Origin of the sequence: Geobacillus sp. C56-T3, assembly GCF_000092445.1 — a bacterium.
Classification (GTDB): domain Bacteria; phylum Bacillota; class Bacilli; order Bacillales; family Anoxybacillaceae; genus Geobacillus; species Geobacillus thermoleovorans.
In genome coordinates, this window is the sequence record NC_014206.1 from 2,274,837 (window position 1) to 2,332,507 (window position 57,671).

Annotated in this window: 55 protein-coding genes, 1 tRNA gene, 3 pseudogenes and 1 riboswitch (2 of these 60 cut by a window edge); of the genes and pseudogenes, 11 read left to right on the forward strand and 48 right to left on the reverse strand. The window is 52.8% G+C overall.

Going from position 1 to position 57,671, the window contains the following annotated elements; genetic code table 11:
* The 9 genes and pseudogenes from GC56T3_RS11250 to GC56T3_RS11285 all read right to left on the reverse strand — a co-directional run.
* A pseudogene (locus GC56T3_RS11250) lies at positions 1-1,884 on the reverse strand (helicase-related protein) (its annotated part extends 429 nt beyond the left edge of the window); the annotation flags it as partial.
* 128 nt (positions 1,885-2,012) lie between these two features.
* The gene (locus GC56T3_RS11255) at positions 2,013-3,671 is read right to left on the reverse strand and encodes an IS1634 family transposase (RefSeq protein ID WP_041468457.1); all 1,659 of its coding nucleotides are present in this window, start codon (positions 3,669-3,671) and stop codon (positions 2,013-2,015) included.
* A 31-nt stretch (positions 3,672-3,702) separates the two neighbouring features.
* Positions 3,703-4,710: an SNF2-related protein gene (locus GC56T3_RS11260; RefSeq protein WP_041468458.1), complete on the reverse strand. Its 1,008-nt coding sequence runs from the start codon at positions 4,708-4,710 to the stop codon at positions 3,703-3,705.
* A gap of 441 nt (positions 4,711-5,151) precedes the next feature.
* On the reverse strand, positions 5,152-5,445 hold the full coding sequence (locus GC56T3_RS11265) for a helix-turn-helix domain-containing protein (RefSeq protein ID WP_013145635.1): 294 nt from the start codon (positions 5,443-5,445) through the stop codon (positions 5,152-5,154).
* A gap of 624 nt (positions 5,446-6,069) precedes the next feature.
* Positions 6,070-6,255, reverse strand: a pseudogene (locus tag GC56T3_RS19360) (IS701 family transposase); the annotation flags it as partial.
* Between the two features lie 378 nt (positions 6,256-6,633).
* Entirely contained in the window at positions 6,634-9,135 is a 2,502-nt protein-coding gene (locus GC56T3_RS11270; RefSeq protein WP_013145637.1) for a restriction endonuclease-like protein, read from the reverse strand.
* Entirely contained in the window at positions 9,104-10,783 is a 1,680-nt protein-coding gene (locus tag GC56T3_RS11275) for an MrcB family domain-containing protein (RefSeq protein WP_013145638.1), read from the reverse strand. The genes GC56T3_RS11270 and GC56T3_RS11275 overlap by 32 nt, the downstream gene beginning before the upstream one ends.
* Before the next feature lie 158 nt (positions 10,784-10,941).
* Positions 10,942-11,145, reverse strand: coding sequence for a transposase (locus GC56T3_RS11280; RefSeq protein WP_152333121.1), 204 nt, complete (start codon positions 11,143-11,145; stop codon positions 10,942-10,944).
* Positions 11,146-11,163: 18 nt separating this feature from the next.
* Positions 11,164-11,236 (reverse strand) — tRNA-Arg (locus GC56T3_RS11285).
* 620 nt (positions 11,237-11,856) lie between these two features.
* Between GC56T3_RS11285 and GC56T3_RS11290 the strand changes: the two genes are divergently transcribed.
* On the forward strand, positions 11,857-12,624 hold the full coding sequence (locus GC56T3_RS11290; RefSeq protein WP_013145639.1) for a class III extradiol ring-cleavage dioxygenase: 768 nt from the start codon (positions 11,857-11,859) through the stop codon (positions 12,622-12,624).
* A gap of 74 nt (positions 12,625-12,698) precedes the next feature.
* Here GC56T3_RS11290 and GC56T3_RS11295 read toward each other — a convergent pair.
* From GC56T3_RS11295 to GC56T3_RS11310, 4 genes and pseudogenes are all read right to left on the reverse strand, one after another.
* Positions 12,699-13,632 (reverse strand): annotated as a pseudogene (locus GC56T3_RS11295) (reverse transcriptase domain-containing protein); the annotation flags it as partial.
* Between the two features lie 107 nt (positions 13,633-13,739).
* A complete protein-coding gene (locus GC56T3_RS11300) occupies positions 13,740-14,231 on the reverse strand; it encodes a hypothetical protein (RefSeq protein WP_227456644.1) in 492 nt (163 codons plus the stop codon).
* A gap of 13 nt (positions 14,232-14,244) precedes the next feature.
* Positions 14,245-15,405 carry an ImmA/IrrE family metallo-endopeptidase gene (locus GC56T3_RS11305; RefSeq protein WP_013145641.1) on the reverse strand — a complete coding sequence of 387 codons (1,161 nt, stop codon included), beginning with the start codon at positions 15,403-15,405 and terminating at the stop codon, positions 14,245-14,247.
* A 265-nt stretch (positions 15,406-15,670) separates the two neighbouring features.
* Positions 15,671-16,837, reverse strand: a complete 1,167-nt coding sequence (locus GC56T3_RS11310; protein WP_013145642.1) for a HEAT repeat domain-containing protein — start codon at positions 16,835-16,837, stop codon at positions 15,671-15,673.
* A 278-nt stretch (positions 16,838-17,115) separates the two neighbouring features.
* Between GC56T3_RS11310 and GC56T3_RS11315 the strand changes: the two genes are divergently transcribed.
* Positions 17,116-17,469: a hypothetical protein gene (locus GC56T3_RS11315; RefSeq protein WP_011230871.1), complete on the forward strand. Its 354-nt coding sequence runs from the start codon at positions 17,116-17,118 to the stop codon at positions 17,467-17,469.
* Between the two features lie 53 nt (positions 17,470-17,522).
* Here GC56T3_RS11315 and GC56T3_RS11320 read toward each other — a convergent pair whose 3' ends face one another.
* The 5 genes from GC56T3_RS11320 to GC56T3_RS11340 form a co-directional block, all read right to left on the reverse strand.
* A complete protein-coding gene (locus GC56T3_RS11320; RefSeq protein WP_013145643.1) occupies positions 17,523-18,428 on the reverse strand; it encodes a pseudouridine-5'-phosphate glycosidase in 906 nt (301 codons plus the stop codon).
* Positions 18,428-19,000, reverse strand: coding sequence for a PfkB family carbohydrate kinase (locus tag GC56T3_RS11325; RefSeq protein ID WP_227456645.1), 573 nt, complete (start codon positions 18,998-19,000; stop codon positions 18,428-18,430). Before GC56T3_RS11325 ends, GC56T3_RS11320 begins: the two co-directional genes overlap by 1 nt.
* A gap of 138 nt (positions 19,001-19,138) precedes the next feature.
* Positions 19,139-20,251: an IS200/IS605 family element RNA-guided endonuclease TnpB gene (gene tnpB, locus GC56T3_RS11330; protein ID WP_013145644.1), complete on the reverse strand. Its 1,113-nt coding sequence runs from the start codon at positions 20,249-20,251 to the stop codon at positions 19,139-19,141.
* A gap of 99 nt (positions 20,252-20,350) precedes the next feature.
* Positions 20,351-20,752: a PfkB family carbohydrate kinase gene (locus tag GC56T3_RS11335; protein ID WP_227456646.1), complete on the reverse strand. Its 402-nt coding sequence runs from the start codon at positions 20,750-20,752 to the stop codon at positions 20,351-20,353.
* Positions 20,753-20,940: 188 nt separating this feature from the next.
* Entirely contained in the window at positions 20,941-22,164 is a 1,224-nt protein-coding gene (locus GC56T3_RS11340) for a YeeE/YedE family protein (protein WP_013145645.1), read from the reverse strand.
* A 150-nt stretch (positions 22,165-22,314) separates the two neighbouring features.
* Here GC56T3_RS11340 and mscL point away from each other — a divergent pair, with 150 nt between their 5' ends.
* Positions 22,315-22,710 carry a large conductance mechanosensitive channel protein MscL gene (gene mscL / locus GC56T3_RS11345; RefSeq protein ID WP_013145646.1) on the forward strand — a complete coding sequence of 132 codons (396 nt, stop codon included), beginning with the start codon at positions 22,315-22,317 and terminating at the stop codon, positions 22,708-22,710.
* A 158-nt stretch (positions 22,711-22,868) separates the two neighbouring features.
* Here mscL and GC56T3_RS11350 read toward each other — a convergent pair whose 3' ends face one another.
* The 5 genes from GC56T3_RS11350 to hutG form a co-directional block, all read right to left on the reverse strand.
* On the reverse strand, positions 22,869-24,197 hold the full coding sequence (locus GC56T3_RS11350) for a YjiH family protein (protein WP_041468797.1): 1,329 nt from the start codon (positions 24,195-24,197) through the stop codon (positions 22,869-22,871).
* A gap of 101 nt (positions 24,198-24,298) precedes the next feature.
* Positions 24,299-25,573, reverse strand: a complete 1,275-nt coding sequence (hutI, locus tag GC56T3_RS11355) for an imidazolonepropionase (protein WP_013145648.1) — start codon at positions 25,571-25,573, stop codon at positions 24,299-24,301.
* A gap of 14 nt (positions 25,574-25,587) precedes the next feature.
* A complete protein-coding gene (hutU, locus tag GC56T3_RS11360; RefSeq protein ID WP_013145649.1) occupies positions 25,588-27,243 on the reverse strand; it encodes a urocanate hydratase in 1,656 nt (551 codons plus the stop codon).
* A 168-nt stretch (positions 27,244-27,411) separates the two neighbouring features.
* A complete protein-coding gene (locus GC56T3_RS11365) occupies positions 27,412-28,893 on the reverse strand; it encodes a helix-turn-helix domain-containing protein (RefSeq protein ID WP_013145650.1) in 1,482 nt (493 codons plus the stop codon).
* A 4-nt stretch (positions 28,894-28,897) separates the two neighbouring features.
* Positions 28,898-29,866 (reverse strand): formimidoylglutamase, encoded by a 969-nt coding sequence (hutG, locus tag GC56T3_RS11370; RefSeq protein WP_013145651.1) that lies wholly within the window; start codon positions 29,864-29,866, stop codon positions 28,898-28,900.
* Between the two features lie 283 nt (positions 29,867-30,149).
* Between hutG and GC56T3_RS11375 the strand changes: the two genes are divergently transcribed.
* Positions 30,150-30,566, forward strand: a complete 417-nt coding sequence (locus tag GC56T3_RS11375; RefSeq protein ID WP_013145652.1) for a PaaI family thioesterase — start codon at positions 30,150-30,152, stop codon at positions 30,564-30,566.
* Here GC56T3_RS11375 and GC56T3_RS19700 read toward each other — a convergent pair.
* The 13 genes from GC56T3_RS19700 to GC56T3_RS11435 all read right to left on the reverse strand — a co-directional run bounded on the left by GC56T3_RS19700 (position 30,550) and on the right by GC56T3_RS11435 (position 42,088).
* Complete coding sequence (locus GC56T3_RS19700; protein WP_193568240.1) at positions 30,550-30,720, reverse strand: hypothetical protein; 171 nt, start codon at positions 30,718-30,720, stop codon at positions 30,550-30,552. The genes GC56T3_RS11375 and GC56T3_RS19700 overlap by 17 nt on opposite strands.
* Before the next feature lie 104 nt (positions 30,721-30,824).
* A complete protein-coding gene (locus tag GC56T3_RS11380; RefSeq protein ID WP_013145653.1) occupies positions 30,825-31,307 on the reverse strand; it encodes a PaaI family thioesterase in 483 nt (160 codons plus the stop codon).
* Between the two features lie 181 nt (positions 31,308-31,488).
* A complete protein-coding gene (locus tag GC56T3_RS11385; protein ID WP_013145654.1) occupies positions 31,489-31,872 on the reverse strand; it encodes a VOC family protein in 384 nt (127 codons plus the stop codon).
* Between the two features lie 16 nt (positions 31,873-31,888).
* Positions 31,889-32,194, reverse strand: coding sequence for a hypothetical protein (locus tag GC56T3_RS11390; RefSeq protein ID WP_041468799.1), 306 nt, complete (start codon positions 32,192-32,194; stop codon positions 31,889-31,891).
* Between the two features lie 100 nt (positions 32,195-32,294).
* Positions 32,295-32,399, reverse strand: a riboswitch (SAM riboswitch).
* Between the two features lie 61 nt (positions 32,400-32,460).
* On the reverse strand, positions 32,461-34,242 hold the full coding sequence (gene opp4A, locus GC56T3_RS11395) for an oligopeptide ABC transporter substrate-binding protein (protein WP_013145656.1): 1,782 nt from the start codon (positions 34,240-34,242) through the stop codon (positions 32,461-32,463).
* Between the two features lie 15 nt (positions 34,243-34,257).
* A complete protein-coding gene (locus GC56T3_RS11400; protein ID WP_013145657.1) occupies positions 34,258-35,166 on the reverse strand; it encodes an ABC transporter permease in 909 nt (302 codons plus the stop codon).
* Positions 35,167-35,182: 16 nt separating this feature from the next.
* Positions 35,183-36,151, reverse strand: a complete 969-nt coding sequence (gene opp4B / locus GC56T3_RS11405) for an oligopeptide ABC transporter permease (protein WP_013145658.1) — start codon at positions 36,149-36,151, stop codon at positions 35,183-35,185.
* An 18-nt stretch (positions 36,152-36,169) separates the two neighbouring features.
* Positions 36,170-37,093 (reverse strand): ABC transporter ATP-binding protein, encoded by a 924-nt coding sequence (locus GC56T3_RS11410; protein WP_013145659.1) that lies wholly within the window; start codon positions 37,091-37,093, stop codon positions 36,170-36,172.
* Positions 37,083-38,108 carry an ABC transporter ATP-binding protein gene (locus GC56T3_RS11415; protein WP_013145660.1) on the reverse strand — a complete coding sequence of 342 codons (1,026 nt, stop codon included), beginning with the start codon at positions 38,106-38,108 and terminating at the stop codon, positions 37,083-37,085. The genes GC56T3_RS11410 and GC56T3_RS11415 overlap by 11 nt, the downstream gene beginning before the upstream one ends.
* Positions 38,109-38,676: 568 nt before the next feature.
* A complete protein-coding gene (glpK, locus tag GC56T3_RS11420) occupies positions 38,677-40,167 on the reverse strand; it encodes a glycerol kinase GlpK (RefSeq protein ID WP_013145661.1) in 1,491 nt (496 codons plus the stop codon).
* A 49-nt stretch (positions 40,168-40,216) separates the two neighbouring features.
* Positions 40,217-41,035 carry an MIP/aquaporin family protein gene (locus tag GC56T3_RS11425; protein ID WP_013145662.1) on the reverse strand — a complete coding sequence of 273 codons (819 nt, stop codon included), beginning with the start codon at positions 41,033-41,035 and terminating at the stop codon, positions 40,217-40,219.
* Between the two features lie 204 nt (positions 41,036-41,239).
* Entirely contained in the window at positions 41,240-41,641 is a 402-nt protein-coding gene (locus GC56T3_RS11430) for a sporulation protein (RefSeq protein ID WP_013145663.1), read from the reverse strand.
* Between the two features lie 195 nt (positions 41,642-41,836).
* Positions 41,837-42,088 (reverse strand): hypothetical protein, encoded by a 252-nt coding sequence (locus GC56T3_RS11435; RefSeq protein ID WP_013145664.1) that lies wholly within the window; start codon positions 42,086-42,088, stop codon positions 41,837-41,839.
* Positions 42,089-42,409: 321 nt separating this feature from the next.
* Here GC56T3_RS11435 and cspD point away from each other — a divergent pair, with 321 nt between their 5' ends.
* A complete protein-coding gene (gene cspD / locus GC56T3_RS11440) occupies positions 42,410-42,610 on the forward strand; it encodes a cold-shock protein CspD (protein WP_003251474.1) in 201 nt (66 codons plus the stop codon).
* A 130-nt stretch (positions 42,611-42,740) separates the two neighbouring features.
* On the forward strand, positions 42,741-43,010 hold the full coding sequence (locus GC56T3_RS11445) for a DUF2564 family protein (RefSeq protein WP_013145665.1): 270 nt from the start codon (positions 42,741-42,743) through the stop codon (positions 43,008-43,010).
* A 488-nt stretch (positions 43,011-43,498) separates the two neighbouring features.
* Here the strand turns inward: GC56T3_RS11445 and GC56T3_RS11450 are convergent, their stop codons facing one another.
* Both GC56T3_RS11450 and GC56T3_RS11455 read right to left on the reverse strand, forming a co-directional pair.
* Positions 43,499-43,714: a zinc-finger domain-containing protein gene (locus tag GC56T3_RS11450; RefSeq protein ID WP_013145666.1), complete on the reverse strand. Its 216-nt coding sequence runs from the start codon at positions 43,712-43,714 to the stop codon at positions 43,499-43,501.
* A gap of 6 nt (positions 43,715-43,720) precedes the next feature.
* Positions 43,721-44,386 (reverse strand): ribonuclease H family protein, encoded by a 666-nt coding sequence (locus tag GC56T3_RS11455; protein WP_011230849.1) that lies wholly within the window; start codon positions 44,384-44,386, stop codon positions 43,721-43,723.
* Positions 44,387-44,618: 232 nt separating this feature from the next.
* On the opposite strand from GC56T3_RS11455, the gene GC56T3_RS11460 reads away from it, so the two are divergent.
* Positions 44,619-45,545 carry a DMT family transporter gene (locus GC56T3_RS11460; protein WP_013145667.1) on the forward strand — a complete coding sequence of 309 codons (927 nt, stop codon included), beginning with the start codon at positions 44,619-44,621 and terminating at the stop codon, positions 45,543-45,545.
* A 112-nt stretch (positions 45,546-45,657) separates the two neighbouring features.
* Here the strand turns inward: GC56T3_RS11460 and GC56T3_RS11465 are convergent, their stop codons facing one another.
* On the reverse strand, positions 45,658-46,122 hold the full coding sequence (locus GC56T3_RS11465; RefSeq protein WP_013145668.1) for a divergent PAP2 family protein: 465 nt from the start codon (positions 46,120-46,122) through the stop codon (positions 45,658-45,660).
* A gap of 72 nt (positions 46,123-46,194) precedes the next feature.
* On the opposite strand from GC56T3_RS11465, the gene sspL reads away from it, so the two are divergent.
* Positions 46,195-46,332 carry a small, acid-soluble spore protein L gene (gene sspL, locus GC56T3_RS11470; protein WP_013145669.1) on the forward strand — a complete coding sequence of 46 codons (138 nt, stop codon included), beginning with the start codon at positions 46,195-46,197 and terminating at the stop codon, positions 46,330-46,332.
* Between the two features lie 37 nt (positions 46,333-46,369).
* Here sspL and acnA read toward each other — a convergent pair whose 3' ends face one another.
* A complete protein-coding gene (gene acnA / locus GC56T3_RS11475; RefSeq protein ID WP_013145670.1) occupies positions 46,370-49,090 on the reverse strand; it encodes an aconitate hydratase AcnA in 2,721 nt (906 codons plus the stop codon).
* Positions 49,091-49,324: 234 nt separating this feature from the next.
* Between acnA and sspO the strand changes: the two genes are divergently transcribed.
* Entirely contained in the window at positions 49,325-49,474 is a 150-nt protein-coding gene (gene sspO / locus GC56T3_RS11480; protein ID WP_013145671.1) for a small acid-soluble spore protein O, read from the forward strand.
* Positions 49,475-49,544: 70 nt separating this feature from the next.
* On the opposite strand, the gene GC56T3_RS11485 is transcribed toward sspO, so the two are convergent.
* A complete protein-coding gene (locus GC56T3_RS11485; RefSeq protein ID WP_011230844.1) occupies positions 49,545-49,805 on the reverse strand; it encodes a hypothetical protein in 261 nt (86 codons plus the stop codon).
* Between the two features lie 125 nt (positions 49,806-49,930).
* Here GC56T3_RS11485 and GC56T3_RS11490 point away from each other — a divergent pair, with 125 nt between their 5' ends.
* A complete protein-coding gene (locus GC56T3_RS11490) occupies positions 49,931-50,077 on the forward strand; it encodes a small acid-soluble spore protein P (protein ID WP_011230843.1) in 147 nt (48 codons plus the stop codon).
* A 211-nt stretch (positions 50,078-50,288) separates the two neighbouring features.
* On the opposite strand, the gene GC56T3_RS11495 is transcribed toward GC56T3_RS11490, so the two are convergent.
* The 6 genes from GC56T3_RS11495 to GC56T3_RS11520 form a co-directional block, all read right to left on the reverse strand.
* Positions 50,289-50,615 carry a PTS lactose/cellobiose transporter subunit IIA gene (locus tag GC56T3_RS11495; protein ID WP_013145672.1) on the reverse strand — a complete coding sequence of 109 codons (327 nt, stop codon included), beginning with the start codon at positions 50,613-50,615 and terminating at the stop codon, positions 50,289-50,291.
* Positions 50,616-50,626: 11 nt separating this feature from the next.
* Entirely contained in the window at positions 50,627-51,364 is a 738-nt protein-coding gene (chbG, locus tag GC56T3_RS11500; protein WP_013145673.1) for a chitin disaccharide deacetylase, read from the reverse strand.
* Between the two features lie 17 nt (positions 51,365-51,381).
* Entirely contained in the window at positions 51,382-52,737 is a 1,356-nt protein-coding gene (celB, locus tag GC56T3_RS11505) for a PTS cellobiose transporter subunit IIC (RefSeq protein ID WP_013145674.1), read from the reverse strand.
* Between the two features lie 17 nt (positions 52,738-52,754).
* Complete coding sequence (locus tag GC56T3_RS11510; protein WP_013145675.1) at positions 52,755-53,057, reverse strand: PTS sugar transporter subunit IIB; 303 nt, start codon at positions 53,055-53,057, stop codon at positions 52,755-52,757.
* Between the two features lie 166 nt (positions 53,058-53,223).
* Complete coding sequence (locus GC56T3_RS11515) at positions 53,224-55,902, reverse strand: sigma-54-dependent transcriptional regulator (RefSeq protein WP_013145676.1); 2,679 nt, start codon at positions 55,900-55,902, stop codon at positions 53,224-53,226.
* A gap of 125 nt (positions 55,903-56,027) precedes the next feature.
* On the reverse strand, positions 56,028-56,696 hold the full coding sequence (locus tag GC56T3_RS11520) for a cell wall hydrolase (RefSeq protein ID WP_173346435.1): 669 nt from the start codon (positions 56,694-56,696) through the stop codon (positions 56,028-56,030).
* A 260-nt stretch (positions 56,697-56,956) separates the two neighbouring features.
* On the opposite strand from GC56T3_RS11520, the gene GC56T3_RS11525 reads away from it, so the two are divergent.
* Positions 56,957-57,391 carry a DUF2621 domain-containing protein gene (locus tag GC56T3_RS11525; protein ID WP_011230841.1) on the forward strand — a complete coding sequence of 145 codons (435 nt, stop codon included), beginning with the start codon at positions 56,957-56,959 and terminating at the stop codon, positions 57,389-57,391.
* A 189-nt stretch (positions 57,392-57,580) separates the two neighbouring features.
* Here the strand turns inward: GC56T3_RS11525 and GC56T3_RS11530 are convergent, their stop codons facing one another.
* Positions 57,581-57,671 carry the end of a CcdC family protein gene (locus tag GC56T3_RS11530; RefSeq protein WP_020278238.1) on the reverse strand. It continues 389 nt past the right edge of the window, so the window shows 91 of its 480 coding nt (coding positions 390-480); its start codon lies beyond the right edge, outside the window; the stop codon is at positions 57,581-57,583.

The following is a 57,671-nucleotide window of genomic DNA, read 5'->3' on the forward strand; positions in this document are numbered from 1 at the left end:
ATTTTGATTCGCGGCAATGCTGAACAGTCCAAACGGCGCCCGCTCGAGCTCTTCCTTATGTTCCTTCATGAAATTCAACAAGTCCATTCGGAAGTCGTCGAGTGTAAAATCCGTCAGCGAGATATTTCCGGAAATGTCCTCTAAGTCGATGACTTCATGTTGCAATTTTTCCAGCTGCTTGCGGCGGTATTCCAAGTCGTTCATTTCATTGCTGTTGTCGGCAATGACGTTTTCTTCCCCGGTCGATGAAATATCCAGGATCGTCATTCGGCCTTTGACCCGATTGACGAGCTGAATGTATTCGTCAAGCTCGATCGATGGCCAGAAGTTTACGAGCTGGATTTGTTTGTTTTTGCTGCCGATCCGGTCGATGCGGCCGAACCGCTGGATGATGCGGACCGGGTTCCAATGGATGTCATAGTTGACAAGATAATCGCAGTCTTGCAAGTTCTGTCCTTCGGAAATACAGTCCGTGGCGATGAGGATGTCGATTTCGTCTTTCATTTCCGGCATCACTTTACCCCGCTCTTTCGAGACGGGCGAAAAGTTCATCAACACATGATTGAAATCGACTTTCTTCATCTTCAATGTTGTTTTCGGCCGATCAGCGCCCGTCACGACCGCGCAGTGCAAGCCAAATTGGTTTTGCACCCATTGATGCAAATTCTCGTATAAGTATTTCGCCGTATCGGCAAAAGCGGTGAAAATGAGCAGTTTTTTGTTCTGATCGTTAATCGGGTGCTTGATTTTATGTTCGATCAATCGTTTCAACGCCAACAGCTTCTGATCGCGATCCGGCGTTACGTTCCGCGCCTGGTGAAGCAGCCTCAGCAAAATCTCCCGGTCGTATAACAAATCTTGTTTCCAACGGATCAAATCCATGTCTTTCAAAAAGATTTTGACTTTCGATCCGATCAACGCCTCTTCCAATTCCGGATCTTCCGCGTCGATCCCGTCCATCTCTCCAATTGTCCCGGAACTTCCATCGCAACGGTTGATTTTCTCAACATGTTCGTCGATTTGCTGGATAATGTTTTGCAATGTCAAAGAAAACGAATGAACGCTGCTTTCCAACCGCTTCAGCAAATTCGACTTCATTAAGTAAACAAGGTTGTGCTCGCGGTCGGTTTGCTTAAACACTCTGCCGTTTGCGACCTTTGTGTCGTATTTTTCGCTATAGTCCGCTTTTTTGTTCGGCAAAATGTATTGCATCGGCGAATAGACCGCCATCCGAAGCCGCAAGATGTCGTTATTGATTTTCTCAAGCGGCGGAAACTCATCTTTGCTGTCGATTTTTTCTTTCAGATTGATCGGCTTTAGACGCGTGGGAAACGGCCCGATGGCATCCACATTGTAATATTTTTCGATATGGCGGCGCGAACGGGCGATTGTCAGCGAATCAAGCAAAGCAAAATAATCCCAATCGAGCATATCCAACAGCCGCTCGGTCGTCCGCTCTTCTTCGGGAAGCTGGCTCCATTTGTTAAACTGCGACTGCGCACGGCGGATCGTCTGGCTGATGCTTTTGATGTTCGCTGTTTCCGCCAATGCCTTGTCGTTTCCTTCTGTAATAAAGGCAATTTGATTTTTCAAGTCATCCAACTTGTTGTTGACGGGGGTGGCGGAAAGCATTAATACTTTTGTTTTCACCCCTGCTTTAATGATATCGTTCATCAAGCGGGAATATCTCGTCACCCGGTCATTGCGCGGATCGTTGTTGCGAAAGTTGTGCGACTCGTCGATAACAACTAAATCATAATTTTCCCAGTTCACATGTTCCAAATTAATATCGCCGCTGTAGCCGCGTTCGCGCGATAAATCGGTATGGTTGAGCAAGTCATACGAAAAGCGGTCTGCGGCTAAAATGTTTCGCTTATCATTTAACTCACATTTCGCACCCTAACAAGGTCAAAACAAAGGATTTTTTATTTAGTTTTTCAGAATAACTTTTTGACCAACACAACGAGCGATGGCAATCCTTTTTTTACCATCGCTAGTCGTTCTGTATCATGTTAGACGTAGATGCTCTCATCCATGCCCAATCCCTGCAGAATCCTTCGCTGATCCGGGTTGAGGGAGCGATCCAGTGCGCGTTGGATGCGTCCATCCGGCAGCTGGAACAGGACGACGTTCACATATTGAAACAGCTGAAAAATCGCCTGCCCGGTTGGCCGGGTCAGCTTGCGGCCTCCAGCCCCTTTTAACGGGTGTTCCGGTGTGATGAACTGACGCACCCGGCGCTGAAAAACGCGGTAAATCGCCAAGGCCAAGAGAAATAGATAGCCCAATACGGCAACTCGTTCTGGCTTTTTGACATAAATCTCATCCGTGAAAAACGGATCTTTCAAAAACGCGAAGTTCATTTCCACCGAGATTTGCCCTTTATACAGCTTCAAGATCTCTTGGGCATCCATTTGTTGGCCCTTCCATTCCTTCGGAACGGTCGTGACGAGGACAAACCGGGACGCTTTCCGTCTTGCCTGTTCCCATGCCGGTTGGTCGAATTCGACGTTTAGGCGAAGGGTGTACAGCGTCTCCGTCTCGGGTTCCGCCCCTTTTTTCGGCCGTCCTCGCCGTTTTTTCGGACGCACGATCTCTTCGACCGCGGCCTCCACTCGATGAAACCGAGGGCGAAGGGACGCCTTGAGGGACGTCAAGGCTTGTTCGGCGTCTTCGCGGCAGGAGAAGGGGTGGCGCTCCCAACGGACTTGTTCCTCACGAAGAAGCTCCGCTTCTTTGACCCGCTCTTTTTCGAGCGTCTTTCCTTGGCGCTGGTCGAGCGCGCTCGATTCAACGACGATCAGCCGAACCGGGTGGCCTTCATAGGTCGCGGCCGTTTCCCATACCCGGTACGTGGCGCCGTTTCTCTCCGCCAGGGTAAAGGGTTCGCTCCACGGGATGTGAGGCGAATCGGCCTCCGCGAGCGCCCGTTTCACGATCCGAAGCGACGAAGGGCCTCTGGTGATCAAAAAGGCATGGGCGGCTTTCGTCTGCGCCAAGGTGTCTTTCGTCATGGCAGCGGAATCAGCCACGTAAATCCATTCGTCGTCGATCTTGGCTTGTTTGAACTGTTCGTGGATCCGCGACAGCACCTCAGGATTCCACGCCTTATCCGATAGATTGCCGTCATGCACATCGCCGTAAAACGGGATGCCATCCTCGTTGCCGACCAGCCCGAAGCCGATCTGTTTTTGCCAACGGTGATGGCGGTTGTAGCCATGTGTGATCTGCAAAGCCTCTAATGAGGCCGATTCATACGCTCCGTAAACCGTCTTGTCCGTCGTATCAGCGTGAAAGGCTCGGAGGGAAAGGCCTTCTTTGCGATAAATGTGAATCAAGCAAGTGCTGATGACCTTGTGAATATCGGCCTCATACAAGCGGTCGAGATGACGGGCCAAGGCATCGTCGTTCAACCAGGAAGGCTGGAGACCGGGACGGATGAGTTTCTCTAGATCGATCTCCTGAGCCCATCGTTCTAAGTGAACCAGGGCTTGCCGGCCGTCAAATAGATTGTAAAGGATGGCTTGAACGGCATCGCTGACTCGCGTTTGGCATTGTGGATCGACGGGCACAAGATGGTCAATCAAGTGGGGGATGTCGAGTTTTTTGACTAGAACACTTATTATATTCAAATAACCATTACGATAGACCCCTTTGACTTTCACATTCATGAGAGAAAAACTCCTTTACGTTCCTTGTGTGTCAAGGATTCATTCGACATCGGAATGAAAAAATCCTCCCGATTTTCGTCGGGAGGGTGCGAAATGTGAGATTTAAACGGTAGATGGCCCAGTTTTCCCGCAATTTTTTCGGCGCCAATACGAGAACGCGATGGTTGCGCAATTCGTAATATTTGATCACCGCCAACGCTTCGAACGTTTTTCCGAGCCCAACACTGTCGGCGATGATGCAGCCCCCGTACGTTTCAATTTTATTGATAGCCCCAAGGACCCCATCGCGCTGAAAGTCATAAAGTTTGTTCCAAATCACCGTATGTTGGAATCCGGTTCTCGTCTGCAACGTTTCGTAGTCTGTTCCTGCTTTTAAAAAATCTTTGAACAAGTGATAAAGTGTGACAAAGTAAATCAACTCTGGCGGATGTTCTTGATACATGATTTCCAAGCGCCGCAACATTTCCTCTTTCACATCTTGCAGCGCCTGTTCATCTTGCCAAATCGCCTCAAATTGGCGAAGCAGCTGGGCGCTGGAATCTCGATCATCCATCATATGAGCAAAATAAAAATGGGGGGAGCTACTGTAGCCGAGCCCCGGACTGGAAAACGGCGCCCCGCCGATCAAGCCGATTTGTGATCCGTCCTCATTTCGCACATGATATATGCTGCCTTGAATGCGCTGATTGACGACCGATTTCACTCTCGCTTTCTGTTTCAGCCATTTGGCCAGTTCCCTTGCTATATGTGCCTGGTTGAGTTCGATTTTGTATTTCCGCTCTTCTTCCACTCCATACAGCGCCGCTTCGTTTTTCTTCACCCATTCATTGAGTGGGCGGTCGCTGCTCACAAAGGCAGGCTCTGTGAAAATAAAGCGAAATTCATCGATTTGCGCCAGCTCTTTTTTCAACTCTGCAAACGCATATAACGTAAAATGCGCCGCCGCAATCGATAGTTTGCTGCCTTTTGTGATATGCGCTTTCAACGCATCGCCGACTAGGCCGTTTTGTCTGTTGTCAATCATCCCTTTTGTCTTCATGCACGAATGGCTCCTTGTTTCTTTTCTTTATGGTTTTATTTTACGAAAACAACTGGTAGGATGTTGTTGAAATTTGTCGAAACTATAGATTGATTATCATAGACACAGCTTAAGAACGAGGGCTCTGTTTCGATCTAGGAACGAGTTGATCGAACTCGACGTCAAGGCGCAAGACATCCAGCCTCTCCATCAACGATGGGCGCAAAAAATCCTCCCGATTTTCGTCGGGAGGGTGCAAAAAGTGAGTGATTAAGCTTTTCCGGCTCTTCACCACAAGTTGTACTTGATCATTTACGGCAAGATAGGTGCGCATTGGGAAAATAGAGGATACAAAAAATGCGAATTTTCCCGTATGGTAAAGGAGACAGAACCAAATCATCGGAGGAAAATTCGCATGTACTCTCAGTTTATCAAAGAACTCATCGATTTACCTATTATGCGCTAAACTTGAACATTTAGGTTATGATCCTGTCTGCTTGTACCATCAATGATGAAAGGAGTATTCAATGCCTGCGAAATTTTAAAAAGCGTCTCTACCCTAGGACTTGTAAGTCCCGCTTCAATTCTCCCAATCGTGGATTTTGGAACTCCAATACGGTCTGCAAGTTCCTGTTGAGACATATTCAGCTGCTTCCGTCTTGTTTTGATCTGTGCAGCTATAGTTCCTTCCAATTGAATTTTTTGAACATGCTGCTCGCCTCGAATTGCTGCATATTTCTTAAAAAAATCACTCATTGTTTTTCCCTCCCAGTCCATTAATAAAGGCAAGGGTCGAAAGCGCAATAACTTTCATATGCTGATTCAGCCGGCACAATATCCTCTCGTCTTATCGCTCCGTTATACTGCTTGTCAAAATAATGAAGTAATATGACTTTTGAAAAATTGTGAATCGCAAATATAGTTCTGTGATTTCCAGTTCTTCCACCTCTTATACCCCATCTGTAAAAATGATCATAACGAGTATTCATGCTAAGATGTTTCAATGACGGAGGGGTTATATCATCCGGAAAGCTGTTGTCCTCCCGATCAGAAGGATATGGATTATGTTGAATAATCATAAGTTGCCTTGCATATACATCAGCAACATGACACCATATACCCGGACGACCTTTTTGTCTAAGTTCTTGCTCGGCTTTACTCAATAGATGATCTTCAAATTCCTTTACATTCCCTGTGTATATTACCTCAAACAATATTCTCTACCCTTTACCAAATTTATTATTATACACAATGATAGCATTTATGCTACTTACATGCAATCATTTATAACTGTAGATGAGCCTTTTTCGTTACAGTAATTTCTTATTGTTAGAAAGACAAACAGGACACCTCTTATGCGATACGGAGCTGTTTTTTTAATCACACCAATGGGAATGTCTTGGCGTCATCAATGAACTCGACGACGCTGTGGTCTTTCCGCGACCGAAGAAGCTCCAGCCCGGCGGAGAGGTTTTGTCGGGATTAGGCGCTGCCGTACACGCAGGCCAAGAGCACCACGACCCAATACCGTTTCACCGCCCGAATGTGGCGAACGCGGTATCCATCTTCAGCTTGTCTTTCGCCGGTCAAGACATCGACGATATGAACGAGGTGCTTGATGACCGGTTTGGAAAGCGGCGGCGGCAACCCCAGCGTGAAGAAACCTTGTCAATTCCTAGGTGATGTGCTCAATGATTCATGAGACATGAACCCCCTTATGTGAATGGGTTTCGAGCACATCTATTTTACCCAAGGAGTCTGGTTCATGTCTCCTTTTTGTTTGGTTGTCATTTTATGTTGGTGAATTTGCTCATCTACAGTTGCTAAAACATTCCGGAAAACTATGTCAAAATTTATTGAAACAGACATGGATCATCATGCACACCACTTGTTCATGGAGGTGCGACCTTGTTTTTCGGTCATACCTGCATGGTCATCCATCATTCACTCCCCCATCATCCCCACCACTTCGCGAAACACGGCCGATGGCTGCTTGCGGAGCAGTTCGGCGGGGATCGTTTTGTGCTTCGTGCCGTTCGTGATCATGAGCAGGCCGTCTCCTAGGCGGATGGACACGTTTTTGACGCGGTACGCGGTGATTTTGGACGCTTGATCCAAGTAGCGGGCGTCAAGGTCGAAGCGGATGCGGTCGGACAGCCGCCGAAGGATGCGCCAAAGGGCGATTTCGTCCTTCGATTTCATGAACAGCTCGGGCAGTTCTTTCGCTTGTTTGAGCGTGTTGAGCGTCGTCATCGCATAAACGGCGATGCCGTAGCCGACGGGACGGATGACGTTTTGGAGAAAGTTCCAGCTTTCGACTTCGAAGCGAACGTATTCGTCATCGCTTCGTTTCGGCAGCTCGGTGATGGCCGATCGTTTGACGATGTTCACAGCGGCGATTTTGCCGAAGCACGTGACCCCGTTTTGCGGGGCGGCTCCCCGCTTCGGGTAAAGGGCGATGTAGCGCGCGTCTTGCCAGCCTTTTTTCAGCTGCTTCACCGGGATATGGTAGAAGCGGTGTTTTCGGTAGACTTCGTAATGCCGCGCGCTTGGAACCATGCCGACAAGCACATGCTCATCGAAAGCCGACCGCCATTCCTCGATGATCCCTTGCGGCAAAATGCCTTCGTTTTTCAGTTCTTCGGGATTCTTTTCAATCAGCCGCTCGATGAACTGCTCGACCAGGCGGGTGGCGTTCGGCAAAAACGGCAGGCCGCCGATGTTGACGTCGTTGATGCTTTTGTACAGCGGGTGCTCTTGGTAGCTGTCCTCGTCATGCCACGGGAACAGCACGTAGGCGCCAAAGGCGGTGCGCTCGTATGGGCCGCCGCGGCGGGCGACAAGCGAATCGCGGTAGCGGTGCATCGTGTTGATGTCGTCTTCCATCGGGCCCGGCATTCCGTACCGTTTTTCGTATGAGCTGCCCGAAACGGCGAAGTCAAGGCGATACTTGGCGTCGAAAATGTAGTTGAACGTATAGTCTTTTCCCTTCTTTTCAATCGCCAGAACCGTGTCGGGCATTTGAGGGACGGTTGGCAGCCTTCCTTCGTACGGCTGATAGGTCAGCGTGATTCGCTCTCCGGTGTATGGGTGTTCGTACACCCGCTTGGCGGAGCGGTTTTTTTCGAGATTGACGAACAGCCCTAAGCGGTTCACTTGGATGACATTTTGGCTGATGAGTTTGTATTTTTTCCCGAGGAGCTGCCCGAGCTTCAAAAACGTCCAATACTCGTACAACGTGGCGACGTCTTTTACGGGCATTCGGTACAGCTTCCCTTGCAAGGCGAGGCCGCGGGTGATGATGAGAAACAGCTGATAGGCGTTGCGGTACCCGGGCGCCATTTGCAGGACGAGGCTCGTGACAGAGCGGTCAAGCTGCCCGATCGGCCGCCAAAAAGAGTGACGAAGCCGAGTTTCGAGCGCGCGGATCATCGATTGGATGCGCTCCAGCAAATCCGGATCCGGTTCCGTTTCGTATCGCTTTTGTTTCCCTTGCACGTGTTCGAACAAATCGCGCAGCTTCTCGACAAGGCGCGTCATCATCCATTTGACGAACCGGTTTTCGAGCGTGTCGTACGTCAGTTCTTTTTTCGCTTTGAGCCCCGATTGCGGCATGACGGTTCGACTTCCGATGTCGATGCCGCGCTTGACGTCACGGAACACGTGCGGCCGCTTGCGCAAATCGTTTCTTCCTGCCGCATCCAAACGGCCGAGCTGGTCGCCGCGCCCCCTCACATGGACGGTCGACAGTTGATGGTGCGGCTGCCGCTCAATATGCCGAATGGCATGCAAAAAGTCGCCGATATGCGCGTCCATGAGCCGGAAAAATTCACTTCTTGACGGAGCGCCGTCCCGCTTCGCTCTCGCCCGCTGGTACGTGCGCTTAATGAAGTGAAACGCCAAGTTGTAGATTTCTTCGCTTACTTCGTCAAGAAGGATTTGGTAGTCTTGTTTATATGTCAGCTTCGTCGGAAAAATTTCGATCGTCACGTCCAAAATGGAACGGCTGCCGTCGCGGATTTCCAACGTCGACAGCCCGACTTCATTTGGGAAATGGAGATTGCCCATCAACACCGCTTGGCCGCCGATGTCCACAAGGCTGATGGCGTTTCTCAGCGCCGGTGATTCGTGGTAAAACGAGAGAACCCGGTCGGTTTTCGGAACGACGAGCAGCTGATAGACGCCGTTTTCAAAGAAAATCGGGCGGTGGCCGCCCAACCAGTCGACAAGCTCGCCCGCGTCAACGTCGAACAGTTTGACGCTTCGCACCTCTTCGCCGCTGACGAAAAACTCCATCGTCTCGTGGAAATCGAGGCGGCGGTACTGCTGAAGCCCTTCGTATTGTTCGTGGTACGGCTTTCCTTTGATCACGAGCGTGAGCTGTTTCGTTTCGATATGGACAAGCTCGCGGTCGTCACGCCCCGAGCCAGAACGAAGTGAAGCCATCGTCCTCTAACCTCCGCAGCATCTGCCAAATTTTCTCCGCACTTTTTGGATAACGGGCATACGAAACATCAAGCACGCCGCCGTATTCACCGTCCGGTTCAAAGCCGGCGCACAGGACAAACAGCTGCTTGAGCGCTGTTTCGAGCCGCATGTCGCTTCCCGAAAGGCGCGGCAAAATTTTTTGCATCAGGCAATAGTCGAACGCCTTGTCAAATTCCATCAGCTTTCCTTCTTCGTTATACGCAAGGTAGAAACAAATTTCATCGCGGACGCGGTAACCGATATGCGCGCCAAGCGGCGCGAGGATGCGGTTGATCTCCACGAGCTGTTTCGTCACCGTTTCAACAAGCTCTGGGCAGCGTGCGTACACATCTTTCAAATGCAAATACCGCGCCGCGAACAGCTCCTGTCCGACTGACAGGGGCGCGACGGTCGGCAAGTCGCGCAAAAAATCGAGATGGTCGAGCTGGACGCGGTTGAATTCAATCGTGTTCGCCCGGTCGAGCACTTTTTTGCTGAAGGGGTGGGTCGTCTCGTCCATGTTGACCGTGCCGATGATGTAGACGTTCGGCGGGAGAAAAAGATCACACCCTGCTGTTTCTCTCGGCAGCAACCGTGACGAGGTGATGCGCCCGTCTTCCCAGCGGCGGCTTTCCATGACGCTTAAGACATCGCTGAAGTAATGTTCCACACGGGCAAGGTTCATCTCATCCAACACGACGAAATACGGCTTGTCCGGGTGCTTCTCCGCTTCGATCATGACGTTGGTGAGCGGCCCGGGCTTGAAATCGCCTTTAATGTCGACATAGCCAAGCAAATCCGAACCGTCGTGCCAATCCGGGCGGACGGGAATTAAGGTGAAGCGGCCGTTGTCTTCCGTCGCGCCGACGCTCTCGGCGAGCCATTGAACAATTTTCGTTTTCCCCGTTCCGGAAATGCCGGACAGGATGACAAACGGTTTTGTTTTTAACGATAGAAAGAGGTTGGTCACTTCCTCTTTCGTATAGTAAAACCCTTTGGCGGATATGTATGAATGAATATGCTCAACCGCCTCCCGATAGGAAAGGGCCTGCTCGGGCGGTGCCATCGGTTCTGTTCGCTCCACATATTGTTGGTAATAACCGATCATCGTTTCGAGGTCGCGCGCAAGTTGTTCATCGGATGGCAGATCGTCAAACGAATAGGCGATATACGCCGCCACCGACCGTTCGTAATCTTTCGCCCGTTTGCTTTCGCCAAGACGGATGTCATCATTCGTCCGCACGCGTTCTCCGGCGGGAATGAGTTGGCGGATGTCCCGCTTCACCCGCTCCATTTCGTCTCTCGGCGTCTCCGTCACCCCTTGGGCGAGCGTCAAATAGAGCCGGCGCATATCTTCACTTAATAAGTAGACGATATAATACCCTCGCTGCGTCGAATCCGTCACCTCTTGATCCATCACCGCCACCCACGGCACGTCGGTCCACACCCCTTGACCGACAGAACCTTTCACCACATACCGGTCAGGCGGTAAGAAAGGCAATGTTTTCAACGCCTCTGGAATCGCTCGTGTCACCAGCTGAAACGACCGTCGCTCTTTTGACAGTTTTTCGCGTTTTTCTTGTTCGTAAATGGCCATCACTTGGCGGAAAAGATCGTGCAATGACATGGGAATAGCTCCTTCGTATAGAAATGTTATTCTTCGTTTCTATTTTTCTTCTATTCTACTAAAAAAGCGGCTCTCTCAACTAGTGAGAGAGCCGCTTTTTTCGTCACGAGCAGGCGTTCTTTATGTATATACATGCAACATGAAGAGTGGACTTCTCATCACGCCCCATCCCCCAAGCGCTGCAGCACCTTCTCCGGATGTTCATGGATATAAGCTGTAAATCGATCAAAGGCTCGCATGATATCATTTCGTTCTTTATGAAACACATTCGCCATGACAGGATCTTTCCGCCATTTCCACAAACGCTCGATCGGGTTGAGCTGCGGCGAATATGGCGGGAGATAAAGAAAAAACCCCCGCATCGCAAGGGTTTTCACTAGCGGCCCCGAGAGGATTCGAACCTCCGACGCACGGTTTAGGAAACCGACGCTCTATCCACTGAGCTACGGGGCCATGATAAGAATGTACACCTAAGCGCTGGGATGGCTAAGGGAGAGACTCCATCCCTTCGAGACGTCGAGAATTCCGCTTGTTTGATCCGTTCCCGGTTTTTTTGAGGAAAAACATCAAAACGAGACCGCTCCTTGCCTTTGGCGCTGCGCAACCAATCAAACGCGCGGTCAGTTTGAGAATATGTTCATTGTTTGGTTGCCAGTGAACCGGGGGCAAGCTCTAGTCATGTTTGTTGATGCATACCGTTTATGGCATGTCGGACGGATATATTATAACTGATTTTTTGCTGTTTTAAAAGGTTAAATGAACAAGGCAAAGTTTTGCAAGTGCATAGAATGGCAAAGGATGCTTATGCTACACTAAGGGTAAGGGAATTGGCAAGGGAAGCGGCCCATACACCGTTTTTCGTCGAATCGTCTAGAAAGGCCGGTGAGGAATGAAAAAGGCGGCTCATCCCCATTATTTTTTTCAATTAGGGAAGCCTTGTCAGATCTGTCCCCCTTTCTGATTAACTGCCACCGGTTCAAGCAAAAAACAAATTTTTCACCAGCTTTCTAGAGGCGGCATCGGGCTGCAAAGTGTTGATCTGTCAATATGACTCTCAAGGGAGGAATGGAACGATGAGACTCCCCGCCCTGTTTCTTGCACACGGTTCGCCGATGCTGGCGATCGAAGACAATGCGTACACGGCGTTTTTGGGCAAACTCGGGGAAGGAATTCGCCCGCAGGCGGTCGTCATCTTTACAGCGCATTGGATGACGCGCCAACCGACGGTTTCGGCGGTTGAGGGGACGTATGACATGATTTATGATTTTTCCGGCTTTCCGCGCGAGCTGTATGAAGTGGTTTATCCGGCGCGCGGGTCGGTCGAGTGGGCGGAGCGCGTGCGCGAGCGTCTCGCTGGTGTGGCGGAAGTGGCCGTTGATTCCACGCGCGGGCTGGATCACGGTTCTTGGGTGTTGTTGCACCGTCTATTTCCCAACGCTGACATCCCAGTCGTGCAAGCGTCGGTCTTGCCGTGGTGGACGCCGAATCAATTGTTCCAGCTTGGTGAGGCGCTACGTCCATTGCGTGACGAAGGGTTGATGGTCATCGGCAGCGGCGGGACGGTGCACAATTTGATGGCGCTCCGTTGGGAAGGTCACGCTGAAGCGGACGCGTGGGCCATGGCGTTTGATGATTGGCTCCTCAGCCGATCAGCCGCCCACAGTGAAGAGGTGTTCGATTATGAGAACAAAGCGCCCTACGCCAAGCAAGCCGTGCCCACACCCGAGCACCTCGCGCCGTATTGGATCGCTTACGGCGCAGGCGATCGCGAAGAAGCGCCGCGCGTGTTGTTCCGTAAGTACCAGTATGGGAGCTTAAGCCTGATGGCGGTGGCGTTTTAAAATCGAGTAGGAGGGGGCGGCTAACCCCCGTCCCCTCACACCACCTAGCATGCGGGTCCGCACTAGGCGGTTCGTCAACCTTGACGGAGTTCGAAATATCGTTGCGTCAAACTCTTGAGCCCTTGAGCGGTCCAGTAGGTCTTGCCCAGGGCCTGATGGAGTTGCGGCGTTTTCGTTGTTCGCCAAGCTCCTTTTCGGGTATTGGCGATCTCCATCACCGCTGTTTCCTTCAACCCCAGCGCTCTTAACTCACGGATTCTGGTTCTGACCCGTTTCCATTGAAGCCATTGACAGAGTCGAAGCCTCCTCCGAATCCATCCTTCGATGGTCTGAAGGACAGACGGGGTTTCGACGAGCCGAAAATACCCGATCCATCCCATGACGTATTGATTGACGCGATGAATTCGTTCTGGCATCGATATGCTCCAGTTTGGGTTGGTCAGCTGTCGAATACGCTGTTTCAGACGTTGAATCGACCTTGGGGCGAGCCGGATTCGCGCTTTTCGTTCCGGTGTGAAGCTAAACCCCAGAAAGGCCCGTTTCCACGGGCGGTCCACCGCACTTTTCTCCTCGTTTACTTTGAGTTTGAGCGTTTTCTCCAAGAACCGTTGGATGCTTTGTTTCACCCGTTGTCCTGCCCGCAGACTTTTCACATAGATGTTGCAGTCATCTGCGTAACGGCAGAATTTCAATCCTCGCTTCTCCAATTCCTTGTCTAAATCGTCGAGAAGGATGTTCGCCAGCAGGGGGCTGAGGGGGCCGCCCTTGCGGCGTCCCCTCCTCGGTCTGCACCTTCACCCCTTCGATCATAACGCCGGCTTGCAGGTAGGCACGGATCAGTTTCAGCACACGTTTATCCCTGACTTTTCGGGCCACCCGACTCATCAGGATGTCATGGTTGACCCGATCAAAGAACTTTTCCAGGTCCATGTCGACCACGTACCGATACCCTTCCTGGATGTAGCCTTGCGCTTGCCGCACGGCATCGTGGGCGTTGCGGCCAGTTTTTGTCGGAAGACGTGAGATGTTCTCAAAGAAAAGCCATCCTTAAATAGCGTTCAGACAGAACCCGTTCTCTGTTTCGATGCAAAAGACGCTAGTCTTGTTCAACACGGCTATACATCTTGCAAATGATACTGTTTGTCAATTTGGTTCTTCAACCTCGGATGCAAGTGGCAGCTGCACTCATCGGAAAACAACCGGTCAATCAATCCCTTGAATTCTTCCCGTCCGATCAACTGATGCTCATACGCGCAACATAAAATCCCCAAAGTCCCCGTATACTCGATGCCGTAACTTTCACACGCATTCATGATCCTTTTTTCATTCGATGTGCATAAAATCATATCTTGACCGGCAATGGCAATCAGTTCTGCATCATATTCGCTCAATCCTGTCCATTCTGTCAACAGCTGATACATGAGCCCGTATCCCTCTTCCGTATGCAAAGAGACCGTTTCGTAATCGATTTGTCGCAAAGCCTTCTGGATATTGCCAGGAGTCTCATTCAGCAAAATACTCTCGGGAACACACACTCGGCCAAACACTCTCGTCAGTAAATCCATCCTGCCCAACTCATAAAAATCGTTTAACACATTGTTGTCCACCACCGCTCTCTTTTTATAAAGCCCCCGTATTTTCCGAACATCCATGCTCCTTATACCATCCCTTGATCATTTCTCTAGCGGTCCGCAAATCGCATCCAAGGATTTCGCATACTTTGTTAATCGTAATGCTCCCCTCGAAATACGCCTGTTTCACAAAATAGGTCAATTTGCGGTTTTTGGGGATATAATCGATTGGAGCAGGTTCTTGCTCTTTATACCCTTGCTCCCGCAACGTTTTTCGCAAAAAGCCGTACGTCCTTCCAGAAATGTATTGTTCATCCAATAAAGCCCTCATGAAGGCTTCAGCGCTGACAAAAAATTGGCGTTTAAGCTCCATAATCGTTTCAATGGTAACATATCTTTTAAAATAATAGGCATATTCCCGCAACTGTTCGCGAGGAATAAGAAAGTAGCTTGCAAACAACGTGGCGACTTTTTCATTGATTTCCCTTCTTGCGCTGCTGTAAGTAAGAGAGCTAAGATCACTTCGGTACTCCTCGCGATGGAAAATAAGATGGCCAAGTTCGTGAATGACGCTGAACCGTTTTCGTTCCTCAGGTATTTCGTCGTGATCATTAAGGAAAATAAAAGCTCCTTTTTCCTCGGAGTAAGCCGATAAACCATCAATTTTTTTATCAATCGTTTTCAACGCGATGACATGTATACCATGGTGCTCTAAAACCGCATAAATATCACTTGGGATCACATGATCAAGGCCAAACATTTTCCTCGTTTGTTCCGCTGCTTGTCGAATAATGGTCTTATGTTCCTCCGTTAACTCATGATCAACAAGCTTTAATTTATACGTCGGGGGCAAATAAGCGACACTAGCCTCTCCAAAAGAGGCAAGCAGCTCATAATAATCATCCATGATCCGATTCACTTGATTTTGATCAATCAGACGGAAGTTTTCTTTAGGGTTATCCGCGCGAAACATGAAAGAAGACATTGGTTCACGCTGATCGTCTGAAGAAACGATCAAATCCTTCATCGGGATATTCAAGCGTCGCGACAGAAGAAATAATTTTGCACTGTCAGGAATTTGTTCCCCTTTTAAATATTTGGCAATCGTTTGTCTCGTCACGCCCATCACTTCGGCTAAATCTTGATTCTTCAACCCCAACTCGTTTTTGACCCGATTTAGATTTTTCGCGATCGTTTGTTTAATCTCCATCATCGCACCCCCTTTATGTTAATTATTCTTAACCAAAATAGATCCATAATTCGATATTAACGTTAATTTTTATTAACCTTTCTTTTAACATATCATATCGGGTTGGCATCAATCAACTTCACCATTTTGGGAATAAGCATTGTACACCATTTGTAAACGTTTTTAGATAAGCTTAACCTTATCGGCGGATCTTTGTTAAGCAACAAGCCTGCCCTTCGCTTCCATGCGCGGAGGCAGGCTGTTTTTTAAACTAAAGTACGTGCGCTTACTTCCCGCAGCACTTTTTATACTTTTTCCCGCTGCCGCACGGACATGGGTCGTTGCGGCCGATTTTTCGCTCTCTTCGGCGGTATGGGATGTTGGTCGGCCGCGGAGGTGTTTGCAGCACGGCTTGAAAATGGCGATACCGTTGCTCGGCAATGGCTTTCCACGTTTCCAACTTCGGGTGATCGATCTCTAGAATCGTATAATAGGCGTACGCGTTCTGTTCGACATCAATCATCCAAGAACGCCCTCGTTTTTCCGCTCTTTTTACATACTGCTCTACTTCTGGGAGCGCCTCTTTATCCAGCTGATGGCAAAGTGCCTCAAAGCAAAATGCTTGGAGGTCATCATCGCGCTGCTTGGAAAAGACTTCTCGCAATACACGCACGGCCTGTTTAGATTTGATGTTGGCGAGCACATGAATAGCGGACAGCGCCGTGTCTTCCTGAAACGCATATGGGCGCACGGCTTCGACGACTTCATCGTTTTGGAACGCCGACAACGCATAAACGACTTGATCGAGGAGCACATCGCCATCCTGTTGTTCCAACAACCGGGCTAGTCTTGGAATATACTCGGTAGCGCCGACGAGCGAGAGCGCATACACCGCCAAAATGCCGTCATACGAAAACCAAGGCTGTTGCTCGTTTTTCATCCATGTCAGACCGATATCTTCCTTCGTCATCCATCCGCGTTCAACGAGAATGCGCACGGCTTGTTTGGCTACTAAAAACCAATCGTGATTGTGAAACTCTTCCTCGTGCAAATGCGAAAGCACTGAAAAATAGTGTTCCCATACGTCATCTTCCGTTCCTTCTAAAGCAAGGCGGACGGCTCGCTGCCAAGACCGCGGGAAGTGAGGGAGCAGCTGTTCTCCGTATTTTTCGAGCTGGGCGGCTGGAAACGGGAAAAACCAACGGATGTACTTCGTTGCGTCTTTAATGGTCAACAACTGCTCAAGCGCTCGGTCGGTCAACGGCTGTTTGGAGATGCCGTACAAAATCATCCTCCGTGTTTCTTCGTTGTCCGCCGTTACAGCCTCATCCACCAAACGCTCCACAAGCGCGGCTGGAATATCCGGATACTCTTCGATTGCGTCAAACGCAAACTGGCGGAGGACAGGATGGTCGCTAAACAAATGCGGCTCGATTGTTTGAATAAAGGACATGATCACACCTTCTTTTTTTCTGAAATTTCACCCCGTCGCTGACAGAATATCGACATTCAACCTCCTTGCGACGGGTTTGCGGGTTCTTCCTTCATACATGGAACACAAGCAGCGGCCGATGCGATGGAAATGGGCAGCCAATGGAGCTCTTGGTCATTTCAAACATCACAGCATCTCCTCCTCTATCATCATAGACAAAATCCGCTTGATTTGAAACCGTTTTTCCTTCTCGCAAACTCGCTTGTTTGATATACTAGAAGTGGAAGGAGGTGAAGGTGATGGAAGAAAAAACGATATTGGCGCAAATTTTGCAAGTGCTTGATTTGTACGCGGCGGATATGCGCAAGCAGTTCGAAGCGCTCCATGAGAAATTCGACTCGCTCCAACGCCAAGTCCAAGCGTTGAATGAAAAAACGGATGAAATGGACAAGCGCATCGAGGAGATGGATGGACGGTTTGAGCGGCAGATCGCCCAGTTGGAGCGCACCGTGAACGAACGGTTCGAACGGCTCGAAGCGAAACTCGGCCACATCCGCGTCGAACTAGTTGAAACACAAGAAACGGTCGACTTCCACTCCGTCAAAATCGCCCAGCATGATCGAAAAATCCGCCATTTGCTTCACGCTCGATAAATCCTCCACCGCCATCATGCCCCCGCCCTTCCATCAAGGCGGGGGCGTTCGCATCAAGAAAGCTCTCGGGCAAGGTCGGCCGCCAAGGCGGCGTTGTTTTTCACTAAGGCGATGTTTGCTTGCAAGCTTTTGCCTCCGGTTAACGTTTTCACACGGTCAAGCAAAAACGGGGTGACCGATTTTCCGGTGATGTGCTGCTTTTCTGCTTCCTTGAGCGCTTGTTCGATGATGACGGTGATATACGACTCCTCAAGCTCATCTTCTTTTGGGACAGGATTGGCGATCACAACACCGCCGTTTAACCCAAGCTTCCATTTCGTTTCGAGGAACTGGGCGATCTCTTCCACGCTGTCGAGGCGATAGTCGACGCGAAACGGGCTCGTCCGCGAATAGAACGCCGGCAGGACGTCCGTCTGATAGCCGATGACCGGAACGCCGTGCGTCTCGAGGTATTCAAGCGTCAAGCCTAAATCCAAAATTGATTTCGCCCCGGCGCAGACGACCGCGACGTTTGTGCGCGCCAGTTCCTGCAAGTCAGCCGAGATGTCCATCGTCTGTTCGGCGCCGCGGTGCACGCCGCCGATGCCGCCGGTCGCAAATACGCGGATGCCCGCCATCTCAGCGCAAATCATCGTCCCCGCCACGGTCGTCGCCCCGTGTTTCTTCATGGCGACGACATACGGCAAGTCGCGGCGGCTCACTTTTTCTACATCGCGGCTTGTCCCGAGCTGTTCAAGTTCGTCTTCGGTCAACCCGATTTTGATTTTTCCGTTTAAAATGGCGATCGTCGCCGGCACGGCGCCGCGGTCGCGGATGATCTGTTCAACCGCTTTCGCCGTTTGCACGTTTTCCGGATACGGCATGCCATGCGAGATGATCGTTGATTCTAAGGCGACAATCGGCTTTTTTTCGGCCTTCGCTTGAGCGACTTCTTCGGAAAAGACGAGAAAATCATTCATCACTTCGTTCCCCCTTCGCGAAAATACCGCGCATAGGCGGCTTGCAACAGGTGTTCATTCAAAGCGGGATGCACCGTTTCGGCCGTTTGCAGCGTAAGCGCCGCGCTGCTCATCCCAAAGCGGCAGGCGTCTTCCACCGTATGTCCGCCTAAGACGCCGTACAAAAATCCAGCCGCAAAGGCGTCGCCCGCTCCGGTGGCGCCGGTGACCTCAACCTTCGGCGCCGCAATCGCTTCTGTTTCCCCTTGCTTGGTGGCGTACGCGACGCCGTTTGCGCCGCGCGTGACGACAACGTTCTGGGCGCCGGCTTGAAGGATCGGTTTCATTATGTCGTCCGTATGTCCGTCGCGTCCCACAAATTCCTTAGCCTCCGCTTCATTCGTGACAAACCACGTCACACCAGACAAATCGCTGGGCAATCGCTTCACTTTTGGAACCGACACCGTCACAACACAAAGCGGGAGGCGCTCCTTACGGCACTGCTCGATGGTCCACTGAATGGCGTTGCTTGAAAAATTCGTATCAAGCACGACGGCTGAAATCGGGCCGAGTTCGGGCCATCGCTGCTTCATCCACTCGTTTCCCACTGTATCTTGAACGCTCTCCCACCTACGCTTGAGCTTTGAGGTGGGAGATTCTTGGGAACACCCGCCCCATGGCAGGCTGTCCACCAAGCCATCCCCGTGCGTCCCACGGTTGGGCTGCCTTACTTACAAAGACAGCAAACGAAGCCCTTCATTCAGGATATTCCGGGCGGCGTTATGGTCCCGGTCATGTTCGGCTCCGCAGGTGGGGCACACCCACTCGCGGATGCCGAGCGACTTCACCTCAACCTGCCGGTGCCCGCAGCACGAGCACAATTGACTCGAGGGAAACGTGCTCGCAACACGAACCACCGTCCGCCCGTACCATGTCGCTTTATACTCAAGCATGTTGAGAAAACGCCCCCACGCGGAATCAGAAATGGATTTGGCCAGCTTGCGGTTCTTTTGCATGTTCCTAACACGCAAGTCCTCCACGCACACCACTTGGTTTTCGCGGATGAGGCGGGTGGACAGTTTGTGCAGGAAATCGTTCCGGCAGTTGGCGATTTTTTCATGAAGCTTGGCCACTTTCAAACGGGCTTTCTCCCAGTTCGAACCGCCCGGCTTGCGGCGGGACATCACCCGCTGCCAGTAGGCGAGCTTTTCTTCATACCGGCGCCAATACCGGGGGTGTTCGATCGTTTCGCCTGTGGAAAGCACCACGATATGTTTCAATCCCAAATCGACGCCCACTTTCTTGTCGGTTTGGGGCAATGGGGGAATGTCCGTTTCCACGAGGATGGAGACGAAATACTTCCCTGTTCGATTGCGACGAATGGTGGCCGAGAGGATGCGGCCTTGAACCTCACGGCTTTTGGCGAACTTCACCCATCCGAGCTTGGGAAGCTTCAAGCGATGGCCGTCCACTTCGATCGTGGGTCGTCCGTTCTTGGGGTAGTTGCACTGAGCGGTGTACGATTGGTTCGGATGTTTTTTGCTCTTGAAGCGGGGAGCGTTCGACGTTCCATCAAAGAACCGGTCAAACGCCTCGGCCAGTTGCTGCAGCGCGTTTTGCAAGGCGGTCGAATCAGGTGTCTTCAACCATGGAAGGGTTTGCTTTAAGGCGGTCAGCTGCTTGGAGCACTCGTTATAGCCGAGTCCTCTTCCGGTGGTTTCATACGCCTGATTCCACTCGGCCAAAAAGTGGTTGTACACAAATCGGCAGCACCCAATCGTCTCATTGATGAGCTTCGCTTGTTTTTGGGTAGGATACAGCCGAAAGCGGTAGGCTTTATGCATGATCTTCCCTCCTACATCCAGGAACGTGTGTTCTATCCCTATCCATTTTACACCTTCTGTTTTGTTAAGGCAAGAGGAAGAGCGATGACAAATACCGATTCATCCCCCACTTACGCTCACACGTGGAAGTGGGGGTCTTCTCGGTTCAGGATGATAAATGGCCATATCCGCCAAGGCGAGAACCATCTCGCCGCGTTCATCGAGCACCGCTGTATACGTCCCGGTGTTCGCTTTTGGCGTTCGCACGATGAAGCTCGTATTGACATATCGGCTCGTCACGTCAACGAGCCACTGTCCATCGCGATCATCGCCAACAGTGCTGACGAGCGAAACAGGTTGAGCAAGCCGTCCTAAGTTTTCGGCGATGTTTCTCGCCACCCCACCCGCGGTTTGCGTCGTGGTGACGGGATGGGACGTGCCGAGCCGAAACGGAGTGAGCAACCGCGCCTTTCGGTCGACGTTCGCCCCGCCAATGCAGACGATCGAGGGCGCTTGCCGCATGCCTTTTCCCTCCTCTTCCAATGATCGCAGCCGCGCGACCGCTTCTTTCCAAACGGAGAAAACGATTTCAAAAAAGCGGACAGCTGCACGCTTCGAGGCCTCACCACCCATTGTACCACATAACGCATGGCAAGAACGGCATAAAGAAGGCACCCCGCCAAAACGACGGGATGCCGACTTTCGGACACTTAGTTTTTGTACGCGCAATACGGACGTAGTTTGACGCCGATCAGGCTGCCGAGGAAAGCAAAGACAAACCACGCCCAGCCGTGGGCGCTGAATGACGCAATGCCGCCGAAATACGCGCCGATATTGCAGCCGAACGCCAGCCGGGCGCCGTATCCCATCATCAGGCCGCCGATCAGCGCACCGATCGTCATGCGCGTCGGACGCTTCCACTGAATCGGTTTTGTATAGCGGCCCGCAAGCGCTGCCGCCAATAAGGCGCCAACCATCAAGCTGATGTCCATCACGGTCGTTGTATCGTAGTAGAGTGGATTCGCGAGCGCCTGCCGTTTCGCTTCATCTTGCCAGTACGCCCAAGCGGTCGGATCGACGCCAAACAGCTGCACGAACTTCGTCCCCCAAAGGGCGAAGGCGGACGTAATGCCCCACGGCTTACCGCTAATCATCAGCACAAGCGCGTTCGTTACAGCCAAGAGCAACGCCCCGACCAGAAGCGACCATGGCCCTTTGTAAATCGCTTTCCAGCCATGACGGTTCTCAAGCGATGTAGCAACGAGTTGGCCATAGCGCCGTTTTTCCGCCACGGTCACCACATAGTAGACCGCTGCCAACAAAACCAACTGAAGCAAAAACCCTCCCAAGGCGCCGAACTCGCCAATGAACGAGAACGGCTTCAATTGCGGCATCTTCGCCCACACGTCAAAGTGGGTCGTCGCAATGACTGAGCCAGCGATGAACCCGATGAGCGTCACGATGCCGTTCGCATCGCCTCCGCCGATATGGTACAACGTCCCGGACGCGCAGCCGTCGCCAAGCTGCATGCCGATGCCAAACAGGAAGGCGCCGACGATGACTGATACCCCCACGCCAAATACATACCCTGACACCGGGTGCCCGAGCGCCGAACCTTTCACGAGCAACGGCAAAAACAACGCGCTGGCCACAGCCATCATGATCATCTGTGCCCGAATGCCTTCCCCTTGGCGGTATAGAATAAACTTTCGCCATGCGGATGTAAAGCCAAAATGCGCCTGGTACAATACAAATCCACCAAACGCCCCCAGCACGTACAAAAGCGCCTGTTGCCAAGAGACGCGGCTGTATAAGAACAACGTTCCACCGATCAATATGAGGCAGGAAACAGCAATAATCCACATAGTCGGATGTTTCGGAACGCCTGCCGCCTGCTTCGCGCCGACGTCGCGTTGCTGTGCAGTCATTTCCACGGTGCATTCCCCCTTTTGTTTTCGTCAATGAACGTATTCTATAATACTATAAAACCAATTGATTTTCTACGATTTCAATTAAAAAGTTTCCATGTTACGATTAGTCGGGTATAATAGCAGACGAACCATTTCCGAAGGAAGGAGATTGACATGTGGAACGAGTTTAAAAAATTCGCCCTTCGCGGCAATGTCATCGATTTGGCCGTCGGGGTCATTATCGGCGGGGCGTTTGGCAAAATCGTTTCTTCGCTCGTCAATGACATCATCATGCCGCTCGTCGGCTTGCTTTTAGGAGGCATCAATTTCAGCGGCCTGTCGTGGAAAGTCGGCAAAGCGGAAGTGAAATATGGGGCGTTTATCCAAACAGTCGTCGATTTTTTGATCATTGCTTTCTCCATCTTCCTGTTTGTCAAACTGATCAATACGTTGTATGAACGGATGAAGAAGCAGGAAGAGGTGAAGGAAACCGCGCCAACACTGACAAAAGAGGAAGAATTATTGATGGAGATTCGGGACCTGTTAAAGCAACAGCGGGAAACGATGTAAAAGCCTGTCCGCGGGAGTGGACAGGCTTTTCCTTGGCGTCTCTTGCAGCGAAACTTCGCGATAGGGTTGTTGCGGAAACGTGATTACATGCATACCATTCTATGAATCTCGACAACCAGAACGGCGTCCCTTTGGTTAGAACCGCTGTCCCTCCCCTGTCAAAGCAGCCAGTACGCAAGCGGCGCGGTGAGGATGAGCGTTAATACGGTGCGTTCAAACCAAATGACAAGAAGCCGCGGCAAGCTGAGCGGGATTTCCGTAGATAAAATGCATGGAATGACAGCAGAAAAGAATAGGATCGCCGATACAGATACGACCGCAATGATGAATTTCGTGACAAGCGGAGCTTCCGTGACAAGCAAAGCGGGCAAAAACATTTCTGCGATTTCGATGGCCGAAGCTTTCGCGGCCAACAGCGGTTCAGGGATTTGCAACAGAAGGGTGAATGGGTAGAACAGGTAGCCCAACCAGTCAAACAACGGCGTATATTCAGCGAGCAGCAGCCCGATCAGTCCGACTGACATAATGGAAGGCAAAATGCCCATCGTCATGATGAAGCCATCGCGCAAATTTTCCCATATGTTCGTCCCGATTCCTTTTGACTGCTCAACCGCTTTCATTGCTTCGGTCCAAGCCTGTTTCATATAGCTGTCGGTCACTTTTTGTTCGGGATCTCCTTTGCCATCGTAATACTCGTCGCTCATGCGGCTCAGTGGCCAAAGCCGGGCGGTAAGCGCTGTGACGGCAAACGTGACAAGGAACGTCACCCAAAAATACGTGTTCCAGATCGACATCAACCCTAATGTTTTGGCGACAACAACCATAAACGTCACCGACACGGTGGAAAAGCCGGTGGCGATGATCGCCGCTTCTTTCACGGTGTATTTGCCTTCTTTGAACACTTTATTGGTGATCAATAGACCGATCGAGTAGCTGCCGACAAAGGAAGCGACGGCGTCGATCGCCGAGCGGCCCGGCGTTTTCCAAATCGGACGCATGATCGGCTGCATCCATACACCGACAAATTCCAAAAACCCATAGCCAACGAGCATGGCGAGAAAGACAGAGCCGATCGGCACAAGAAGTCCGACGGAAATGACGAGCTTGTCGTACAAAAACGGCCCCATATTCGGTTGGAACAGCCATGACGGACCGACGCGAAACACCAACATGACCGCCACGATCAATCCAAGTACTTTGAGAATGGAAAAAACAGCGGTGACAATGTCTTTGTTCCACGTCTTATTATAGAATGGATAAACCGCTCCAAGGGCAATAACCATAAGTGCATAATACGGAACGAGTCCTGGAAACTGCGCGCGAATCCATGTCACAATATGATCGAGTAAAATCGATGATGTGCCGCCGATGGATACTGGGACGAAAAACACGAAAATCCCGATAGCGCTGTAAACGAAAAACTTCCATGCGCCGCTTGCCGGTGTTGGCGTCGGCACGGATGGCGCCATATTTGTATCCGTTTTCATTTTCCTCCACCCCCATTGTTTTTCTACAAGCTGAAGAAGCGCGGCCGGAAGCATAGCCGCTCCCGGTCGCCAAACGCTTCGACGAAAGACCATTCCTCCCTTCAGATGCACACCTTGCCTTCTTTCACCACCACCTCCCCGCCTTTGATCACCGTCTCGACATGGTTGATTCCGTAATGGTACATGATCTGCACGTAATTCGGAACGTTGAAAATGACCAAATCCGCCTTCTTCCCCGGCTCGAGGCTGCCGACAAGATGCGCGCGGCCGATGGCGTGGGCGGCATTGATCGTGGCGGCGGCCATCGCTTCAGCGGGAGTCATGCCCATATGCAGGCAGGCTAGGCTCATGACAAGCGGCAGCGAGACGGTCGGCGACGAACCGGGGTTGCAGTCAGTCGCCAAAGCGACGGGAACGCCGGCGTCGATCAAACGGCGGGCATCGGCGGCTTTTGTCATTAAGAAAAATGCCGTGCCCGGCAAGAGAACGCCGATGACGCCGCGATCGGCCATGCGGCGGATTCCTTCGTCTGACGCGCGAAGCAGGTGGTCCGCGGATATCGCACCGACTTCGGCTGCCAGTTCCGCCCCGCCGTACGGCTCGATTTCATCGGCGTGGATTTTCGGCGTCAAGCCGTGCGCTTTTCCAGCTTCCAACATGCGGCGCGCCTGGTCGGGGGTAAAGACGCCGCGCTCGCAAAAGACGTCGTTGAACTCGGCGAGCCCCCGCCGGCTCACTTCGGGAATCATCTCGTCGATGACAAGGCGGACGTATTCATCCGGATCGTGCTTCCACTCCGGCGGAACGGCATGAGCGCCAAGAAACGTGGAGACGATATCGACCGGGTGGGTGTCATCGAGGGACTTGGCGACTTCAAGCTGCTTGATTTCGTGCTCAAGGCTTAAACCATAGCCGCTTTTTGCTTCGACGGTCGTGACCCCATGAAGCAAAAACTGATCGAGCCGCCGCTTGCTTTCTTCATACAACATCTCTTCCGACGCCTCGCGCGTCGCTTTTGTCGTGGCATGAATGCCGCCGCCGGCGTTCATGATTTCCATGTACGTCGCCCCGCCGAGCCGCATCGTCCATTCGTGTTCGCGGCTGCCGGCGTAAACGAGATGGGTGTGCGGGTCGATGAGCCCAGGCGTCACCGTTTTGTCCTTGGCGTCGATGACGTCAGCTTCGGCGAGCCGATCGGCAAATTGGCGGGCTAGTTCATCATCCGCCCCAACCGCCACGATCGTGCCGTTTTCGATCCAGACGCTGCCGTTTTCGATGATGCCTAGATCGCTCATCTTCTCCTTGACGAGCGGAGCCGCGGAGCTTCCCGCCAGCGTGACGAGCTGGCGGGCGCGGCGGACAAAAAGCGGGCGCATATGGATCCCCCTTTCTACTTGAGCATCGGCATATCAATGCCTTTTTCTTTCGCCGTCCGGATGGCGAGCTCATAACCGGCATCGGCGTGGCGGACCACACCAAGCCCCGGGTCGGTCGTCAACACCCGTTCCAACCGTTTTTCCGCCTCTTTCGTGCCGTCGGCGACAATGACCATGCCGGCGTGAATCGAGTAGCCCATGCCGACGCCGCCACCGTGGTGAACCGACACCCAGCTCGCGCCCCCAACCGCATTCAACAGCGCGTTTAAAATCGGCCAGTCGGCGATGGCGTCGCTTCCGTCTTTCATTCCTTCCGTCTCCCGGTTCGGCGAAGCGACGGAGCCCGAATCCAAATGATCGCGGCCGATGACGATCGGCGCTTTCAGCTCTCCTTTGGCCACCATGTCGTTGATGATTTTGCCAAATTTCGCCCGCTCGCCGTAGCCGAGCCAACAAATGCGCGCCGGCAGCCCTTGGAACTTAATACGTTTTTGCGCCATGCGAATCCAATGGCAAAGACGCTCATTGTCGCTGAATTCACGCAAAATGACTTCATCGGTTTTATAAATGTCTTCCGGGTCGCCGGATAATGCCACCCAGCGGAACGGCCCTTTTCCTTCGCAAAAGAGCGGACGGATGTAGGCCGGCACAAAACCTGGGAAGGAAAAGGCGTCGTCCACCCCTTCGTCTTTTGCCACTTGGCGGATGTTGTTGCCGTAATCAAACGTCACCGCCCCTTGCTTTTGCATCGCCAGCATCGCTCGAACATGCGCGGCGATCGACTGTTTCGCACGGGCGATGTACTGCTTCGGATCGCGCGCCCTGAGTTCGGCGGCCTCATCAAGCGTAAGGCCAGCCGGGATGTAGCCGTTTAACGGATCGTGGGCGGACGTTTGATCGGTCAAGACATCCGGAACAAAGCCCGTTTCGACGAGACGCGGCAACACTTCAGCCGCATTGCCGACAAGGCCGATCGACAGCGCTTTTTTCTCTTCCTTCGCTTGTTTCGCCATCTCGAGCGCCGCGTCTAGGCTGTCGGTCATCGTATCCAAGTAATTCGTGTCAATGCGGCGCTGGATGCGGGCCGGATCGACTTCGATGGCGAGGCAGACGCCGCCGTTCATCGTCACGGCGAGCGGCTGCGCCCCGCCCATGCCGCCAAGGCCGGCGGTTAGCGTGATCGTCCCGGCCAGCGTGCCGCCAAAGTGCTGGCGCGCCACTTCGGCAAACGTTTCATATGTCCCTTGGACGATTCCTTGGCTGCCGATGTAAATCCAGCTGCCGGCCGTCATTTGTCCGTACATGATCAACCCTTTTTTGTCAAGTTCGTGGAAATGGTCCCACGTCGCCCATGCGGGCACGAGGTTGGAGTTGGCGATCAGCACGCGAGGGGCGTCCGGATGCGTGCGAAACACCGCCACCGGCTTGCCAGATTGAATGAGCAACGTTTCATCGTTTTCTAAACGAAGAAGGGTGTCCACAATCGCCTCGTAACATTCCCAGTTGCGCGCCGCCTTGCCGATGCCGCCGTAGACGATCAACTCATCCGGCCGCTCGGCGACATCGGGATGCAAATTGTTGTTTAACATGCGCAACGCCGCTTCTTGAATCCATCCTTTCGCCCGCCGCTCTGTTCCCGCAAACGGGCGTACGGTCCGTTTTTCTGCCATCGTCATCCTCTCCTTTTTCCTCTTTGCTTTTTATTGTAAGGAAGCCAAGAGGATGGAGATAGATTCTCGTCTTTTCAAGATGATCCAATTTTTTCGAAATTTCTTTTTTCTTTTCACTTCATCTATCCATTTCTTTTGATATATGTTCATTTCTTTTGAAAAAACCGCCTACCGCGGTGATGACGGTTTCAGCCGTTGTTCATCGCGGTAGGCGGTCGGCGTCTGGTTCAGTTCGGCTTTAAAGACGCGCATCAAATAATGGGCGGTGCGAAACCCGGTTTGTTCGGCGATTTCTTTGATCGACAAGTCCGTCTGCCGAAGCAGCCGCTTCGCTTCCTCAAGCCGCCGATTCGTCAGCCACTGGCGAAACGTCACGCCCCGCTTTTTCGACAACAAATGGCTGAAATACGCGGGACTGCGCCCGGCAGCGGCCGCGACCCGCTCAAGCGTGAGCGACGGATCGCGAAAATGCGCCTCCATATAGCGGAGGCCGCGCTCCACGGCGTCGACGCGCGCATCTTCCTCGGCCTGCTTGGCCTCATGGAACAACCGATATAAAAATAAAATCAATTCTTGAACGATACGATACAAGACGGGATTGTACAAAATGTCTTGAAAGATGCGCATATATTCCCGCTCGGTTCCGCCGCGGTCAAGGCCGTATGTTTTCATAAACCGGCGGATTTGCGCCAAGATGCTTGTCAGCCGCGTCCGCACCATCTCCGGACTCGGAAACGGCGGCGACCAGTGCCAAAACTCGCGCTGCAGCCACCGTTTCACCGCTTCGTGGTCGAACCGCTCGAGCATCTCGATCCATTGCCGCTGCTCCTCGGGCGTCAAAAACGGATCGAGCTCACGCCACTGTTCGTATTCCGAAGCGGGAGCGATCACTTGGCGATAGCCAATGAAAAACGTCGTCTCGAGCAACCGGCGCGCCGCTTGGTATTGCGCGCGCACCGTCCTCCGGCCATCAGGCGGCATCACGACAACCGCGAGCGGCTCATGATGATCTTCCTCCCAATCGCGCAGCAGCTTCCACGCCTCTTCTTTCCCGTCGCCCGGCAAATCGGGAAGCAGGCAAACCGCCATACGGGTGAGCGGCAATACACGCGCCCGTCCGCGAAACGGGTAATCCATCAAGAAACGGATCACTTCTTGAGACAAAGCGGGCTGTTCCGCCTGCACGAGCCATACATGCGCGGAGGCCGTGGAAGGAAAATCGCAAAATAATGAGCGGTAATCGTCGTGATGGGCGTCCAACCCCGTCGGCAAGCCTGGACGCCCCGGGGAACGCGACGCCGCCGTCCGCAGCGCCTGCTTCAGCTTGGCGGGCTCAAGCGGCTTCACAAGCAAATCGACGCATTGCCAGTCGATGGCTTGTTTCGCCCGCGCAAACGTCGCCTCGGCCGTTGCGGCAATCACGCGTTGGCAAAACAAGCGGACGTGGGCTGTCGCCTTTGACCATCGTTCATACGGAATCATATCCAGTTCGACGTACAATAGCTCCGGCGCCTCCCGCTCAAGAAGAGCCATCATCTCCTCCACATTGGCCGCCGTGTACACCTGCTCGATCGGCAGCGAATACGCGGAAACGAGCCAGCGGATCGCTTCCCGTTCTTTGTCGTCCCGTTCGGCAATGACCAATTTCACGTTCTCACCGCCTTGGCTGCAAGCGTCGAAAATGAAGGAGCGCTTCCATGCAAAAGGCGGCGGCCAACGCCACCGTTTTTCCGCCTTCATCCCAGAGTGGATTGACTTCGCAAAGATCGACGCTGATCGTTTTCGGATGAGAAACGATTCGGCGGATGAGAGCGCGCGCCAACGATGGAGCGAGTCCAAACGGCGACGGCGCGCTCACCCCCGGCGCGGCAGCCGCGCTGATGGCGTCCATGCAAAAGGTGAGCATCACCGCATCATGATCGGCGGCAAATTTCTCAATTTGTTCATAGGCAGCCTCGATCGGCCCTGCGGTCAGCTCGTCTTCCAGCATGTAACGGCAGCCGTACGTCTCGGCCGCCGCAAACAGCGCCGCCGTGTTGCCGAGCCGCTGAATGCCGAGGCAGAAGTAACGAACCCGTTCGTCTTGATCCAATATTTGCCGAAACATCGTCCCGGACGTCGGGCCGTCATCGTACGGGCGCAAGTCGAAATGGGCGTCAATGTTGAGGATGCCAAGGCGGGCTTCGGGCCCGAGCGCTTCGCGAACGCCCAAGTAATGGCCGTACGCCGTCTCATGGCCGCCGCCGATCACGATAGACGCCATCCCGTTTTTCAGCAGGCGGGCGACCGCCTTCCCAAGTTCCGTCTGGCTTTGTTCGAGCCGTTCATCGACGCAAACGACATCGCCTGCGTCATAGACAATGACCCCTTCCGGAAGATGCCAAGGCAGCCGGGCGAGCGCCGCTTTGACGGCGGCCGGCGCCTCTTTCGCCCCTTGGCGGCCTTGGTTGCGGCGCACGCCTTCGTCGCACGCAAACCCAATGAATGCCGCCGCTCGTTCCACCGTCTCCAATGGCTTGGACAAATCGAGCAGGCGAATGCGCTGATGAAGGCGAAACGCCTGCTCATCGCTCACGCTGTCAATCCGTCCCGTCCAACGGCCGGCGTCTGGCGGTTGATACATGAGACCATCTCCTTTCCATCATCCGCTGCTTGTTTCTTTCGCCGTTCTTTCACTGTTCTCCTTCCCGTGTACGCGAAAAGAGGAAATCGCCGCTGTTTGGCGAATAACACATCCATGAACCCATTTCGCTCACCACCCGATGAAAATCGCTGCGGCAGGATCCGTGATGTTCACCGAGACGATCCGCGGGCGGCGTTTTGCCCTCCACCCGGGCATGAAAACAGTTCTTGAAGACATACACATTTTCTAAAAAATGCAATGGACAACAGAAAGGATGTTCGAGATGAAGCCAATCACCAACTTGCATGACGTCATTGCTGGAAAAAGCGCGCCGCCGCTGTGCGATGAGACGCTCGGCGTCCGCTTGACGGAAGCCCGTGACGGCTATGCGAAGGGGGTATGGACGATCCATGAATCGCTGCTCAACGGCAACGGGGTGATCATGGGCGGGTTCGTCGGAGCGGCAGCGGACATTCTCATGGCGTATGCGGTGACGACCTTGCTTCGCGATGACCAAATGCACGCCTCCATCAACTTGCAGACGACGTTTCACCGCCCGGCAGCGGCAGGGGAAGCCGAAGTGGAAGCGCGGGTGGAAAGGTTCGGAAAAACCGTCGCCTATGTAACCGCCGTCGTCCGGCAAAACGGCAAAGAGGTGGCGAGCGCGACCTCCTCGGTGCTGATTATGGATAAACCGTAAAAAAGCGCTTTCGTTCATGGAAGGGAAGTGCAACGCTGGCGCCGAGGCAGGCGCCAAACCGGTCCAACTGAATCGGGCTGTTGGCAGCGGCCATGCCTAGAAGCGTTCGATCGGCAACCCGTTTCGCCCCGCCATCCAAGGATGAACATGTCACTTGCGAAGATGTCCGCTTTTTCCCAAGCGGACCGAGCGCAACGAGCGAAGCGTCGGAGAAAGCGCTGTCAAAAACAGCCGCTCTCCGGCGCCTTTCGTTGCTTGTTACCCATGGACAAACGTTTTCGGCATGACGACCGCTACGACTTGCCCGCGGGCGCACAGTTCGCCGTTGGCGAACACTTCGGCATCCACTTTCCATTTTTTCGGATGAATCTCCGTCACCGTTCCGACGGCGACAAGCGGCACGCCATGCGGCGTCGGCTTGACGAAATCGACATGAAGCGACGCGGTGACAAAGCGCGGCGGCGTTTCCCCGCTCCCTGGTTCGTGGCCGTTTTTCCGATGCAAAGCAAGCGCCGCCGACCCGGTGCCGTGGCAGTCAATGAGCGAGGCGATCAGCCCGCCGTACACAAACCCGGGGATCGCCGTATGTTCCGGGCGCGGCGTATACACCGTCACCGTTTTGTCGCCCCGCCACCCGGTGCGGAAATGATGGCCTTGCTCATTCAAACGGCCGCAGCCGTAGCACCAGGCGAATTCATCCGGGTAGTCGTCTTGAATCGCGTGCACGATCATTTCTTCCACGTCATCCTCCCCCCTCTCTTTTTCTAGTATACCATTGAATCGAGAAGACGACGACTCCTACATGGACGGTTGTTGTCTAGCGGCAGGCAAGGCCATACGAAGAAAAATGGAACGAAGCGCCAATCGCCAGACGGCAAATTCATAGGCGGCCCAAACAGCTGGCCGCCTAGCGTGACGCCATTTATCGAGCAGGCTCGTAAAACTCGATCCATTCACCGTCGGGCCCGCGGAAAAACAAATATTTCGCCCCGTTCGGAAGTGTCGTTATTTCTTCCCACACAAGCGGCACACCGAGCGACTGAAGCCGTTCTTTCTCCTGCTCAATGCCTTCGACCGTAAACGCCACATGGTGCACTTTTCCTTCCGTCGGCAAATCCGGGTTGTATCCTTCGATCAGCTCGACAATGATCGAGCCGCCAATCCCTAAAAACGCCAATTTCATCGTGCCGTTCGTATGAATCATTTCGTCAAGCAGCTCCAAGCCGACAACATTTTGATAAAACTCTTTCGATGCCTCGATGTCTTTCACTTGAATGCCGACATGTTCAAATTTTTTAACTGCCATTCGTCCCTCTTCCTTTCTATGACTCCATTAACCATACAGCTTGTAAATACGGCGTCATCTGCATCGGGAAAATCCCTTTTTTCCCAAGCTCTGTCCATATGTAGCGGTCAAGGGCGTACGGTCCTTCCGCCTTCCATTCGTCCGCCTCACTGTTGGTCAACAACAACGAAAAGGCTGTTCCTTGCGCTTCCCCATACAAATGAACGTATCCGTCCCCACGGTCGACATGCACCGCCGCCTTAGGGTCAAACCGGATGAGTTCCGCCAGCACACAGCGCATGACATGAACGGCGAACGCTGCAACAGGAAGATGAGCGGCCATGCAAGCTCGGATGGAAACGTCCCTCTCCACTGTTTCCCCCTTCACCCCCCATCGACAAAAACCCCCTTCCGCCTCGGAATGATGCGAAAGGGGGCAGCCGTTCTTATCATCCAAAGCGAAACCGCTTTGCAGGTGTTAGCACCTTGCCTACGGCAGGTTGCTGTGGGGTCATCAAGCCCGTTCTCTCGCCCACTCTTGATAAGACGTATGATCATTTGTCTTTCATGTTACCATATCGAATCCCATAGAAGCAATCGCTTTTTTGTTTATTCCGCCACTTCCGGCTGCTCGGACGTGACGCCGACATCTTTCCATGTCAGCTTCGAGCTCGGATCAACCGTAAAGTTGGCGACGCGGTTGTTGACCGCATAGATGGCGGAACGATACAACGTCGGGATGACCGGCACTTCTTCGTTCATCAGCTTTTGCCACTCGCTGTAAATTTTCCGGCGATACTCCTTGTCAAACGCCTGCTCGGAATGGCCTTTTTCCAGCAGCTCATCATTTTTCTCGTTCACCCAACGCGAGTAGTTGAACATGACGTTGCGGCCGTACAGGCCGTACGGGTCGACATCCGTTCCCGTTGCCCAAGCAGCAGCGTAAACGTCCACTTTCGGATCATCTTTTTCAACCATGTCATAGAACGAGTTGAACTCCGCTAGACGGCCGTCCACCAATTGGACATCCAAGCCAACGTCTTTCCAGCATTGCATGTAAAACTTCGCCAACGGCTCGGCAATATCGCCGCCGCTCATCGCCAAAAAGTTGATCGTAAACTTTTTGCCGTTCGGATCTTCGCGCAAGCCGTCGCCGTCCACATCTTTATAGCCGGCCTCATCAAGCAGCTGTTTTGCTTTTTCCGGATTATACGTGTACCCTTTGATCGAGCTGTCATGGTATCCCGGGAACGACGGCGGGATCAGCGTGGTCGCCGGGAAGCGCAAGCCGTGATACAAGCGATCAGCCACTTCTTGGTTGTTGATGGCGTACGCCATGGCTTGGCGCAGCTTTTTGTTCTGGAATTTCGGATTGTCCATCACATTTTCTTGCTTTTTCGCATCCCAATGGCCGAGTTTAAAGCCGATATAGTTGTAGGCCAAGTCGATCCTGCCGATGAATTGCAGGTTTTTCGTTCCTTTTGCATTCACGTATTGGTCGGTTGGGAATTCGGCGACGTCGATGTCCCCTTTTTTCAACGCTTGCAACACCACTTGCGGGCTGACGACTTTCAAAATGACGCCGTCCAAGTTCGGTTTGCCCGCCCAATAATCGTCGTTGCGGACGAATTCGACCGATTCGCCCGGAACGATTTTCTTCACTTTAAACGGCCCGAACCCGATTGGATTTTTCCGAATTTTATCCGACTGCGCCAACTGTTTGATCGGCACGTCTTTCAAATAATGCTTCGGCAGCGGGTACGCCCAAATGCCGGTCAACACAGACGGATTTGCATGCTTCCATGTAATTGTCAACGTCTTTTTGTCGATCACTTTAATGCCAGCGATTTTATCGGCTTTGCCGCTATGGTATTCATCCATGCCGACAATGTCTTGAATAAGCGCATCCCCATAACGAACGCCTGTGTAATCTTTATGCCCAATGACCAAGTATGCGTATTCTAAGTCTTCGGCCGTCACTGGCTGGCCGTCATGCCAGTTGACGTTGTCCTTAATGCGGATCGTCATCGTCTTTTTGTCCTCAGATAGTTCGTATGTCGCGGCGCCATCATTCGTAATTTCATAGTCGCCGTTCGTGCGGAAAAGCGACTCGTCAAAAAATTGCAAAATTTCAGCGTCCGGCGCTCCCGTGTAGAACGCATAGCTGAGCGTTCCTTCGAATGGCGTATCGGACACAAGCCCGTACTTCAGCACGCCGCCATCAATGATTTTCCCGTCGTTTTTCACCGTCATCGGGAATTTGCTGATGTCTTCTTTTTGCGCCGCTGGTTTTTCCTTATTGCTGTTTCCGTCGGTCGTTTCCGACTTGCCCGTGCACCCAGCCAGCACGAGCAGGATCGCAGCGAGCGCCGCCATCCACTTTCGCTTCACTGTTTTTCTCCCCCTTTATCCTAATCGTTGTCTTGCATCAACCGCGCGTTTTAACGCTTGGCCGATGAAATTTATGCACAGCATCATCACCAAAATGAGCAATGATGCAGGCAGCCATACCCACCATTTGTTTTGCAGCACATCGGGATTGGTCGCATAACTGACCAGCGTCCCAAGGCTTGGCGTGCTTTCCGGCAGCCCGAACCCCAGGTATGTAAGACCTGACTCAATGCCGATGTTGCCGGCTAAGTTCAACGTCAAATTGACGATGATAATGGAGCTTAAGTTCGGCAAAATTTGAAACAAAATGATTTTCCAATCCGGCGTCCCGAGCGTCTTGGATGCGCTGACATAGTCCAATTCCCGCTCGGCAAGCGTCTTGGCGCGAATGAGCCGGGCTTTGCCCGTCCATAAAAACGCGCTCATAATCAAAATGAACGTCGCCACATTGTATTTCGGGACGATGGCTACAAAGACGATCACCAGCATTAAAAACGGCAAGACAAGAATAAAATCGATGATGCGCATGATGACATTGTCGATCCAACCGCCGAAATAGCCGGCCACAAGCCCCACCGCAAGACCGATTGCGCCTGTGATCAGCGTAATCGCCAGCCCAATCGTAAAGGAGTTGCGCGCTCCAATGATGAGCTGGCCGAACACATCGCGGCCGCCATAATCGGTGCCAAGCCAATGTTCCGCCGATGGAGGTGAATGAATGGCCAAAAAGTCTACCTTTACAATTTCCTCTTGGTCTAAAAAAATGGAAACGCCGTAAACAATCAGCAAAATGACGGACAATATAATGAGCGAAACAAGAGCCAGCCGATCGCGGACGAGCTCCCGCCACATAATCGAAAGAGCGGAAGGGCTTTTCTCAGCGGCTATTTCAGCTGGAACAGGACGGTTCACCTCGATTTTCATACTCCACGCCCCTCTCTTACTCAATGCGGATGCGCGGGTCGACCGCACTTAAAATAATGTCAGAAAGCAAGGTCCCCACAAGCGTCGCCACCCCGGAAATCATCACGAGCGCCGTCACGACGCTGTAGTCGCGCTGCATAATCGACTGCAAAAACAGTTGTCCAAGCCCTGGATAACTGTAAATAGACTCTAAAAAAACGGAACCGCCGATGAGACCCGTAATTTCATAGCCTAAAAACGCTGCGATCGGCAAAAACGAATTGCGCAAAATGTGCCGCCAGTAAATCTGGCGTTCTGGAACGCCCTTGGCGCGCGCTGTTTTCACGAAATCTTTCACTTTCGTATCAATGATTTCGCTTCGCAAATATTGAATGGTGACGACCGTGTTGATGAGCGCGCCCGATAAAGCCGGAAGCATGAGATGATTCAACTTGCTTAAATAGTAGGCAAGCGTTCCTTCTTCAACTTGAATGTCCACGCTCCCCCCGGTTGGGAACCAGCCGAGATGAAAGCCGAACACAAACAGCATGATCAACGCAAAGATAAACAGCGGCGTTGCAAAGCCGATATAGCTGTAGCCGACGATCAGCTTGTCGGCCCATGTGTCCGTCCATCGCCCTGATACGATGCCAAGCGGAATGGCGATGAGATAAGTCAACACTAAAATAGCCGCCGACAGCAGTACGGTATTCCCCACTCTTCCAGCCAGCAAGTCGGTCACCGGCTGCTGGTGGGTATAAGAGAGGCCAAGGTCGCCTTGCAACATATTTTTCACCCAGCGGATATACTGAATATGTACCGGATCGTTAAGGCCGAGCTTTTCCCTCATTTCTTCAAGCGTTTGCGGATCCATTTTCGGATTGGCCGCCAGCTGGCCGGTCAGGGCATCGCCTGGCATCGCTTTCGCCAGCAGGAAAATGAGGACGCTTAACAAGAATAGCTGCGGAATCATGATCAAGATGCGGCGCAAAATAAACTTTAGCATCGTTCTGTCTTCCCCTCTTTATGGAATAGCCACAGAGTGGGTCGGCGATATAGGCTTAAGCGGGTACGCTCGCCCGGTTTCATCAAAATAGCGCGAATACGCTTGCGCATATTCTTGCTCCACTTCGCGGCGCAGCGCTGCCTGCTTGCCGCGCTCACGCGGATCGGCGTTCGGAATGGCGGAAAGAAGCCGCTTTGTGTAAATGTGCTGCGGGTTTGTAAAAATTTCGTCGCTCGTCCCTTCTTCCACGAGCCGGCCGCGGTACATAATGCCGATCCGGTCGCACATATGGCGAATGATTCCTAAGTCATGGCTGATAAATAAGTATGTCAGCCCGTATTCTGCTTGAATTTCTTTCATAAAGTTCAACACTTGCGCCTGCACCGAGACATCGAGCGCCGAAACCGGCTCATCGGCGATGATCAGCTTCGGATTGAGCGTAAGCGCGCGGGCGATGCCGATGCGCTGGCGCTGCCCTCCGGAGAACTCATGCGGATATTTATAAATTGAATCGGCGCTTAATCCGACGCGTTCCAGCATGGACTGGACTTTTTTCCGCTCCTCATGCGGCGAAAGCTTTTCAAAATTGCGCAGCGGCTCAGCGATGATATCGAGCACACGTTTGCGCGGATTGAGTGAAGAATACGGATCTTGGAAAATCATTTGAATGTCCTTGCGATATGGATGAAACTGGCGGCGAGGCAACTTCGTCAAATCCGTTTCTTCAAACAGCACCTCGCCGGCCGTCGCCCGAATCAGGCCGATGATCGTGCGCCCGGTTGTCGTTTTTCCACATCCTGATTCACCGACAAGCCCGTATGTCTCTCCTCGATTCAACGAAAAACTGACATCGTCAACCGCCTTAACGTAGTCGACGACGCGGCGAAAAAACCCGCCGCGCACCGGATAGTGCACCTTTAAATGCCGCACGTCAAGAAGCACCGTAATCAACCTCTCTTGTCGTTTGATCATCGGGAAAGTGAAAATGCCGATAGCACGTGCAACGCACCCAATGTCCTGGCTCCACTTCACGCAGCTGCGGCTCCGGCTCGTGCTGTTCCGCCCCGATCCAGCTGATGCGCGGTTGAAAACGGCATCCTCGGCGAGGCAGTTTATGCAGCGGCGGAACAATCCCTTGAATAACATGGAGACGATCTTTTTTCACTTGTGCGGACGGGATCGACTGCAGCAACGAGCGAGTGTATGGATGAAGCGGCCGGTGGAAAATCGTGTCGACATCCGCGAGCTCAACGATTTCGCCTGCATACATCACGGCGACCCGATCGGCCATTTCCGCGACAACCCCTAAATCGTGAGTGATCAATATAATGCTTGTATTCATTTGTCGTTGCAGTTCTTTCAGCAGCTCCATAATTTGCGCTTGAATCGTCACATCAAGCGCCGTCGTCGGCTCATCCGCAATCAAAAGCGACGGCTCGCAGGCAATGGCGATGGCGATGACCACCCGCTGCCGCATTCCCCCGGACAGTTCATGCGGATAACGGTGATACACTTTTTCCGGCTCGGGAATGCCAACTCGCTCAAGAAGTCGAATCGTTCGTTTCTTTTTTTCCGCCGCCGGCAGCCGCAAATGGTAATTCATGCTTTCTTCAATTTGCCGTCCGACGGTCATGAGCGGATTAAGCGCCGTGAGCGGATCTTGAAAGATCATGCCGATCTCCTTGCCGCGAATCCGGTTCAATTCAGAAACAGACAACGACAGCAAATTTGTCCCTTTAAAAAGCAGACGCCCTTCCACTTTCGTCTTCTCAGGCGGGTGCAGCCCCATGATCGAAAGAGCGAGAGCACTTTTTCCACACCCCGACTCGCCGACAAGGGCAACGACTTCGTTTTCCTCAATGGTCAAGGAAACATCATCCACCGCAGCATAATAAGCGCCCTCAATTTGAAACGAAACACGCAGTCGTTCTATTTCCAGCAACGGCTGTTTGTTCAATGCGCCTTTCCCCTTTTCGTGAAGTTAGTGCAACTAAATTTTAGACTACATATAATTTTATGATAATATTACACGATATTTTTTGTATTTTCAACATTTTTTTGTAATTTGATCCTTATCATATATGATTATTTAGAACACAAATTTGTTTGACTATATAGATGCAACGAAGAAGTTTAACATATCCTTGACGGAAAAGCGGTTTGTCCATTTTCGACTGTCGAAGGCAAGCCACAGGCTTGCCCCGTCACGCCTTGGCGTGACGGAAGACCGAACAACCACCTGCTTCACAGACCCATATATGGGTCTGGAAGCGGCGTTGTTCGGTCGCCCGACAGTCGATCAAATACTTGGTAAAAGCTATAAATGGTAAAGCTTCAAATTGCATCTATATATATTAATGTTTCAAATGCTCAGCTTTTTTGTTTTGTTGAATGCGCGGCGAAAAAAATCGACTTTACTCGACAAACAGAGGAGGGCGATGCCGTTTCATTTTTCTTCCGCTCCGTAATGTGCAAGCCAAAATACAAAAACGCAGATGCCCATGACGAGACATCTGCGTTTTTCCTTATTTAAACGCCCGCGCCGCCCGCACCGCTTTTTTCCAGCCATCGTAGAGCATCGTTCGCTTGTCATCATCCATCTTCGGCTCAAACCGGCGCTCGAGCTGCCATTGGGCGGCGATGTCATCTCGGCTGTTCCAGTAGCCGACCGCCAGCCCGGCCAAATACGCCGCACCCAAGGCCGTCGTTTCATTCACAACCGGACGTTCGACCGGAACGGCAAGCAAATCGCTCTGGAACTGCATAAGGAAATTGTTTTTCACCGCCCCGCCGTCAACGCGCAACGTGGTCAGCGAGATGCCGGAATCGGCTTCCATGGCGGCGAGCACATCTTTTGTCTGGTAAGCGAGCGATTCCAAGGTGGCCCGGATGAAATGCTCTTTCGTTGTGCCGCGCGTGAGGCCAAACACCGCCCCGCGCACCTCGCTGTCCCAATACGGCGTGCCAAGCCCGACGAACGCCGGTACGACATACACCCCGTCGGTCGACTCGACTTTTTCGGCGTACGCTTCGCTATCAGCCGCAGTTTTGATCATCCGCAAGCCGTCGCGCAGCCATTGAATGGCCGAACCGGCAACGAAGATGCTGCCTTCAAGGGCGTATTCAACCTTGCCGTCAATTCCCCAGGCGATCGTTGTAAGCAGCCCGTGTTTCGATTGCACCGCTTTTTCCCCCGTATTCATCAGCATAAAGCAGCCGGTGCCGTACGTATTTTTCGCCATCCCTTCCGTAAAGCACGCCTGGCCGAACAAAGCCGCCTGCTGGTCGCCCGCGGCTCCCGCGATCGGCACCTCCACGCCGAAGAAATGATGCGGAACCGTTTTCGCATATACTTCCGAGGACGGGCGCACCTCAGGAAGCATCGCCTTTGGCACGTTTAAAATCGCAAGCAGCTCGTCATCCCACTCGAGCGTATGAATGTTAAACATTAATGTGCGCGACGCGTTCGAGTAATCGGTTACATGGGCGCGGCCGCCGGACAGCTTCCAAATGAGCCACGTATCAATCGTGCCAAAGAGCAGCTCTCCTCGCTCCGCCCGTTCGCGCGCCCCCTCGACATGGTCCAAAATCCATTTCACTTTTGTCCCGGAAAAATAGGCGTCAATAAGCAAGCCGGTTTTTTCGCGGAATAGCGGGTCATACCCTTTCGCTTTCAGTTCATCGCAAATGCCGGCCGTCTGCCGCGACTGCCAGACGATGGCGTTGTAAATCGGGTTGCCGGTGTCTTTCTCCCACACAACCGTCGTTTCCCGCTGGTTCGTAATGCCGATCGCCGCCACTTGTTCCAGCTTCACTTGCGCCTCGGACAAGACGCTGGCAATGACAGCAAGCACCGATCCCCAAATTTCATTGGCGTTGTGCTCGACCCAGCCGGGCTGCGGAAAATATTGCGTAAACTCTTTTTGCGCCATATGAACGATTTCGCCCTTTTGATTGAACAAAATCGCGCGCGAGCTGGTTGTGCCTTGGTCGATGGCTAAAATGTATTGATTCATGACATTCTTCCCCCTTCTCCTTTATTTGCTTACAAACCCCGTACGCCAACTAGAGAGAACGGCGGCTTGCGGCGCTGGTTGTTTTTCCTTTTGCCATCTTCGCCGCCGCCAAAACGACTGCGGTTGCCGCCAGCACTCCCCATAATGCGCCTGTCGGTTTTTCCAAGAAAACGGCTTTATAGACCAAACTGCCTAACGCACCCCCAAGCAGCGGTCCGACGATCGGCACCCACGCATACGCCCAATTCGATGACCCTTTCCCTGGGATTGGCAACAAAAAGTGGGCTAAGCGAGGTCCAAAGTCTCGGGCCGGATTAATGGCGTATCCCGTCGTACCGCCGAGCGACAGTCCAATCGCCACGATCAAAAAACCAACGATAAATGGATTGAGCCCATCAGCGAATTTGTTGGCGCCAATGGCCAAGATGGCCAAAACCAACACAAACGTTCCGATGATCTCGCTAAGCAAGTTGGCAGCCGTATTCGGCACTGCCGGACCCGTCGCAAACACGCCAAGCTTGACACCCGGGTCGTCTGTTTCCTTCCAATGCGGCCAATAGTGGAGATAGACGACGGCAGCCCCAACCATAGCGCCAAGTACTTGTGCCAACACATAGCCAGGGACATCTTTCCATGGAAAATCGCCGCTTATGGCCAATGCCACTGTCAGCGCTGGATTGAGATGGGCGCCACTATACCGGCCGACAGCGTATACGGCCACGGCCACCGCCAGCCCCCACCCCATCGTAATGACAATCCAGCCCGAATTGGCCGCATATGATTTCTTTAAATTGACCCCGGCGCACACACCAGCGCCGAAAATGATGAGCAGTGCCGTACCGATGAATTCCCCTAAAAATGGCGACATTTGTTCTCTTCCCCCTTTTCATTCGTGATTTCCTCTGCTATTTCCTGCTTGGGCGGCCCCTCCGGAGGGTTAGACGTTGGGTGGAAAAACAAAAACCCACACACTTCCCCGCTAAGCAACGAGGAATATGTGTGGGTCTCCGCTTCTCCACCACAACATTATTAACTTGCTTTTAGCATATCATCTGTTGAAAACGCTGTCAACCTATTTCTTCGGCAAAATTTGCACGTAATCGAAGTCGAGCGTATCGACCGCGTCTTCGATATGAAGGCGGGTGATGAACCGGTACGACCGGCCGGGGCGCGATGGCGGCAAGGTTTCCGGAATCGTGTAGGAAAACGGGATCTCCTTTTTCTCGCCCGGCTTGATCGAAAACGCTCCGGCCGCCGGAATGACGGCGACAATGTCATCCAGTTCCTTGCCGTTTTCGATCGTTTTTTGCACGAGCTCCACATCAAGCCGCTCGATCATTTGTTCCACCGTTCCGCCGTAAATGTGGACGATCCCTTGAATCATTTCCCCCTGGCGCCATAACGATTTATTTAAGATCAAGTCGACGTGCGCCGACCCGACTCCGACTCTTGACATCATTTTGCGCAATAACACCGCAGTCACCTCTTTGTCTCTCTTGTCATATCATCATACGAAAAAACGAAGCCGCCTGTTTCAACGCGAGCCAAAAAATAAACAGACGATGCTGGCGCGGCACGTCTGCCCCCTGGGAGAAACAGGGACGAATGCGGCTTGTTTTGTTACCGCTTACATTCGAGATTACCGCATTCGCCTTCAGCTGTCAATTGGTTATTCGTACACATTTTCGTTTTCGATAATGTAATCGATCCGAATGACCGGGACGTCCTGTTGCTCGACTTCCGCAACAATCAAGCCGACGCGGTCATTATAGATGCAAAACATATCCTGCCCTTTGCGAAACGCCGACTCTCCGTACGAAAGAACCATGTGGTAAATTTTATTGTCGCTGAAATAGCGGCGGCTGACCCGGTTGCCCAATCGAACGATCACTTCTTTTCCCGCGATTTTTCCGCGGTACATCCGCTTCTCCCCCTTTTCGTCGTTCCTATTCCAATGTATGGCCGTTGTTGCCTGCTCATGACTTTTTTCTCCCCAGCGGCCCGCTTTCCTTTTCAACGCATTGTTTTTCGGGCCGGCAAACAATTTTTTTCGGAAATTTCCTTTCTTTTGCTTGACGCAGCCACCCGCGGTAGTGTATAGTAAAGTCATCACATAACAGAATATATTTCAGGCATTCAACATGAAGACGCATCTTGGATGGCTGTGAAGTATATTTTGTTATTTGATAAAAATCTTGAGGTTAGCCGAACAGGCTAAAGGTATTAGGAGGAATTCAGTATTATGCAACGTGGTAAAGTAAAATGGTTTAACAACGAAAAAGGTTACGGTTTCATCGAAGTGGAAGGCGGTTCCGACGTATTCGTCCACTTCACGGCGATCCAAGGTGAAGGGTTCAAAACGTTAGAAGAAGGCCAAGAAGTTTCGTTTGAAATCGTCCAAGGAAACCGCGGACCGCAAGCAGCGAACGTTGTCAAATTATAAGACTTCGTTGACATAGACGAGAGAACGGGAGCGGAAAGAAAGGCATCCTGCACCATCGCAGGATGCCTTTTTCATTTGATTGGCATAAATTTCACCAAGCGGCAAACAATAAAGAAAAGGGGGTGTTCATATGGCCAGACGCGATGCCGACGTACATACGGGATACAACGATGTAAAGCAAGTGGAAATGTTCGTCGAAACGGCGGAGAAAATGGTCGGCCAGGCGACGATGCAGCTCGACCCCGAGATGCTTCGCCATGCCGAACAAGCGGTGAAAAACGCCCGCGACCAACTTGCGCGCGCCCGCCAAGAAGCAACGGGCGTCGACGGTGATTTTCTCGCCCGTTGCGAACAAACATTGGCCCGCGCCGAACACCAGCTTCGCGAGGCGCAGCAATAACAGCAAAACGATATAGATGCAACCAAAACGTTTAACATATCTTTTCTTTGACAGAAAAGCCACTTATCAATTTTTCGACTGTCGAGGGCAAGCCTTTGCTTGCCTCCGTCACGCCTTGGCGTGACGGACGATCGAACAACCACCCGCTTCTCAGACCCATACATGGGGCTGAAAGCGGTGTTTGTTCGGTCGTTCGACAGTCGATCCAATGCTCAGTAAAAGCTACAAATGTGAAAGCTTTAAATTGCATCTATTAAGGCGGAGGACAAACAGCGATTTCCTTTTGGAGTGAAAAGAAGAACAGCTTTTGAGGTTTCTCCATATTAAAACGTATGTTCTGTCAATCACCGGCCTTCGCAGCGCATCCGCTTTCTCCGTTCAAACGCCAAAGCTTGCCTGGTCGCAGCCGGCACCGCCCCAGGCTCGCGAAAGCGCAGATTGGGGCTCCTATCGCCCGCACCAACCGCCTCTTGAAAAAAATTCCTTCATTACCGACGCGGACGCGGCGGCGCTGATAGAAGCATCTCCCCGTACTGCCGCATTTGTTCCCCGACCGTGCATTGCTGGATGCAAAACGATTGGGCGTACGTTTTGCCGTACTCTTTCCGGAACGTGCTTTTTAAAAAGCAGCCATCGCAGTACGTTTCCTCCAGCCAAGCGATTTGGTCCAATATTTCTTTGCGTCGGTTCCGCTTCTTTCCCATACGACCTTACCCTTTCCCTGTCAATTCCGTTCGGCTTGTGATGATCTGCCCTTCAAGCGCCTGGCGGGCGAGCGAATCCGCCTCTTTATTTTGTTTGCGCGAAATCGGCTCGTACGCCGGTTCGATGTGAAGCTCGCGCATTTTCGCTTCAATGCGGTCAAGCCAGATGTTGAAATCGTCCTCAAAACACGGCCAATCGCCGGACAGCTGCTTTAACACGACGTGGGAGTCGCCGCGGAACGTCACCGGCAAATGATGAACACCAAGTTCCTCGAGCAGCTGCATGACAAACCAAAACGCCGCATACTCTGCCTCATTATTGGATTTGATTTCGCCGAGCCGGCGGTTGGCGCGCAACCGGTAGCGATGATCGTTTTGCTTATAGTATACGACCGCGCCGGCGCCGCCTTGGGACGTCTCATGGTCAAAGCCGCCGTCGAAATACACAACGATCTCATGCGGCTCGCCAGCGATCTCCTCAAGCAGCTTTTGCAGCTCTTTTTTTGACCACACCGTGCCGTTTCGATCGACGAACTCCACTGTTTTCGTCCGCCCGGTTTTTTCAAAATCATCCGCCAAAGCGAGCGCCTTTTTGGCATCGACCCAATCGGAGACAAGAAACGCCTCTTGTTTTTTCGGCGTGATATACGTCCAGTGGATTTGTACGTCCAACGCATTGTCACCCTTCCGCGTGGCGATGATCGGAGCTGGTTTTTATTTTACCACACTTGCGCCCTTGTTCATTACCTAATATTATGCGCAAATTCTTCTTGTATCAACCATTTTGCCGCAGGCGCCCATCTTTTTTCCAAAATATCTATCTTTTTCGGCCTACTTGTGGTACACTAGCGGCTAGCACCCAAAATGAGATGGGGCGCAAGCATATGAAGAGGGAGGATTCGAATTGAAGCGTCAAACCATAGCCGATCTGAGTCTGCTAATGGTGACGTTCGTCTGGGGGGCGACGTTCGTCGTCGTCCAAAATGCCATTTCGTTTTTGGAGCCGTTGTCGTTTAACGCCGTTCGCTTCAGTTTGGCCGGCTTGTTGCTTCTCACCTGGATCGCTGCCGCTTCCCGCCCACTCTTCGGCCAGTTGTCATGGCGAGTCATCGGCGCTGGGGCGTGGATGGGGCTATGGCTGTTTTGCGGCTACGCATTCCAAACGATCGGACTGTTGTATACCACTTCCTCGAAAGCCGGCTTTATTACCGGACTGAGCGTTGTGCTCGTTCCATTGTTTTCCTTTTTGATTTTAAAGCAAAAACCGTCTGTGAATGCGGTCGTTGGAGCGGCACTTGCCGCGTTCGGCCTGTATTGGCTGACAGGGGGAGCGGAGCTGTCGTTCAATCAGGGCGATTTCTTTGTCTTTCTTTGTGCTGTTTCCTTTGCCATGCACATTATCGTCACCGGCCGCTATTCCTCTCAGCATTCGACGATGCTGTTGACCATGGTGCAAATTTTTACCGTCGGCATCCTCTGTTTCTTCTTTGCCTTTTGGTTTGAAGACGCCGCGCAAATGTGGAATATGGCGGTGCTCCGCCGTCCGGAAGTATGGGGGGCGCTCGCTGTGACATCGTTGTTGGCGACGACCGCGGCGTTTCTCATCCAAACGGCGGTGCAAAAATATACGACTCCCGCCCATGTCGCGCTGATTTTCGCCATGGAGCCGGTGTTCGCCGCTTTGACCGCCTACCTTTGGGCTGGAGAGCGGCTGTCGCCATCGGCCTGGCTTGGCGGCGCTGCGATTTTGGCCGGCATGCTTTTCGCCGAACTGCCAAGCATGCGCCTCTGGGGCAGACGGTGGCGGGAAAAGCGGAACATCCCATCGTAGCCGCAACGATTGCTCTTAGCGAAAAACAGTGAAGCTTTTGGGAGGCTAGAGGCGCTCCGTTGGTCATCATCCCATGTCGCCGACGCCTGACGCGCTTCGCTGCCTGAGGCTGTCAGGCGCGGCGCCGACAACCCCAATGCGATAAAGCGCCCGCGGCCATGCCTAAGAGCGCCCCGCCGACGACTTCGATCGGCTCGTGCCCGAGCCGGGCGCGCAGCTGCCGCTGTTGTTTGTGATAAACGGTTTGTTTTGGATCTCCTTCCAACTTTTTTACTTCCTCGGCAAGCTCGTTCAGGCGAAGGGCGAGTTCGCCCGCTTGGCGCCGCACCCCTTGCGCATCGTACATGACGATCAGTCCAAACAACGCGGCCAAGGCAAAATCGATCGTGCGCACGCCTCGCTCGAGGGCGATAAATGTCGCTAAGGCGGAAACACCGGCAGAGTGGGAGCTTGGCATTCCGCCGGTTTCGAAAAAGAGCCGCCAGTCCCACCGGCCGGTCTCCAGCTGCTTGATCGGGATTTTCAGAAACTGGGCGAGCGCGATTGTCGCGAGCGCCGTCTTCAGCCCCTTGTTCATCACGCTTTCCTCCTTTGCTTATATTTTGACCAAGGGTGGCCATACTATCCGTAAAGAGCGGAGGTGAGAGCAATGACCAAAAACGGCGGCCGAAACCGCGGCACGAAGGCGCCGGGCGTCAACCCGCAAGGCTTTGGCCAAGACGGAACGTTCCCCCCGGATCCAAAAAGCAAGCTTGAGAACGCAGCGAAAAAGCTCAACACAAAATAAAAGCAGGCTTCCCGATATGGGAGCCTGCTTTTTGTCGTTATTGTTTCACTTTCGCCAATTTTTCGCGCAACACCATTTGCAAAATGCCGCCGTGGCGATAGTAGTCGATTTCGACTTCGCTGTCAAAGCGGACGATGACCTCAAATTCTTTCTTCTCACCCGTATCCGGGTTCGTCGCCGTCACTTTGACGAGATCGCGCGGTTTGACGTTTTCATCGATGTGAATGTCGAACACTTCTTTACCCGTCAAGCCGAGCGTCTCCGCATTTTCGCCTTCTTTAAATTGCAGCGGCAGGACGCCCATCAAAACGAGGTTCGAGCGGTGGATGCGCTCAAAGCTTTCGGCGATGACCGTTTTAATGCCGAGCAAGAACGTCCCTTTCGCCGCCCAGTCGCGCGAGCTGCCCATGCCGTAGTCTTTGCCGGCGATGACGACAAGCCCAGTGCCGTCTTGTTTGTATCTCATGCACGCATCGTACATCGACATCACTTCGCCGGTCGGCCAGTACGTCGTATAGCCGCCTTCCGTGCCCGGCGCGATTTGGTTGCGGATGCGGATGTTGGCGAACGTGCCGCGCATCATCACTTCATGGTTGCCGCGCCGCGAACCGTACGAGTTGAAATCTTTCGGCTCGACGCCTTTCGAGATCAAATATTGGCCTGCCGGCGTGTTTTTGCCGATCGACCCAGCTGGCGAAATATGGTCAGTCGTGACCGAATCGCCGAACTTGCCGACGACGCGCAAGCCGGTGAGAGGTTCGACTTTGCGCACTTCCGGCGACAAGCCTTCAAAGAACGGCGGATTTTGAATGTACGTCGAGTTTTCATCCCATTGGTACAGCGGCTCATCCGTCGTTTCGATGGCGTTCCAGCGCGGATTGCCGTCGAACACGCGCTCATATTCTTTGCGGAACAGTTCCGGATCGACCGCTTGCTTGACGACATTCTTCACTTCTTCCATCGACGGCCAAATGTCGCGGAAATAGACGTCGTTGCCGTCTTTGTCTTTGCCAATCGGCTCGTTAAGCAAGTCAATGTCGACCGTGCCGGCGAGCGCATAGGCGACAACAAGCGGCGGCGATGCCAAATAGTTGCCTTTGACAAGTGGGTGGATGCGGCCTTCAAAGTTCCGGTTGCCGGACAGGACGCTTGTCACGAGCAGATCGCTTTCCGCGAGCGCTTTTTCGAGCTCCGGCGCAAGCGGACCTGAGTTGCCGATGCATGTCGTGCAGCCGTAGCCGACAATGTTGAAACCGAGCTGTTCCAGATACGGAAGCAGCCCCGAGTCACGCAAGTAGCCGGTGACGACTTTCGAGCCCGGCGCGAGCGACGTTTTCACGTATTTCGGCACTTGCAAGCCTTTTTCGACCGCTTTTTTCGCCACTAAACCAGCGGCGACAAGCACGTACGGGTTCGACGTGTTCGTACAGCTTGTGATCGCCGCGATGACGACAGCGCCCGTTTTCAATTTCACTTGTTCGCCGTTCAGCTCGACCGTAATTTCCCGCTCCAAGTCCGCTTCCGTCAAGCCAAAGCCTTGGTTGCCTTGCGGCGCTTTCACCGCGTCGCGGAACGACTGTTTCATTTTCGAGAGCGGGATCAAGTCTTGCGGCCGTTTCGGGCCAGACAAGTTCGTTTCAATTTCCGACAAGTTGATTTCCACAACATCCGTAAACACCGGCTCCGGTGCATCCGGCGTGTAGAACAAACCGTTCGCTTTGCAATACGCTTCGACGACTTGAACGTGATGTTCGTCGCGGCCGGTCAAGCGCAAATAGTCAAGCGCTTCAGCGTCGACCGGGAAGAAGCCGCACGTTGCCCCGTATTCCGGCGCCATGTTGGCAATCGTCGCCCGGTCGGCAAGCGGCAAAGTCGCCACTCCTGGTCCGAAAAATTCAACGAATTTGCCGACGACGCCTTTTTTCCGAAGCACTTGCGTCACCTTAAGCGCCAAGTCGGTGGCCGTCGCTCCGTCCGGCAGCTTGCCTGTCAGGCGGACGCCGATGACTTCCGGCACCGGGAAGTACGACGGTTGGCCGAGCATGCCGGCTTCCGCTTCAATGCCGCCGACCCCCCAACCGAGGACGCCGAGGCCGTTGATCATCGTCGTATGCGAGTCCGTGCCGACAAGCGTATCCGGGAACGCTTCGTACTCGCCGTTCTCCCCTTCGACCGCGTGAACGACGCTTGCCAAATATTCCAAGTTCACTTGGTGGACGATCCCCGTTGCCGGCGGAACGGCACGATAGTTGTTAAACGCTTTTTGCGCCCATTTCAAAAACTTGTACCGTTCGGCGTTCCGTTTGAATTCCAAATCCATGTTGTACTCCAGCGCATCGTCTGACCCGTAGCGGTCGACTTGCACCGAGTGGTCGATGACGAGATCGACCGGAATTTCCGGGTTGATTTCATACGGATCGCCTCCCAAATCGGCCATCGCTTTGCGCATCGAAGCCAAATCGACGACAGCCGGCACGCCGGTGAAGTCTTGCAAAATGACGCGCGACGGCTTAAACGGCACGTCGATGTCTTTCATTTCCGGCGTTCCCCATTTCGCCAAGTTTTCGACGTGCTCTTTCGTGATGACGCGGCCGTCGACTTGGCGAAGCACCGATTCAAGCAATACTTTGATCGAGTACGGCAGGCGGCTCACCTGGCCGATGCCCGCTTCTTCAAGCGCTTGCAAACGGTAGTAGTTGTACGTTTTGCCGTTTACAACAAACGAAGAGCGGGCGTTGAACACATCTTGTTTCGCCATATGTATAACCCCCTTCACTTCACAATAATACTATACTATTTTTTCGCACAAAAGTCGAAAAAATAGCATGAATTCTCCCAATCCCCATAAAGTTCGGCACGACTTTATCTTATTATAGAACAGCACAAGTTGTAAATAATGATTTCCAGTGTCTCACGGGCTGGCTTCCTTAACGGCGGCAAAAGAGGAATAAGGCGCCCGTTTCGTCGCAAACTAGAAGCGGAGGTGAAACGAATGGCAAAGCGAAAAGCAAACCACGTGATCCCTGGCATGAACGCCGCCAAAGCGCAAGGAATGGGAGTCGGCTACAACGAAGAGTTTTCCAATGAACCGCTGACAGAAGCCCAGCGCCAAAACAACAAAAAACGAAAAAAGAACCAATAGCGTGGCGGCCATTCCGCCATCCCGGCCTGCCATAGCATGCAAAAAGGGAATGTCCGCCGCCGGCATTCCCTTACTCGTTTTCATTGACTTCGTCAACGATCGCCTGCAAATCGCTGCGGAATTTTTCGAGCTGCACGCGCTGCGTTTCCGAGGCAACTTCGAGCGCGTTTTCAATTTGGGCGAACGCCTCGTTTACTTCTTGCCGAAGATGGGCCAGCTGGTGGCCGTAGTCGGCTTGATCACGCACCAAGTGATCGTGCCATTCTTTCGCTTCCATCGTCGCCTTTTGCGCTGCTTGAAACGCCTCTTGCTTCGTTTTATGGTAAACCATGGCTCGTCCCTCCTTCGCAGTCATCGCGGTCGTTCACTACTTATCGTTTCAAACCGGGCGCAAATTATGCGCCGAATAAGCGAAAGCACAACGCCGCATGCTAACGGACAAAGGAGGGACAACAAATGACGAACAAAAACGACGGCAAAGATATGCGCAAAAACGCCCCAAAAGGCGACAATCCTGGGCAGCCGGAGCCGCTTGACGGTTCGAAAAAAGTGAAGAACCGCAATCACACGCGGCAAAAGCACAACACAAGCCACGATATGTGACGAAAACAAGCGGAGTTTCCTTATCTCCGTTTAGCCGCGCCCGGCGGCAGCCGGGCGGGCTGAACGGCTGGTGTCATTATGTTTACATAATAAAATTATTGTAAAATCAACAAAGCGGGCGGTCGCTAGAACAGCCCGTTGCCGCCCGCCTTGGGTTCATTCCCGTTGAAGCGAATCATCCTCACCCGGTCAACAAGCCGGCCGACGGCGATTATGATTCGGCTGTTTGCCGCTTGAGCGCTTCATACAGCTCCACGAATTCAGCGGCTAAATCCTTGACCGTGATCGCCGTCATTAAATGATCTTGGGCATGCACCATCAGAAGCGTCACCACCGGCTGCCCGCCGCTCGCTTCTTGTTGCAGCAACGCGGTCTGCAGCCTATGGGCCGCCTGCAGTTCTGCTCCCGCCTGTTCAAGCAGCCTGCGCGCCTCGGCAAATTCCCCTTTTTTCGCCGCCATAATCGCCTCCATTGCATAACTGCGGCCGTTTCCGCCATGAAGAATCAGTTGGAATACAGTTTGTTCATACGTTTGCATAACGCCATCTCCTATAGTTGATAGAATTCACGGTACGTAATTAACTGGACACCACGCTCTGCGATCTCCTTAGAGAGCGCTGGATCGGTCAGTACAGCCAACTCCTCGATCCGCTGCCGGCAATAAGAGCTTCCCGCAGCAAGAGGGGCGTCCATATAGGCCGGATGGCACATCACTTCTGCCGTCTGCCCGTCGCCAATCCGGTCGATGAGCGTCAAAAAATGGTCCTTTGTCAATCCATCCCCGTAAAAGTCGGGAAAAAAGACATCGACGGTTGCCAGCCGGTGCGGCCGTGTCGTCCGCACCGGACGGATCGGCAGCCGATAGCGTTCGGCCAATTGTTCCACAACCGGAAACACATTCGGGTGCTCATGGACGTGATGATGGCTGTCGATATGCGTTGGAGAGAGCCCAAGCGAGAAAACCCGCTCGAGTTGGGCAGCAAGCTCCCGCTCGATATCGCTGCGCCTAGCGCCAGCAAGCGCCTCTCCACGCCGCGGAAACTCCCCGTTCTCGTTCACAAGCGACGGAACATCGGCCAGCGGCCGGCCGCACGTCAGCACAAAATGAATGCCGACGCCGAGTTCCGGATGTTCCTTCGCCAACCGGGCGGCGTGTTCTGCCGCTGGCATGTTGGCCATCAGCGTCGCCGACGTGACGACACCGTGTTGAAACGCTTCCAAAATTCCGTAGTTGACCCCTTTCGAGTAACCGAAATCATCGGCGTTGACTATGCAATAGCGCGGCATTTCGTTCCTCTCCTTATTTACAGCGAGTGCGTTGTTCCCGCTCCGCTTGAGATTGTTGGATCGGTCTGCTCTTCGGCCGCTTTTTGTTTGTCCCAAATCGAGAAAAATGGATAGTAGATGGCAAACGCGATGAAGAAGTTGACGATTTGCAAAATGCTCCCGGAAATTTTGCCCCCCGTCGCTAAATAGCCACTGATCACGATCGGTGTCGTCCATGGCACGGCCACCCCGCTTGGTTTGGCGACAAGCCCAGTCGCCATCGCCGCGTAGGAGACAACAACAAGCACGACAGGCACGAGAATGAATGGAATGATAAGCAATGGATTCATGACGATCGGCATACCGAACGTGATCGGCTCATTAATATTGAAAATGCCAGGTGCGATCGCGAGCCGCCCTAAGCTTTTCAACTGCCGGCTGCGCGCCCGAAGCATCATGGTCAACGCCAACGCCAATGTTGCTCCTGAACCGCCGATGTAAATCCAAAGATCAAAAAACTGCTGCGTAATGACGTTGGGCAGTTCGGCATTCGGATTTTGCTGGAACACCATCCGGTTTTCGTCCATCAGCGACAGCCAAATCGGCCCCATTACTCCTCCTACGATCGCCGCCCCGTGCAAACCGGTCGACCATAGCAGCTGCACAAGCAGTACAGCGACAATGGCGCCAAATAAACTGCCGCCGAGCACACTGAGCGGTTTGTTTAGAAGCACAGATACAATATTATGGAAACTTTCAAACGGCGTCATTTCCAAAATAAGGCGGGCCACCCAGACAACGACGAGAACAGCGGCCCCCGGAATCAAAGCAACAAAAGAGCGGGCCACTGCAGGCGGCACCCCATCCGGAAGTCGAATGACAATATTTTTTTGGATGATTTTTCGGTAAATTTCCGTCGATGCGATCGCCAAAATCATGGCGACAAACAAACCTTTGCTGCCGACCCATTGCACCGGAATGCCGCCGCTGACCATAATGGCTTCTTTCGCTCCTTCCGGCGTGAACGGCACTTTATACGGAGTTGCGAGCAAAAAAGCGGCAAGTGAAATCGCCCCGGCCGAAAGCGCATCAACTTTGTACTTTTCCGCCAACCGGTAAGCGACGCCGAAGCTGACGACAAGCGCCATAATGTCGAATGTCGCCCCGACCGGATACAACAGCTTATCGAGCCAATGTTCGCCAAACCATTTCGCCATCCATTCGTTATAGCCAGGGATCGGCAAAAAACCAATGATTAAAAATAAAGACCCGATAATCAAGAGCGGCATCGACAAAATGATTCCGTCACGAATGGCTTGCAAATGGCGCTGTTCGGCAATCCTGCCGGCGACAGGCATCACACGCTCTTCCAACACACGAATAAACCGATCCATCCGCCCCTACCCCCTGTTTATTTTTTTAACCGCAGCGCAAAGTCCAGCACCCCAGAGCCGTTGACACGCCCGTAGTCAGCTGGATTGATGACATCAACCGGAATGCCGCGCGCCTCACCCTCTTTTTTGAAGGCGGCAAGCTTATAGCGGATTTGTGGACCAATCAGCACAACATCCGCCTGGTCGAGATGACTTTTCGCTTCATCAGCTGACACAGCCCAAATGTTCGCCTCGATCCCTTTTTGCTTTGCCGCCTCCTGCATCTTCGTCACGAGCAAACTCGTCGACATGCCGGCGGCGCAAATGAGTAAAATGTTCATCGCTTTTCTCCTCCTTTGTTTTGTGATCGCCATCTTAACAAGCAAATTCCATGCCAACAATAAAAAAGCAGTGAAAAGCGAGATCGGCTCATTGTGTGTCAGTCAGCGGCAACTGTGTATTGAAACCGTTTTCAATCGAACAGCGCAAAACAAAGAAGCAGACGCCTTATGTGTCCCGTTTTTGCCGCAGCGAGCGGAAAAAGCGAATAATGTGACACAATTCGTTCTCACCGATGCGAACGCCGTACCGCTGTTCGAGCGGAAACAGCCCCTCCTTCACGATCGTATACAGCGGTTCGTGTTCACGGCAACCACCGTCCGTCCCAGCATCGCTTGATGGTTCACCGGCCAACAACCGATCAAGCAGGCAGCATAAATGAAGGACAAGTCCGGCCATATCGCTGGACTGCGACGGAAACCCGATCTCTTGGCTGATCGACGCGAGCACCGCGCGGATCACCGGAATCGCCCGTCCTGAGGACAGATGGCGAAGATGGCCGTCCAGTTCTCGGGCCATATGCATATACATTTCTTCATCATCGACAAGCGCTTGTATTTCTTTCATGGCTTTCAGACTGAGCACTTCGTCCAAAGCAAAGTGCGGAACCCGTTCATCGAGGCGGAAATGGCTGACGATGGCGACGATTCGAACATGTTTGGCTATGTTTGACAACCTATTTTGCGCTTCTTTTTCATCAACGATATGAATAGGGATAATTTCCCACAATTGTTCATCAAGCTGCAAGTAAGTTTCCAATATATGCTTTAATGCAAGCGCACTTCCTTTTCCCGTCAAACAAGCCGTAACAATCGCCAGCCTATCTTGCTCCGCCCCGTCCTCTTCCCAAAACGGTTGGCGCATATAATATGGCGCAGCGGTTTTCACTTCGTTATAAATGTCGACAAGCGAATAGCCGAGCATCGCTTTGCGGGCGGCTTCCAATACATGCGGCGTACTCGCTAGAGAAATGACTTTCACTGGAATGGCAAGCTCTTTTTCTAAAAAATGGGCAAAAGACACGAGCGATCCCATATCAACAAGCAGCAATGCCCCTTTCGTCGATGCAACCGGCTGCAAGACTGCTTTTACTTGCTCGTAAACTTGTTTCGGGTCCGCATCGAGCGGCATATCGACCGCTTGCACGCATGCGGCTGCCAACAATTTGTTGACGACGTCCGCCATAGCCGACGCAACGCCGTTGCCATGCATGATGACAACCACCGCCACCCGCTCTTCCTGTTCCTCCTGTTTTTCGTCACGGTGCGCGAAAAACATGGTCAAAAACCCCGCTTCATCGATGGGAAAATCAATGCGCATCTGTTCTTCCATAAGCTGCAAGCAGTCCAAGGCAACGGCAAACTCTTTTTTATAAGCGGTGCGCACCTGATTGAGCTGTGGGTGGGTCACGGCGTTCCCGGTCCGAAGGCGATTAAGCGCCGTTTGAATATGCAAAGCGAGCGCATACATCACCTTTTCCGGGAAACGGCGTTCCAGTTTGTTCTCCGCGTAGGCGATTAGCGCCTCGGTTAATGACAGGACGTCAGGTGCGATCATTTTCTCCAAATCGCAGCGATCACGAATGCGGCGATGAAGACCTTTCATATACTGCGAAACATAACGTTCAATGTCCATCTCAAGCAGCAAATCCAGTTCATCGCCGGTGACGCCCTGCTTTTTCAACTCACTGTATTTGCGCTCAATATTGTCATAAATCGATTGCTGGTCATCATTCACCAGTTCTGGTCGGCATTCGCCTCCATGCGCTGAAAACACGCACCGACCGTGCGGCAGCGGAAAGGAGGCGGCCTGCGGATGCTTTTTCTCGAGCAACAGCCCGCTTTGCACCTCAAACGACAAGTCAGCGCGCTGGATGCGGACGTTTTCTTTTTTTCCGGTGACATAGTCGGCATACGCCTTGGCGCAAACGAGCTGAATGTCGGCTTTCAGCTGTCCGACGTTGTTTGGACAGGGGTAAAACAAAAAGGCGCGCAACGCATTGGCAGAGACATGAATGTCTTTCCCGAGGCGCACCGCTTCCTGTTGAAAAAATTGCATGACGAGACAGTACCGTTCCTCAAGCGTCCGCTTCTCAAGCGGCGGCAGCCAAATATGCATCGGAATGCGGCGACGAAACGTTTTCAGCAAGTTGGATTCCGGGTTTTCAGTCGTTGCGCAAATCAACAGCACATCAGCCGTTCGTTCCGTGTCCGTTTCCCCTAGCCGGCGGTAGACGCCGCGGTCAATAAATGTAAACAGCATCTCCTGACCTTCCGCCGGCAGGCGGTGCACTTCATCTAAAAATAAAATGCCTCCATCCGCCTTCTCAAGCAGCCCTTTTTGTTCATGCGCTCCCGTGTACGCTCCTTTCCGGATTCCAAACAGTTGCCCAAGCAATAGTTGCGGGTTGTTGGCGTAGTCAGCACAGTTAAAAGTCACAAACGGCGCCCCCGGCGGAAAACGGCCAGTTGCGACGGCAAATTCATGGAGCAACTCGGCAAACATCGATTTCCCCGTCCCAGTTTCCCCGACAATCAGCATCGGCAGTCCTTTCGGCGGATACAAGAGGGCAGCTTTGCCCTGCTCGATGGCCATGGCCAAACTCGGCTGTTCGGCGGCAAGCCGGTCCAACCGCGGCGCTGTCGCTCTATTGCCGGCGACCGCAAACCGCACCGGCCTTCCCGGCCGTTTTTGCACTTTTCCTTCCCTCCACAACCGATTCAAATCGCGGCTGACGTTAGCTCGATCCAATCCGAGAGCGTCAGCTAGCTCCTCTGCGCTCGCCCACGACTCTCCGCTCTTCTTCCACTGACACAGCGTGTTATAGATGAGATCGATTCTTTTCACGATCGCTCCCCTCCTCGTTACACACATTCGCAGCCGCCGGTCGAAATTCCTGCCGAATCGTGATGAAACAACGCCGGCCCGCCGCTATGCACAAAACAAAAGAACGAGGCCTTATTCGACCCCGTTCATCTCGTGAAGACATGGTGCCCGATGCGAATCGTCACCGGACGCGACAACATCCATTTGTCTTTTGTGATTTTCGGATTGTAGAAATAAAGCGAGCCGCGGCGATCGTTTGGGAATAAGGCTAGCGCCTTGTCGACCGCCTCGTAATCCTGCTTGGTCGGCTGAATGCGGGTCAATTTCCCCGTTTTGGCTGGTACAAACGCATAGCCGGATTTCGTTTTTTGATAAATGACGCCGCGCACCGTCTTTGGAAACTCCGGGTGCTTTGTGCGGTTTAAAACCACAAGCGCCACTTCCACCTTGCCGGCAAACGGCTCGCTCGAACCGGTCTCCGCTTGCACAAGCTGGGCGAGAAGCTTCCGGTCAGCGGCGCTTAATGAGATCGATTTCTTCTTTGCCGGCGCCGAAGCCGATCGCTTCGCCGCAGCCGGCACTTTCAGCCTTTCTCCGGCATAAATGGCATCGCTTTTTAAGTGATTTAACAACTTTAACGAAGCAACCGTAGTATGATATTGTTTGGCGATCTTCGACAACGTATCCCCTTTTTTCACTTGATAGTATGTATACGAGCCAGCCGCTTCCGCCGACAGCCCATGAGAGCTTAACGCCATACAGCAAATGATCGTGAGCGCTGCGATCGTTTTTTTCACTCTGCGCATCCCCCTCATCGTTGCCTTTTGGCTTTTTTTCAGATTAGCAGGCAAAGAAGGGAACGTCACTGTATATCTTTTCCATACAAAGCGGCCGGCGGCTTTCCATCCATTGGCGCTGTAAGGCGGGACAAGCTTTTTTACAGTTGCATTACAGTTGCGTTACACTTCGTGACAAGCCGCCGTTTGAAACTTGCCAAACAGCAAGCTTTTCGACATAATAGTAGACGAATCTTGCCTATGGCAAAACAGTTGATCATCATGTTGGGGTGGGGATCGTGCTGACCGGATGGTTTCTTTGGTTTATTTTGCTTTGGGTCGTCTTTTTGCTTGTCATGATGTCGATCGGCGGCTTTTTCATGTTCCGCAAGTTTTTGAAGCGGCTGCCGAAAGAAGATGGAAAATCGGAGCTCGACTGGCAGGAATATTACATTGAACAGACGCGCCATTTATGGGGGGAAGAAGAAAAAGCGCTGCTTGAGGAATTGGTTCGCCCTGTGCCGGAATTGTTCCGCGACGTGGCGCGGCAAAAGATCGCCGGCAAAATCGGCGAGCTTGCCTTGAAGGAGCAGGCGCCGCGCATCACACGCGACTTGCTGATCCGCGGCTACATCATCGCAACCCCCAAGCGCGACCATAAGTTTTTGATCCGGACATTGCAGGCGAAGAACATCGATCTCGCCCCTTATAAACATTTATTGGAAAGCCGCTGACGTTCCGCCTTTCGTCTAAGGCTGACCGGCGGCTTTCGTCTGTTTCAGCATGAAAAAAGCGGCCCAAACAAGCAGCTTTTTAGGCCGGGACCGACGACTTCAGCTCCGTCTGCGGGACAATTCCAGGGAAGCGAAGTGAAGTGGCTTGGCGCAACAAAAAAGGGAGCTGTCCATCAGCGGGACAGCTCTTTATGTCAGCACTGGCGGTTTCAGCTGCGCCGCCAGCTTTCTATACGAAACGTACATCGCAATCCGCCATGGGACGATCATCGAAAACGCG

Excerpts from the sequence above, each read along its gene's own strand:
- GC56T3_RS11255 (WP_041468457.1), bottom strand. The coding sequence starts at position 3,671 with ATGAATGTGAAAGTCAAAGGGGTCTATCGTAATGGTTATTTGAATATA.
- GC56T3_RS11260 (WP_041468458.1), bottom strand. The coding sequence starts at position 4,710 with ATGAAGACAAAAGGGATGATTGACAACAGACAAAACGGCCTAGTCGGC.
- GC56T3_RS11265 (WP_013145635.1), bottom strand. The coding sequence starts at position 5,445 with ATGAGTGATTTTTTTAAGAAATATGCAGCAATTCGAGGCGAGCAGCAT.
- GC56T3_RS11270 (WP_013145637.1), bottom strand. The coding sequence starts at position 9,135 with ATGGCTTCACTTCGTTCTGGCTCGGGGCGTGACGACCGCGAGCTTGTC.
- GC56T3_RS11275 (WP_013145638.1), bottom strand. The coding sequence starts at position 10,783 with ATGTCATTGCACGATCTTTTCCGCCAAGTGATGGCCATTTACGAACAA.
- GC56T3_RS11280 (WP_152333121.1), bottom strand. The coding sequence starts at position 11,145 with ATGCGGGGGTTTTTTCTTTATCTCCCGCCATATTCGCCGCAGCTCAAC.
- GC56T3_RS11290 (WP_013145639.1), top strand. The coding sequence starts at position 11,857 with ATGAGACTCCCCGCCCTGTTTCTTGCACACGGTTCGCCGATGCTGGCG.
- GC56T3_RS11305 (WP_013145641.1), bottom strand. The coding sequence starts at position 15,405 with ATGGAGATTAAACAAACGATCGCGAAAAATCTAAATCGGGTCAAAAAC.
- GC56T3_RS11310 (WP_013145642.1), bottom strand. The coding sequence starts at position 16,837 with ATGTCCTTTATTCAAACAATCGAGCCGCATTTGTTTAGCGACCATCCT.
- GC56T3_RS11315 (WP_011230871.1), top strand. The coding sequence starts at position 17,116 with ATGGAAGAAAAAACGATATTGGCGCAAATTTTGCAAGTGCTTGATTTG.
- GC56T3_RS11320 (WP_013145643.1), bottom strand. The coding sequence starts at position 18,428 with ATGAATGATTTTCTCGTCTTTTCCGAAGAAGTCGCTCAAGCGAAGGCC.
- GC56T3_RS11325 (WP_227456645.1), bottom strand. The coding sequence starts at position 19,000 with ATGAAGCAGCGATGGCCCGAACTCGGCCCGATTTCAGCCGTCGTGCTT.
- tnpB (WP_013145644.1), bottom strand. The coding sequence starts at position 20,251 with ATGCATAAAGCCTACCGCTTTCGGCTGTATCCTACCCAAAAACAAGCG.
- GC56T3_RS11335 (WP_227456646.1), bottom strand. The coding sequence starts at position 20,752 with ATGCGGCAAGCGCCCTCGATCGTCTGCATTGGCGGGGCGAACGTCGAC.
- mscL (WP_013145646.1), top strand. The coding sequence starts at position 22,315 with ATGTGGAACGAGTTTAAAAAATTCGCCCTTCGCGGCAATGTCATCGAT.
- GC56T3_RS11350 (WP_041468797.1), bottom strand. The coding sequence starts at position 24,197 with ATGAAAACGGATACAAATATGGCGCCATCCGTGCCGACGCCAACACCG.
- hutI (WP_013145648.1), bottom strand. The coding sequence starts at position 25,573 with ATGCGCCCGCTTTTTGTCCGCCGCGCCCGCCAGCTCGTCACGCTGGCG.
- hutU (WP_013145649.1), bottom strand. The coding sequence starts at position 27,243 with ATGGCAGAAAAACGGACCGTACGCCCGTTTGCGGGAACAGAGCGGCGG.
- hutG (WP_013145651.1), bottom strand. The coding sequence starts at position 29,866 with ATGTATCAACCGCCAGACGCCGGCCGTTGGACGGGACGGATTGACAGC.
- GC56T3_RS11375 (WP_013145652.1), top strand. The coding sequence starts at position 30,150 with ATGAAGCCAATCACCAACTTGCATGACGTCATTGCTGGAAAAAGCGCG.
- GC56T3_RS11385 (WP_013145654.1), bottom strand. The coding sequence starts at position 31,872 with ATGGCAGTTAAAAAATTTGAACATGTCGGCATTCAAGTGAAAGACATC.
- GC56T3_RS11390 (WP_041468799.1), bottom strand. The coding sequence starts at position 32,194 with ATGGCCGCTCATCTTCCTGTTGCAGCGTTCGCCGTTCATGTCATGCGC.
- GC56T3_RS11400 (WP_013145657.1), bottom strand. The coding sequence starts at position 35,166 with ATGAAAATCGAGGTGAACCGTCCTGTTCCAGCTGAAATAGCCGCTGAG.
- opp4B (WP_013145658.1), bottom strand. The coding sequence starts at position 36,151 with ATGCTAAAGTTTATTTTGCGCCGCATCTTGATCATGATTCCGCAGCTA.
- glpK (WP_013145661.1), bottom strand. The coding sequence starts at position 40,167 with ATGAATCAATACATTTTAGCCATCGACCAAGGCACAACCAGCTCGCGC.
- GC56T3_RS11425 (WP_013145662.1), bottom strand. The coding sequence starts at position 41,035 with ATGTCGCCATTTTTAGGGGAATTCATCGGTACGGCACTGCTCATCATT.
- GC56T3_RS11435 (WP_013145664.1), bottom strand. The coding sequence starts at position 42,088 with ATGTACCGCGGAAAAATCGCGGGAAAAGAAGTGATCGTTCGATTGGGC.
- cspD (WP_003251474.1), top strand. The coding sequence starts at position 42,410 with ATGCAACGTGGTAAAGTAAAATGGTTTAACAACGAAAAAGGTTACGGT.
- GC56T3_RS11445 (WP_013145665.1), top strand. The coding sequence starts at position 42,741 with ATGGCCAGACGCGATGCCGACGTACATACGGGATACAACGATGTAAAG.
- GC56T3_RS11450 (WP_013145666.1), bottom strand. The coding sequence starts at position 43,714 with ATGGGAAAGAAGCGGAACCGACGCAAAGAAATATTGGACCAAATCGCT.
- GC56T3_RS11465 (WP_013145668.1), bottom strand. The coding sequence starts at position 46,122 with ATGAACAAGGGGCTGAAGACGGCGCTCGCGACAATCGCGCTCGCCCAG.
- sspL (WP_013145669.1), top strand. The coding sequence starts at position 46,195 with ATGACCAAAAACGGCGGCCGAAACCGCGGCACGAAGGCGCCGGGCGTC.
- acnA (WP_013145670.1), bottom strand. The coding sequence starts at position 49,090 with ATGGCGAAACAAGATGTGTTCAACGCCCGCTCTTCGTTTGTTGTAAAC.
- sspO (WP_013145671.1), top strand. The coding sequence starts at position 49,325 with ATGGCAAAGCGAAAAGCAAACCACGTGATCCCTGGCATGAACGCCGCC.
- GC56T3_RS11485 (WP_011230844.1), bottom strand. The coding sequence starts at position 49,805 with ATGGTTTACCATAAAACGAAGCAAGAGGCGTTTCAAGCAGCGCAAAAG.
- GC56T3_RS11490 (WP_011230843.1), top strand. The coding sequence starts at position 49,931 with ATGACGAACAAAAACGACGGCAAAGATATGCGCAAAAACGCCCCAAAA.
- GC56T3_RS11495 (WP_013145672.1), bottom strand. The coding sequence starts at position 50,615 with ATGCAAACGTATGAACAAACTGTATTCCAACTGATTCTTCATGGCGGA.
- chbG (WP_013145673.1), bottom strand. The coding sequence starts at position 51,364 with ATGCCGCGCTATTGCATAGTCAACGCCGATGATTTCGGTTACTCGAAA.
- celB (WP_013145674.1), bottom strand. The coding sequence starts at position 52,737 with ATGGATCGGTTTATTCGTGTGTTGGAAGAGCGTGTGATGCCTGTCGCC.
- GC56T3_RS11510 (WP_013145675.1), bottom strand. The coding sequence starts at position 53,057 with ATGAACATTTTACTCATTTGCGCCGCCGGCATGTCGACGAGTTTGCTC.
- GC56T3_RS11520 (WP_173346435.1), bottom strand. The coding sequence starts at position 56,696 with ATGAGGGGGATGCGCAGAGTGAAAAAAACGATCGCAGCGCTCACGATC.